We start from the raw sequence: 53,588 nt of genomic DNA on the forward strand, positions 1-53,588 counted from the left end.
TCACGGTCCCACAATCGCGCTCGAACGACCGATTACACCGGCCCGCCGCTTGCACGACACTGTCGATGGGCGCGATGTCCCTGTACACCCGGTCGAAGCTGATGTCGACGCCGGCTTCGACAAGTTGCGTCGACACTGTCACGAGCGGAACGTCGCGCTCGGTGAGACGCTTCGTCGCTTCTATCAGCGCGCTCCGGTCGCTGGGACGAAGCCGAGTAGAGAGATGAACCAGCGCTCGTTCTCCATGGTCGAGAGCGCTCACAACCCGGTCGACGAGCGCGTCCACATCGATTTCGGCGGCGGTCACTTCGTCGAGTCCCTCAGCGTCCGACTCGTCCTCGAGTGTTTCCGTGAGATGGCCGCCCACATCGACGACCGCCACTTGTTTTTCAATCGCATCGGTGAGTGCGGCCGCACTGTCTATCGTGTTGCAGATGGCGAGCGTCGAATCGGCCTCGCCAATCTCGTCCAGAATTGTTGTTCCAGCGTTCTCGTGGCTTAGAGTTGCGTCAGTGTCGTCGAACGCCAGTGCAGAATCGTGAACGTCGTACTCGACGCGCTCGAAGCAGTCGAAGTATCGGTCTACGTCGTCGACCAATTCGACTGTATCCTCGAACAACGCCGGCTGTGTCGCCGTCATCGCGATGATTGTCGCGTCGTACTCCTCCGTGAGGATTGTCGCGATTCGCCGGACGAGCTTCCACCATTTCATGGGTAGTGCTTGGGGCTCGTCCAGTACTATCACCGAATCGTACAGCGCCGGCAGTTTCATCGACTGTGTGTTTCCGGGGCCGACAAGACTCTCGAACAGTTGAACGAACGTGGTGAGTGTCATCCCGGACCGCCAGCTTTCGGCGACCATCTGGGCCAATCTGGCGTCTTCGTCAGTTTTCTCATCCGGCCCCCCCTCGAACTCCGTTACTGTCTCGGCCAGATGATGATGAATCGTCAGTAGGTCGTCCCGGCCGTCAGAGTCAAACACCGTCGTGAGTTCGTCCGAAACTTGATCGATGACGGAGGTAAAGGGAAGCGCATAGACGACTCGGCTCCCCTCCCCGCGGAGAGCGAGGGCAGCGTTCAATCCAGTCAGGGTCTTTCCCATTCCGGTCGGTAGGGTTAGCGTCGCAATCGAATTCTCGGAGTCCCGAAACGCTTCGACACCGCTGAGAACACTCTCGCGCGCCTCGTCACGGAATCGGTCGAGAGCTTCGGTCCGGCTGTCCTCGGCACTGGCACCACCGAGGCCGTCGATGTACGCCGAGAGGACCTTCGGCTCAGGTTCGGAGGCAGCAAGGTTCTCGCCGTCAATCCCAGCGGCGGTCGTCTTATCGGCGAGAACCAGTCCACTCCAGAGTTGGAGGAGGTCCTGATAGAACGCTTCGGAGGGACTGGAGCGGTCGCCACCGAAGCTGAATGGGTCGAAATGCTCGTAGATGGTCCCGAAGAGCGATTCGTCCGTGATTTTCGAGGCGAACTCGTCCCACGACCCAGCGCCGCCCGTCACGTCGGAAACGAACGCTTGCGCGAACGGCCGGCGGTGAGTGTCGACGTTTCGGACCTGTTGGATGACGACTCGCTGGCGCTCGTTGTTCGCCTCGCCCTCGTTCTCGAATCGAGAGACGCCGTCCACGTACTCCTCGACGTTCGGGAGGCGACCGTGATGCTTCGCGATTGCGACGAAGGCCGCCAGACAGTCCTCGCTCTCGTATCCCAGCCTGTCGAGAACGTAGTACCCGAGATAGGCACCGAACAGGGAATGGTTCGTCCGCTCGCTCGACTCCGCTTCGTCGAGCACGTACGCTTGGAACCACGTCGTCGCCTTCCCGATGTCGTGACACTGAGCCACGACTGCCGCAACCTCGGTGAGTGGCTCACCGTTGGTCGTCGTGGCGTCCGACGGGATGACCGCTCGCGCTCTCCGGGTGACCGCGTCGAGATGCTCACGAAGCGGTGTCGCCTTATCGCCACCTGCTGGAGGATGAGAGAGCGGGGCGTCGGTCATCAGGTGAACACCACGACCCTGTCGTCGACCGTCCAAGGCGACACGTCTGTCAGCCGCAGTGCGCCTCCGTCCGGGTTGTACGCATAGGAGACGAACGCACTGGTCGTCCGACCGCCTTCGTCACATTCCATGAATGCGGGCGTTTGTTCGATTTGATAGCGTGTGTCTGGTTCCGGAACGATCGAATCGACGGCTTCGGGAACTGTCGAGTCGACGGTAACCGTTTCGCCGTCCGGCCCCGGCTCTATTGGGAACTCCCCGTGATAGTCGACCGTCGCGAGGTACTCGGAGAGGCCGAGGCTCGGGACGTAGTACGATTTCTGAGATTCGAGCAGCGAGCGCAACTGGTCGTATCGCTCGTCGTCGGAGAGCCACACGTCAATCCGATAGGCCGGTTCTACGAGCACCTCGTAATTGTGTTGTTGCCGAGGTTTTGCTGGGTCGGGAAGCTTGACAGAGAGTTTTCCGCGGGGGTTCAGCGACGTCAGGTGCTCGTCGGCCGTCGAGAGCGTGTTCATCGGGAGTTTCATGGTGCGGAGTTCGCCGGCCGGTTCGATGGCGACGAGAGACTCTCCCGGCGCGAACAGGTCGTAGTAGCCGTCACGCTCGATTCCCATCATCGCCGCGATAAGGCCTGCGACGGTGGTCCGTGGGATGACGCGATAGGTCTGTTTCACGATGTTGCCCTCGATACGCCGGAAGTGTCCCCACGGGCCACTTATCGTGAACGACAGGCACGTGTCCGCACCGTCGGGAAGATTCGATGCGGCCGAGGCGTGCTCGGTCACGGCTCACTCCTCCGGCATCGTCGCTGTGGCGTCCTCGTACACGTCGACGACGCGGACAGACTCAGCACCGACGGCGTCTTCCAGTGCACCGTAGAGGAACTCGTGATTGCCAATTTCCCCCTCGACGGACACGTCGAGAACGTCACTGGCGACGACGTGGACCGTGTCGATACGATTGGATGCGTCGTCGAGACGGTCGACGAGACTCGTCGCGTCGATACACACGTCACGGACGGTCCGAAGTTCCGCCGTCGGCTTGGACGCCTCCGAGTCAAGTGCGATATCTTGGTCGAGACCTCCGAGGTGGAAACTCTCATCGGCGTACTCGACTCTGAGATACAGCCGTGGTTCCTGCCCGACCTTGCTCCGACTGATGGTCTGGTTCTTCAGTGCGCGCCAGCACAGTGTATCGAGCCGACGAACGTCGCGGTCGGTAAGCAGCGTGTCCTCGGCCCCGTGTTCGTCGACGAGGCCGTGGAACCCGATGAACGCGTACTGGATACGATGGTCGTCGAGGTCGAACCCACCTTGCTCTTTGCCCTCCCCGGTCGCGATGACGCTCGTGAGGCTGTTGTATTCCTCGTTCTCAGTCACGGGATGGAGCGACTTCCCCGGGGAGAACTGGACGGGCCCCGTGAAGTGGTCCGGGAGTTCGTCCGCGATGTCCCCGTACGTCTCTTCGTCCATGTCGACGCTCATGGTCGCCCCGAAGTAGCGCACGTCGGCGCTATTTTCGAGGAACTGCTGGAAGACCGCCCGCTCGATTTCGTCCTCGTCTACGTCGTCGAGGTCGATATCTTTGAGACGGTCTTCGAGGAGGTCTTCGCGCGTCGCCTGCTCGCCCTCTTCCTTGACATTTCGGATGTAGACACCGTGACCGTCGTCCTGTAACTGGTCGCGGAGATATCGCTTGAGACGAACGTCGGTGACGATGGCTTGGTCGGTCTGTGGGTCAATTCGGGGGCGGTTCGCGCCACTCAGCGGATTGCCGTTCGGGTTCGCGTCGACTGCGTCGTATGCGAAGACTATCTCTGAGCGGTTCGAAGCGGTGGAGTAGTGGTCACTCATTGGTTTCGGAAGCGTCGGCTGTGTCTGCGTTACTGTGCGCCGCGTCCTGCTCGTTCGTCGAACGGTCGTTCATTCCGTAAGTCACGCCCAGCGCGTAGTAGAAGCGGAGGTCGTCGGTGCTGATATCCCACGTTTCGGGGTCTCTCACGGCCATCGCCTCGACGATTTCGTCGGTGACTTCCTTGTACATCGTCGAGTTGATGTTAGAGCCTTTTTTAGCGCTCTCCCGGGAGTAAACAATGTCCTTGTCGAGCACCTCCTGAGTGATGCGCTTGACCTTGGTCTTGGTCATCGCCTTGATGGGATACTGGTCGATTACGGTCGTCGAGCGGTCGTGGCGGGCCTGTTGGTAGGTGCCGACTTGCCCGACGAGTACGCCGAGCAGAAAGACACCCCGTCGTTCGGGGTCGTCGAGGCCGTCCGTCTGGTCGATGAACGATTCGAGTTTCTCGGGACGACTGAGGGCAGCCGTCCCGCCATCGGTTCGTGCTGTGTTTGGATGCATAGTGTCGTAGTTGGGACCGTCTATCAACGTCGGGTCTGCGTCGTCGTCTGCCGTCACGAGGTCAGCGTTTTCGAGCGCGCACAGCTGTGCGAACTGGGAGGCAATCAGGAGTTCGGGGACTCCCTCACCGTCCCGGTCAAGCACTCGCTCGACGTAGGCACTGACGAGTTGGCGTCGGGGAACCGGGTCGCCAGCGAGGAGCGAGACGTGGACGTCGATACGCTCGTCGTCGACCGTCGCATCGGTGTCCTCGTCAGTGAATGGGAAGGTCCTGTAGAGGTAGCTCCCCGAGGCGACCATCTCACGAGGGTTCACCCTGCTCGTGAGTGGCCACTCCTCGTACGACGGCATCGGCGGCGTTCGGTCACCGTTGACCTCGTGTCCGTCGTCGAACACCCAGCTACCGGTGACCTGCTCGTGACGCTTACCAATCTCCGTCGGATAGTGGAGCCGTCCGTTGAGTGTCTCACCGTACACGTCGTAGCGGGACATCTGGTGTTTCATCACCGCCGCGACGTAGAACCGTAATCGTCCTTCGAACTCGTCTTCGTGTTCCCCAAATCGGTCATAAAACCGCTGGATAGGGGTCAAATCGTCATCGTGTGCGACACTCTGCAGTGCTGCATACAGCTTGTACGTCTCCTCGGGAGTGGGCTGTCCGAGGAAGTACGGAAGGTAGTACACGTCGGCGTTGAACGTCCGGTAGGAACAGGCATCGACGAACTCCTCGGCGTTCATCAGCGTGACAGCGCCGTCCTCGGAGATGGGGTGGCTCCGCCACGCCTCGTCGGGGTCCAGTCCCGGGAACTTCTCCATTTGCTTGCCGAGGAAGTAGTTGAGCGGGTCCTCTGCGGTGCCGACGGTACGGGTCCGTTCGCCGCTAATCAGGTCGGTAGCGTGGCCGGCGGAGTTCGTCGCCTGTCCCTTCGAAACCAGTTTCGAGAGCTTTCGAGCACGCATCGCCTCGTTGAACACTGGCACTTCGCCGGGCCATTCGTAGTCCGCGCCTGCCTCCCGACGAATCTGTACGGTCAGGAGTGCCGTCGTCGAAGCGCCGAGTTCGGCCTGAACTGCAGAGCGGATTCGGTCGAGATTCGACGTGTCGTCGCCGACCGTTTCGAGCGCTCGAACGATATCGCCGTCGGAGTGGTCCTCGGCGACAGACTGAACCACATCGTCAGTTGCCCACTTCGTAAGGCGTTCGCAGGCGTAGCGAGCCAGTTTCTCGGGGTCACTGTTGCGCCCAGAGCGGTGTGTGACGCTGTGGTCGATTCCACGCGCCGCGTTGTACTTGCAGTGGGCGACCTGTTGGACTCGGTCGTCGGTGTACTGAGTCACCCAGACTGGCTCCTCCGCGTCGAGTGAGGGCTGCTCACCCGACAGATCCACCCGGACGACTATCAGGCTCTCCTCGGTCCCAATCAGGTCGTTGGCTTGGTCGGGCGTCAGATACGCCGCGTACTCGCCGCCGCCGGCCGTCGCCAGTGTGTAGAGACGGCCGTAGAGGTGCTGAATGCTCCGGAGCGACGATATCGGCCGCTCCGGGAGTTCGTCTGCCAGTTTTTCGGGCGGGTACCTCTTGCGGAACTCTTCAGGGTCAAGCATCGACTGGTTCCCCCTGCCCTGGTTTCCGCTCCGCCTTCTCGGTGATGTTGACGAATCCAAATCCGAGCGAGTTGCGCTCGCCGATGCCGGTGTCGAGGGCGAGATTGAGGTGGCGACGATGGTGGTCGTCGCGGACGGTGTACTCGAACCGCCACTTGCTCAACACCCACGTCTCGCGTTGTCCCTGTGTCACTGTTACGGGGATGGAAAACGTCTTGATCAGGTCAGCCCCGTCAAACAGGTCACCGTCGACTTCGGACGGCCCGGGGAGGTAGTCGGGACAGAACAGACCGTGTTTCTTGTCGAGATTGTTCTCGAGTTGGTTGCGGAACGGCTCCATCGTATGCTGTGGCCGCCAAAACTCCGCTTCCTCGTGGTCGGTGTCGATACCGTACTCCTCGAAGCGCCACGGCGGAATGCGAACGAGGACACCCGTTCCCGTCTCGATTGTTCCCGACGTTCCGGGTTCACCGACGTCGACTGCCAGTCCGTTGACCGAATCGACGTGGAACGGCATCTCACCGATATTCAACTCCCGATTATGTTTGAGATTAGTAGCGACGTTGGCGAGGAGCTCCTCGTGAGGAGATGCCACGAGCAACGTTCGCTCATCGCCCTCCTGCATATCTCCCGGCGGAAACGGGTTGCTGTAGGTGAACCCCTTCGGGCGGTTCTCGTCGTGTATCTGGTCGAAGTCGGTCCCTTCGAGCGCGTTCCAGATACGGCCACGAAGCTTGTGGTGATACGTACTATCGTAGGCCGTATCCGCGCGTGCTCGCAAGTGTGCTATCACTCGCATTCGTGTTTCTCCCTATTATGTGTCATATTATATCGTTGTGATATTCACGACCGGACGTGTCATTATAAACGTACGTGTACCGAGGTGAAAGTGAAACCCCAGAGGGGTCCATCTGAAACGGCTTTAGCCCGCAGCGGGTCCGAACAAACTTCAACTGCCCCAGGTTCCAACTGAGAATCTATCTGCACTACGGGCATACGTTGAGAGAGTGGACTTTGATTTAGTTGCTTTGTCTATCGCCTTCTGGCTTCACGTTCGCATTCTCGTCACGGACATGTGATCGTTCGATCCAGTTCAACGTCGGCCGGATATCGGGGCGTGTGATTGGTGAAGGCATGTTGATGACTCTCCTCGGAGCAGCCAAACCCCTAAATCGGACCGACACATATGACGATGTGCTGCCAGCGCAGCCCGAGTGGGTTAGCTGCTCGGTATCAGCGTTATCAGGGTATCTCACCTTGGCCGGTCGATGCCCTGATGGCGGCGTTTGAAGCGCCATCGAGTGCTTGGAGAAGTAGCCATATAATTCTAGGGGAGTTGCGCAGGTGGTCCTAACAAGAAGTTAGTTCTATGGACAGACTCCGACATGATTTTCGAGGCGTACCGACGACCGAAGCCAAAGTGCAGGAACTACGTACGTCGGCCGTGTCCAGTTACACAATGAGCTACGAGTACACCGGCGACGCCCATCACGAACTCGTTGCGGCCTACGAAGCAGACGAATCGCCGTTCCCGACTGACGACTCGCGGGAGTATCCGCGCCGGGAGTTTCTGCGCGAGGAACCGCGCCTCCTCAGACAACTCCTGTTCCCCCGGTGCTGGAACGGGACGGATTTGGTCGACGACGCGGCCGAAACGAGACGCAACTTGACGGCGCTGGGCACCTGTATCCAGAAGGGAATCACGGCCTATTCGAGCCACGACGCGGCCGACCTGACCGGCGTCGTCGACGGGATGCTCAACCGACTGCCGGAAATCCGGCACAGACTCAAGAAAGACGTCGAGGCGGCGTACAAGGGCGACCCCGCGGCGAAAAGCTACTGTGAAATCATCCGGTCGTACCCCGGCTTTCACGCCATCCTCACCCACCGGGTCGCACACCGCCTCTACGAGGCGGACCACGTCGAGTACGCCCGCGAACTCGCCGAGTACTCGAAAGGCGAAACGGGTATCGACATCCATCCCGGCGCGACAATCGGCGACCACTTCTTCATCGACCACGGGACGGGCGTCGTCATCGGCGAGACGGCCACGGTCGGTGACTGGGTCCGCATCTATCAGAACGTGACGCTCGGGGCACTCCACTTCGAGGAGGAGGAAGGCGAGGAACACATGCTGGCGAAAGGGTACAAGCGCCATCCCGACATCGGCGACCACGTCGTCATCGGTGCCGGGAGCAACGTCCTCGGACCGGTCGATATCGGCGACCACGTGAGCATCGGCGCGAACTCGTGGGTCACCGACGACGTGCCGAACAACACGAGCGTGTTCATCTCCGACCACCCCGAGCAAGAGCGGAAGCCGAACGAGTAACGCTGCATCTACCCCTCCGCATCGACGTCCCCGAGGACGGCGAGGCCGTCGAGGGCACTCGTGGCGAAAAAGACGGCGCCCTCGACGAGGACGGGTAAAATCGTCATCGAGTGGAAGTTCTCCATGACGTAGTTCCAGCGCACGTCGCCCGTGTCGCGGTCGAACGCGGTTATCGTCTCGCCGTATCCGGAGTCGAGATACTGGGAGCCGTCGACTGCGACGACCACTGATTCTGTCCCGACGGCGAAGCTATCTCCGTAGACTCGGTCGTCGTGCAACTGCCGTGTCGTTCCGGCCTCGATATCGACCGCGAGGAGGCCGGCTTGGTCGAACGCGACGAACGCGGTGCCGTCGTCCGCGGCGACCGTCGTTTCGCCGTTCATCTCGTAATCCTCGAAGACGGTCGTTTCACTGCGTCTATTCCCTGTCTTCGGGTCGTGGACGACGAGCGTGTTTCCGTCGACGGCGAGGACGCCGCGGTCGGTCGCGACCGGGTCCGCGCCGGCCGGCGCGTCGAGTGCCGCCGTCCAGCGGGTCCGCCCGTCGTCGAGTGCGAACGCCGCGAGGCAGTCGGTGCCGTCGACGCGCCCGATGGCGTAGACGGTGCCGTCGCGAATCGCGGGCTTCGACGACTGTCGCGCCATCTCGGCCGTCTCCCAGCGCCGGTCGCCGTCCGCCGCCCGGAACGCCTTGAGTCCGTCGCGGTACGGGACCACGACCGTCCCCGTCCGGTCGTCGGCGGCGAGCCACTCCCCGAAGTGGCCGTTCGTCGCCACCCCATCGACCGAGCGCCGCCAGACGATGTCGCCGTTCCGTGGGTCGAGCGCGACGAGTTCCGTGCCGTGGGCCACGACGAAATGCCCGTCGACGAGGGCGCTCGCGTTGTCGCCGTCGCCGTCGAGTATCGTTCGCCACCGTTCGCTGCCGTCCCGAGCGTCGAGGGCGAACGCGCTGCCGTCCGTACTGGGATCGAAGTTCGTGGTGTAGACGGTGCCGTCGGCAATCACGGGTTCCCACCGCGTGAACGCCTTCGAGACCCACGCCAGATTCCCTCGCGGCGGGGCGGCGACGTCCGGCGCGAACGTGGTGGCGCCGTCGGCGCCGCGCTGTGTCCACGACCCCTCGGGGGTGTCCGGCAACGGCGTGTCCGGCCTGCCCGACGGGAGGAGCGACAGACATCCCGAAAGTGCCGCGGTGCCGGCACACCCCGCCGTCAAGAACGTCCGGCGGTCCATACCGAACGGTGTGTAGTCGGATGATAAAGTTCCCAGCGAGCGTGAAATCTCGGTTTCAGTCTCTACGAGGTCACGTCGCGTCGAGGTCGGGCAGGCGTATCACGACCGTCGTGCCGTCGTCGGTCAGGAACGAGAGGTCGCCGTCGAGTTTGTCGACGCCCCACTTCAGTTCCCAGAGGCCTAGGCCGCGGCTGTGCTGTAACGACGTCTCGCGCTCGCTCACCAACGGTTCGAGTTCTGACGTCGGAATCCCCGGCCCGTCGTCGCTGATTTCGATGCGACAGCCCGCATCGGTCGATTCGACGGAGATGGCGACGCTCGAGTCGGCGTATCTGACCGCGTTCTCCAGCGGGCTTCGAAGCACGGTCGTCAGTATCTCGGCGTCGGTACGGAGCGTCGCGTCGTCGGGGACGGTGGTGCTGATGAGGCTGTCGTCGGCCTCGATATCATTCAGTACGGACTCGACCCGTTCGGCGACATCGACGGCTGTCGGCTGGGGCTCCTTCGAGAGAATGTGGTCGATGTGGCGGGCGCGAGCGCCCAAGGCAGCCAGCGTCTCGGTCGACGCGAGGATGGCCTCGCGGCGGTCGGCGTCGTCGAGCATCTCGGCGTGGCTGTTGATGACGTCGAGTTGGTTGCGGAGGTTGTGCCGGAGGACGCGATTGAGGACTTCGAGGCGGGTGATGAACTGCTGGAGGTCGTGGTGCATCGTCGCCACCGATTCGCCGACGCGGCCGGGCACGTCGGCGTCCAAGACGTCTTCGTCGAACGCCTGCCGCGAGAGCGCCTCGGCTTGCTCGGTTATCGTTTCGATGTAGGCTTTGGTGTTGTCGAACGCCGACCGGACCTCCCCGACTTCGTCGATTCGGTCGCTGCGGTCGATGTCGACGCTGAGGTCGCCCTCGGCAATCGCGTTGGCCTGTCTCGCCAGTCGCTGTATCGACCGAATCGGACCCAGTTGGATGACTGTGCCCATGAGCAGGAAGCCGGCCATCATGAGCGCGACCAACAACCAGAGGTCGCGCTGCACCCGGTCCGTCACTGCGAGGGCCTTCGAGCGCGGCACCTCCTTGACGACGACCCAGTCGACTTTCTCACCGGGAACGCTGTAGTACCCCTTCACCTCCGTCTCGGTGAGGACGGCGCCGTGGATGTCGGTGGTCGGTTCGGACCGGAGTATCGCGCGCCCGATGGTCGTGTTTGCCCGGTCGCCTTCGTAGGGAGTCATGCCGTTCGATTCGTTCTCGTCGAAGAGGACGTAGGCGGTGAAGCCGCCGAGGACGAGCGTATCGGTCCCGTTGATGGCGCTGGTGAAGCGCTCGGCGCGGACGCTCGTCTGGTACTCGGCGACGAGAACGTGCTCTCCGTCCGGGAGCGGCGACGCCAGCGCGACGAAGGTTTCGTTACCCTCGGTGTACACCAGCGAGAGAATCACCTCGTCGGTGTCGTCGAAGTTGAAGCCGACGGTCGGCTTCCAGTTGATGTCGGTCACCGACAGCGGCCGGCCGACGAACTGCGTGTCGGTGCTCGCGACGATGGGTTCGGTCGTTCCGTCGGAGTGACCGCGTGGGCGTCGCTCGACGACCGAGAGCGACGCCGTCTCCGGAGAGAGCGAGTCGAGTTCGGTCTGTAAGGTGGCCTGCGTTCGGCCGTCCGAGACTGGCGTCAGCCCCTCGTGGTTCGAGAGCGTCCGCACCACCTGCTGTTTGCCGTCTATCCACTGACCGAGCGCACGGGCTTCGAGTTCGGCGTTGGTCTCGACCGACCGGAGTTGGTTGTCGCGAACGCGGTCCGAGACCTGAAAGACCGTCACCGTCGTGAGCGCCGTAATCAGGAGTACGATGACGAGCGAGACGCCGAGCAGTTTCAGGGCGTAGCGCGAGCGGACGGGGTCGGGGAGATACGATTCGAGACTCATCCCCGAATCCGGCTCGATTCGTCACCAGCCCTCGTCATAGTCCACGATGAGTGACGAGAGTATTAATTTCACCGGTGGTACGGCTGCGCGACTGACAACGTGTCTGGCCGCGACGCTCGTGACGAGTGCCGTCGTCGCCTCGGCGTGCGTATCGACGGAGAGGGACCCGCTGGCTCGAAGTAACGACCATTTCTGAATGAGAAACGCGGGGTTGATTTTTACACACTATATTCTCGAAGGAAGTCGTATGGCACTCCAACTAGGCCAAGCGCTCGGGCGTGGAACCCGACGCGCGTTCTCGGTTAGTGGGGTCGTCGCGCTCGTACTGACGATATGCTATCAGGTCGTCTTCGTCGGGGCGTTGAACACCGTCATCGCGGGCCAACTCCCGGCCAGCGTCCAGTCGAGTGACACCGCTTCGATTGGCGTTACGTTCCCGCTGTCGACCGAAGTGGCAGCCACGTTGGGACTCGTCTCACTGCTGTTCGGCGTCTTCGTGTTCCTCGTGATCATTCGGTTGTTGACGCGGGACGTCGGCCAACTCTCCTCGCTGCCCGGACACCTGTTCACCCGGCGCATGGGCGCTACGTTCCTGTCCGGACTCGTCGTCAGCGTCATTCTCACCATCGTCATCCCGATTGGATACGTACTGCTGTTCATCCCCGGGCTGTTTCTCACGGTCAGCCTCCAGTTCTCGCTGTTCGCCGTCGCCGTGGAAGACGACGGTCCCATCGACGCCCTCCGTCGAAGCTGGGACCTAGCGCAGGGGAACCGTTGGCGACTGCTCGCACTGGTCGTTCTGTTCGGCATCCTCGGCGGTATCGGTGGTGCCGTCGGGTCGCTGTTCTCCTTCGTCTCGCCGACGGTGGGACAGGTCGCCTCGCTCCTCATCAATTCGGTGCTCATCATCCTGATGTACGGTATCCTCGCCGACTCGTTCGTCCAACTGCGCGGCGGCCCCGCGGCTTCGACCGACTCGCTGGTCTGACCGCGTGAGGGGACGGGACCCGTCCCTGACGACTGATTCTTCGGTGCTCGTGGACCTGCCGCGACACAGATAGTGAGAACCGACGACCGCATCGCTATCGATAGGTCGGAATCCGAAAACGGAGGGCCGGCGCGCAGAGGAGAGCGCAGCCAGCGAGGGGGGATGGGTTCGGGAGTGGAATCCTCAACCCGCGGGGATGAAGCGGGCACGAGAACGGTCTCTCCGTAGCGTAATAGAGGGACCCCCTCTGTTTCGCCATCAGAAACCCGTCCACCGGGGCGAGAGCGGCAGAGTGCCGCCACTCTCGTTCGAGGAGACACCGTCAGAACGGGAGTGAGACGCGTGCCGAACGAGCCGTCTGTCTGTCGCCCGTGCTCAGTGGGCGACGGACTCGTCGACGGCGTCGACCGGCGTGTCGAAGCCGCCACCGAGAGGGATGGCGAGCGACGTGGCGACGGCCTCGAACCGCTCTTTGTGATGGCCGTCGTCACAAATCATCATCTCGGTGCGGACGAGTCCGGCGTCACGGAGTTCGTTGAGGCGGCGATACGCCGTCGCCCGCGAGACGTCCGCCGCCTCGGCGACGGCACGGCCGCTTCGCGGCTGGGTCGTGACCGTCTGGTACACGCGACGAGTGTACTCGTCTCCGAACAGTTCGAACAGTTCGGCGACCGAGAGGCTGATATCCGCCGGTTGCTCGGTCTGATGCGTCGACCGCTGTGCCGAATGCGTGGACATACGACTGAAAAGAACACTATCCCTACTGGATGGTGGGGCTAGCTATGCAGACCATCTGATTCTGCAGTATCTAGGTATGCAGACATTGGGGTCGGACATCCGTGTTCGAGTACCGTGTTTCTGAATCAGAAGCGGCAGGCAACACTAAACGAGTGGCCACTCTAACGACGTGCCATGAGCGGGTATCACGACAGTGCCGGCCGTGGGGACACTCAGCGACCACTGCGATGGCTGCGTACTCGCTGCGACTGCACGGGAGGCCGATAGGCGACGATGACGGACGCGTGCGGGGTCACGCTCGACGACGTTCCCGACCCGATGCTGGCCTACACCACCGAGGGTGACACCCCTCGCATTACGGCGACGAACGACGCCTTCGAGCGGACGTTCGAGCCTATCTCGGCCGGCCAGCCAGTCGAGACGGTCTTCGACCGCTGTAGCGTCGTCAACTCGACCGCCGAGGAGTCCCCTACGACCAATCTTCTCCGAGGCGACCGGGTCAGCCTCTATCTCGACGGGGGAGGGGGGGAAGGACCGTTCTTCGCTCGGACCCTGCCATCGGGCGACGAAACGGGGTATCTCGTGTTCTCGGACGCAGAGGAGTGTCTCGGCCTCGCGGAGGGACCCGCCATCGGGCAGGTCAGTAGCGTCATCAGTCACGACCTCCGCAATCCGCTGGACGTGGCCAAGGCCCATCTTCGCGCCGCCCGAGAGACGGGCGACGCGGAGCATTTCGAGACGGTGGCCGACGCCCACGACCGGATGGAGCGGATAATCCGTGACGTGCTGACGATGACGCGCGCACAGACGCCCTTGGAGCCCTCGGACGAGGTTCCTATCGAAGTCGCCGTGGCGGAGGCGTGGGAGTCGGTCGACACTCGGGGGGCCACGCTCGACGTACAGAGCGGCCTCCCCACGGTCACGGCCGACCCGGAGCAGGTTCGCAGGCTGTTCGAGAACCTGTTCCGGAACGCCGTGGAACACGGACCGGCGGGCGGTGAGGAGGCCGCGAATCGGGAGACGGTGACGCTCACCGTCGGCGCGTTGGAGGACGGCTTCTACGTCACGGACGACGGGACGGGTATTCCGCCGGACGAGACGGAGGTGGTTTTCGAGCGGGGATACTCGACTCGGGACGACGGAACGGGGCTCGGCCTCGCGATTATCGACCGAATCGTCACCGCACACGGGTGGGAGATAGCGCTCACGACGCCCGCCGACGGCGGGGCGCGGTTCGAGATTCGACTCTAGTCCACGCGACCACCAGAACCAATAGGCTCGTATCGAGCATATAGAGCCAATCAGCTATGGACGACCGGCTTCGACAGGCCCCCATCGGCGTCCTCGACGTGTCGTCGGAGGGGGCGGTACGCGACGCGAACGCGGTTGCCCGGTCGCTTCTCGATATCCCAGACGGCGTCGCTGGCGCTTCGCTCGCCGAAGTGTTTCCCCGCTCCGTCGAGAACTCGCTCGGGATAGCCTTCGAGGGCACCGCTACCGACGCGTCCTTCGAGGAGTACTACCCCGACCTCGAACGGTGGCTCGACGTCTCGGTCGTCCCGGCCGACGACGGCGCCGTCGTCTACGTCCGAGACGTGACGGCCGAACGCCGCCAGAAACAGTCTCTCGAACGGCTCCGACAGGACCAGAAGCGAACGGCCCTCATCGAGAACGTGCTGTCGAAGATTCTCGCGAACCTTGTCGACGCCACCTCGCGCGAGGAAATCGCCGAGACGATTTGTCGGGAACTCGGTGACACGGAGTTGTACGAGTTCGCGTGGGTCGGCGAGCGAGATATCGGGAGCGACGGCCTCGTCATCCACGCCGTCGCGGGTGAAACCGGCGAAACCTTCGACGCGATACGGGATGCGCTCGGGGACGAGACGGTGACGACGCCCGAAGAGCGGGCGGTCGAGACTGGGTCGCTCCGGGCGGCCCAACCGCTGGCGGACGACCCGCTCGTCCCCGAATCGGTCCGGGTCGCCGGCTTCGCGGACGGGACCCAATCCGCACTGGCGATTCCGCTCTCGTATGGCTCGACGGTCCACGGCGTGGTCGGCGTGTACGCGAGCGAAACGGCGGCCTTCTCGGAGCGCGAGCAAACCAGTTTCGAGACGTTGGGCGACGTCGCTGGATTCGCGGTCACGGCCGCCCGCAACCGCAATCTGTTGCTCTCTGATACCGTCGCGGAACTCACCTTCGAGGTGGGTGACGGGTCGGCGCTGGCTCGGCTGAGCCGCTCGCTCGAATCGACGCTGACGCTGGACGGGGTGGTGCCGCGCGGCGACGAGACGCTACTCTGTTTCGTCTCGGCCGAAATCGCCCGTAGCGAGGCCATCGAAGACGCCGCGAGCGATATCGACGGTATCGGCGACGTCCGAGCCATTCGAGAGTCGGGGTCGGGGTGCGGCGTCGAACTCACCGTACTGGGTTCGGTACCGCTCGTCACCGTGTCGTCGCTCGGCGGGACCGTTCGGCGGGCGACTTTCCAGAACGGCACCGGGCGAGTCGTCGTCGAGCTACCACCGGGCGGCGACGTACGTCGGATTGCGGATACGGTCAGCCGGACTCACGATATGGAGTTCGTCGCGAAAACGGAGCGCGAACGTTCGGTCACGACGGCTCGTGAGTTCCGAGACGAGTTGAACGAGCGGCTAACGGACCGACAGCAGACGGTCTTGCAGACTGCGTACCTCGCGGACTACTTCGAGTCGCCGCGCGGAAGCACGGCCGAGGAAGTCGCCGAATCGCTCGATATCACGGGGTCGACGCTCCTCCATCACCTCCGCGCAGGACAGCGAAAGCTCCTCGATGCGTATCTCGACGAGCGGACGCAGTCGGCGGAGCGGTGATTCGTCACACGCGACGGGTCGTGCTTCTGGCGGAGAAACACGAACCGGACCGATACGGGTCCGCGGATGGAGAGGCGTGTATGGTCTGGTCGCAACTCGGTGCCGTCGCGGGGTTCGCAGTCGTCGTTTTGCTGTGTTGCTCGCCGCTCTTGGCGCTCTCACGCCTCCGTGACCTGTTTCGCTGGCCGACAGAGTGGCTCGCCGTGAACTACCTGCTCGTCGGCGGCGTCCTCGTCGGGGTACAGTCCCTCTCGTATCTCGGCATCATGCTTCTCGTCGCGGGGACGGGAACGGTCACGGGGGGTGACGCAGCGGGTATCGTGGCCGGCGTTCTGGCCGCCAATCTCTGTCTGCCGGGTGGCGTCGCACTCGCGGCTCTCCGACTGCTTCCCGAACGCGGCTACTGGACGCCCGACGGCGACGGACTGAGCGGCCGCGTCGCCCTCGGTATCGGGGTCGTCTGGTACGCCGCCGTGACGTCCGTCGGGTTCGTTCTCGTCGGACTGACACTGCTGTTTGCGAATCTGCCGACGTGACTGCCCGTTAGATGTCTTCGCGGTCTATCTGGTCGAACTGCTCGAACATTTCGTCGTCATCGAGTAGTCGTCGCGCCCGTCGTTCGAGCCGTTGCGCTCGCTCGCTAATCTCCGAGTATCCCTCGTGCCCGCGGCGTGTCTCCGAACTCAGTTCCGCTTCGAGCACCGCGCGCTTGGCTTCGACGCTGAAATACTCGCCGAGCGTTTCGTACGCGAGAATCTGTCGCTGCTGGTCGATTACGGCGCGCACGTCCTCTCTATCGACGGGTTTGCACAGGTAGTCGTCGAAAGGCATATCCAGCACTTCGACGCCCGGGTCGACTGCCGTCACCATGACGACGCGCCCGTAGAAGCCGCGTTCGTCGAGTGCCGCCAACACGTCGTCGCCAGACATCCCCGGCATGTGGCGGTCCAAGAGGACGATATCGGTCGGCGACTCATCGAGTATCGACAGCGCCTCCTCGCCGCCGTAGGCGGTTTCGACCGCACAGTAGCCGCGTAGCCGGAGCGCGTACGCGTCCGCGACTTCCTTTTCGTCGTCGACGACGAGTACGCGTACGTTCTCCGTGCTGTCGGGTCCGGACATCTGTGTCGTCGGCCTAGCGACGCGTCGTGACCGAACCCACATAACTGATGCCTTCTTCGTCGGACGCGAGCCCAACGTGTCCGATTTCGGACTGGTCGCGGTCGAGCGGTGGCTTTACACCGACCCCACAGAGACGGGTCGGCTAATGGGGCTTGCCGCGACGCTCGGCACACTCGTTCTCGACGCCGTGGCCGTCGGCGTCCTCGCGTGGCTCACGTGGACGGCGGTCCAGTCGTGGGAGCAACCGAGCGCCGACCCGTTCATCGCGCTTCTCGCGACCCTCACGCTGTGGGCGATGCTCGCGCTCGGGGCGGACCTCCCGGTGGTCGCATCCGGAACCGTGGTGTCCGCAGTGCTGGAGTTGGGTCAGTTCGGCGCGGCACTCGCTATCCCCGGCATCTGGACGGTGTACGCACTCAGCTACACCGGGCGCGGGACCGGGCTGACGTGGCGTCGAATCGCGCTGCTGGCCGGCATCGCGTTCCCGGTGGTCGTCATCGGCGTCGTCATCGCGCTCGGCCCGCCCGAAGCGGTCGTGAAGTACGTCGCCGCGTCGATGTTCGGCACCGAACTGCTGTACGTGCTGGTGTTGTTCCTGTACGCGACGTATCTCCTCGCGGACCTCGGCGGCAGTCACGCCCGCGTCTCCAACACACAAATTGCGATGCTGACAATGGGGGTTGGCGCGCCCTACCTCGTCGGACTCCTCGGAAACAACACCGGTCTCGCGAACGGTGCGGCGGTCGGCCTCGTTCTGTCGGGCAGTCTCCTCGGAGTGTCCATGCGCCGGTATCCCGTGATGACCGGCTTTCCGAAGGCGGAGTACGTCGCTCGAACCCGCGTCGTCGAGACGCTTCAGGAAGCCGTCGTCGTCCTCGACTGGGACGACCACGTTCTCGACATCAACGAGGCGACCGCAACGCTGTTCGACCGCTCCGCCGCGGAGATGGTCGGAGAACCGGTCCGGTCGGTCATCGACGGACTCGACCAGACGGACCTCGCCGTCGGCGACACGGGCACGGTGACGCTCCGGACGGCCAAGGGGCGCCGACAGTTCCAGTTCAGCGTCTCCGCCGTCGACGACGACGCCGAACCGGTCGCCAGAACCGTGCTCTTTCGCGACGTGACCGCGCGACAGACCCGGGAACAGCGGCTCGCGGTCCTCAACCGGGTCCTCCGACACAACGTGCGAAACGACTTGGACGTGATTCTCGCCTACGCCGACGGGGTCGCCGACGACGAACTCCGGACGGGAATCAGGGGCAAGGCGACCGACCTCCTCGAACTCAGCACCAAAGCCAGAGACGCCGAGGACGTCATGACGGCGAGTACCGACGCACCCGCTCCGGTGAACGTCGGGGACGTCGCGGCGTCCGTCGTCGACCAGTTCCGGACCGGCGACGTAACGCTCGACTGCCCCGACGACGTCCGGATTTCCTCGCATCGAACCGTCATCGAGTACGTCCTCACCGAACTGGTGGAAAACGCCATCGTGCATTCGGACGCGGAGACGCCACACGTCGAGGTCCGCGTCCGAGCGGGGCCGGACGCGACGGTGGAACTCGCCGTGGTAGACGACGGGCCGGGTCTCCCGGAGCGAGAGCAAGAGATTCTCGGCGCCGGGACCGAAACACAGCTCAAACACGGGCAGGGAATCGGGCTGTGGTTCGTCAACTGGGCCGTCAGCCAACTCGGCGGCGACCTCGAATTCGAGCAGAACGACCCCAAAGGCAGTATCGTCACCGTTCGCCTGTACGGGGGCGACAACCACGACTGATGTGCCGCCACTCAGAAAGTCAGATATTTGCCTCCGTTGCCCGGCACGGTCAGTAGATGGTCTCCGTCGCTGACGCGCAACGGCACGGCCCGTCGGCCGAGACAGTCGCCGTCGTCGTCGCGAACGCGCTTCCGCTGGTCGGCGTCCTCGCCCTCGGGTGGGACCTCACCGCACTCGTCTTCCTCTACTGGTTCGAACTCGGAATCGTCGCGTTCTGGGCGCTCGTCCGAGCGGTGTTTGCGGGCCGACCGTCGGAGTTCGAATCCAGCCCGCTGATTGCCGGCGCAGTGGCGAGCAAGCAGACCGCGATTCCGGTTCCGGCCACCGGACTCGGGATTCGGCTCTCGACACTGCCGGTTCTCGCCGTCGTCACCCCGATTCTCGCGCTCGTGTGGTTTTTGGCGGGCGTCACGACCGTCGGCGTGGTCGGCCCCGACACTCTCGATGCGGGGACGTTGGAGACGGTGACGGTCGCCTCGGTCAGCATCTTTCTCAGCGAAGGCGTCTCGACGTGCGTCGAGTACTTCTATCGGGGAGAGTACCGCGAGCACAGCGCCCAGACCGCAATTCGAGGCGCCTTCGTCCGGACGGCGGTCATCGGCGTCGGCGGGCTGATTACGGCAACCGTCGTCGGGCTTGGCGCCAGTTCCGTGCCCGCCGACGCGTCGATTACGTCCATCGACCCGGCCGTCGTCGGACTGCCGCTGTTGGTCGGTATCGTGCTGGTGAAGTTCGCCTTCGACCTCGGAGGCGTGTACCGCGAGCGACTGACCGCCTTCGACGAGGCGTCCTATCTCGATTTCGGGTGGGCGTACGAGCCGCCATCCGACGAACCGGTAGCGCCGGTGGGGTCCGAAATCGACCGACTGCGCCCGACCGTCGGCGGGCGGCTGTTGGGCGGCGTGTCGGTCGCAAACGCCCGACTGCATCCGGGTGCCGTATTCGTCGGCGGCGTCCCCCTTGTCGTCGCGCTACTCTTCGCGATGGGACGGGCGTGGGATATCGTCCTCGTCGTCCTCGCGGCCAGCCTCGTCGTTCCGCTCGGGCTTCTCACGGCGGATTACTGGCTCCGATACGGGGCCGCCGAGTATCGGGTGTCCGAGGATGCGGTCGTCGCCTACGACCGGTTGTTTCGGACCCGAATTTGGCGCATCGAGGCGGGGGAGGGCCTCGAAATACGGGTCGAACGCGGTCGGCTCCATCGGTGGCTCGGAACCTCGACGGTCGTCGTGGAGCGTACTGACGAGGAACGTCGGGTTCCGCACGTGCGGAACCCGGTGCCGATACTCGACGTGGTCGGCCGGCAGGAAAGCGGCTAGCGGTCGGCACTCGGAACGACACTGGCGGCGAATTTGACAAAATATATTCAGTTGAATCGAGTTGGTCGACCCGATGCGTTGGTCCCCGCTCGCCCGCAAAGAAGCCCGAACAGTCGCGAAATCGAAGGGCGTCTGGTTGCTCGCCCTCCTCCTCGTGCCGTGGAGCTATCGCCCGACGTACGTCGGGTGGGACGGCCTCGGAGCGAACATCACGGCCGGATACGTCCAACTGGCCGGAACGGGTCTGCTTCCGCTCGGCGTGTTGCTGTTGAGTTATCAGTCGGTCGTCGGCGAACGGACCGCCGGCAGTATCAAGTTCGTCCTCGGACTCCCGCTGACGCGAACGGACATTCTGGTCGGAAAGGTCGTCGGCCGGACGGTCGGTATCGCCGGCCCGGTGTCGCTCTCCGTTCTCGTCCTCGCCGGTATCGGAGTGGTCCAACACGGACTGTTCGACCCGCTTCCGTTTCTCGGTGTCGTCCTCGTGACGCTCGGCTACGTCGGCGTCCTCGTCTCGATTGGCGTGTCGATTTCGGCGGTGACCGAGCGAACGGTCACAGCCGCCGGCGCCGTGTTCGGCGTCGTCTTTCTGCCGTTTATCGCGTTCTGGTCGCTCATCGCCACGGCGCTCTTCTCGCAGGCGACGGGCACGCCAGTCAACCCGCTCGACCCGCCGGCCTCGGGGCCGCTGTTCCTCCTGCATCGACTATCTCCGAGCGGCGCGTACAACGTCGTCACGAACTGGGTGCTCGGCGTCGGCAACTCCGCGAGCACCTACGGTGGCGTCCTCACGGAACTCCAGCCACAGGTGTCGACGAACGCCTTCGTCGTCGAGGCGACGTTTCAGCCCGGCGCGGTTCCCACCTATCTTCACGAATCCGTCGGCCTCCTCGTCCTCCTCGGGTGGCTGGTCGTCCCGCTCGGACTCGCTCGATTCGCGTTCGTCCGGGGTGACCTGCTGTGACCGACGCCGTCATCGACACCGACGGACTCACGAAGCGATACGGCGCCACTGTCGCGGTGGACAGCCTCGACCTCACCGTCGCCAGCGACGAGATATACGGCTTTCTCGGCCCCAACGGCGCCGGGAAGTCGACGACCATCGGACTGCTCATGGACTACGTCCGGCCCACGGCGGGAACGGTTCGCGTCCTCGGCGGCGACCCCACAACCGACGCCGTCGCTATACACCGTCGAATTGGGATTCTCCCCGACAGATACAGCCTCTACGACGGCCACACCGCGCGACACCACCTGTCGCTCGTCATCGACACGAAGGGAGCGAGCGACGCCCCCGCGGACCTGTTGGCCCGGGTCGGGCTGAGCGACGCCATCGAGCAAGACGTCGCGACGTTCTCGCAGGGCATGGAACAACGGCTAGCGCTTGCGATGGCGCTCGTTGGCGACCCGGACCTGCTCATCCTCGACGAACCGTTCACCGGACTCGACCCCCACGGTGTCAGGGCCGTCCGCGACATCATCCACGAGGAGAACGACCGCGGGGCGGCCGTCTTCTTCTCCAGTCACGTCCTCGGACAGGTCGAACTCGTCTGTGACCGGGTGGGAATCCTCCACGACGGCCGCCTCGCCGCAGAGGGAACCGTCGACGAACTCCGTACCCGGGCCGGCGTCGACGGGGAGGCGTCCGTCGAGGAGATATTCGTCTCGATTACCGACGCGGCGGTGACCACCGAGGGGGAAACGCGATGAGACGCCGTGCCGTCCTCGCCGCGGCTGGGGCCTCGATGGCGGGACTCGCAGGCTGTCTGGGCGATACGGAGTACGCGATTACCGACGTCGAGGTACAGTCGACGGCGCCGTTCGCGTTCGACGTGAGGATAGCAGAGCCCGACGCCGTCATCGAGCATCCGGCTCGACTCGAATTCGAGCTCCGAAACGACGGCGAGCGGGCGTTTCAGTTCCGGAACACGGGTATCTGGCCGTTCGGACTGCTGGAACTCGTCGGCTCGCCCGACCCCGAGGATGAGGGAGTCGGAGCACTGCTCTGGACGGAGGAGTACGAATCCAGCGAGTACGTCGATATCGAGAATCGGCAGAGCTACGGCGTCGAATCGACGCCGCTCGTCCAGTCCGTCGCATCTGGCGAGACGGTCAGCGAGACGTACGAGTTGCACGGCGAGGACATTCTCGACTCGGGCACCATGTACGTCCGCGGCAAATTCGAGCCACCGGTGTTCGAGTACAGGCGGGACGGAGGCGAGTGGCAGTCCTTTTCGCCCGAGATAGCGGTGACGATTGCGGCGAAAGGGCTGTTGTGACCCCCGAAAGACAAGCATCTACTTACGCGTGGCGCAAAACGTACCCCCCGATGCCCTCCATCATCAGCGAAGTCGTGTTCAGCGAACCCTCCGGCCGCCCCACGTCGATGGTCCAGTTCGCGGGGTCGCTCGCGTTCGTGGCGTTGTACGTCTACACCGGCGTGTTGGGCGACGTAGCGAGCGAGTGGCTCCTCGTCATGGCGACGGGGACGGGACTGTCCGGCGTCGCCGAGGCGCTTCCGAAGGACCGCCGACGGTTGGCCGGGGTCGTCCGCACAGCGGCGATGCTCGTTTTCGTCGGTCTGATTGTCACTATCGCTCTCTCCCCCGAATTCATCGTCGGAGGTCGATAGCGATGACACGGAGCAAACTGCGGGAGTGGGCCACCGTTACCGCCGTGTTCGTCATCCTCTGTGCCGCTATCTTCGTCCTGTTCGTCGGGTCCAACGGCGAGTTTCCCGCGATTTTCGGCTTCGAGGAGGGATACGTTCTCGTCGTCGGTTTACAACTGCTCGCGGCGCTCGCGATGTGGCTGACCGAGCCGAAACCGAATCTGCCGGGTATCACTCTGAGTAACGACGATACATGATGGCCCCCTCCGTGACGACATTGTTCGGCGGTGCGATGCTGTTTGTGGGCGGCATCATCCTGCTCGTGAGCGGGCGGTACGTCTGGCGGGCGACGGCTGTCCTCCGAGCGACGGAGGTAGACGCACTTGCCGACCGGGCCTCGAACGCGCTCGTTCGTGTCTCCGGCACGGTCAGTCGCGAGACGGAAGACATTCTCGTCGCGCCGTTCAGCGGCGTCGAGTGTGTCGCCGTCCGATACCAAATCGAGGAACGGCGGTTGAGCACCCTCTATCTCCTCCCGTGGTACGTGACGGTTCGCGAGGGGACGGGCGCGGTCGAATTCGCCGTCCAGTCGGCAGTCGGTACGGTCCCCGTCGTCGAGCCAGTTCGGACGGTCGTCCTGCAAAACGAAGTCGTCGAGACGGTTCGCGCCGACGAAGACCCGTCGGAACGGGTCAGAGAGTTCGAACGGAGCAAAGGGGCCTCCGAATCGACGGTCTGGCAGACCCCGCCGTCGGTCCTCGCACCGCTCTTCCGGTTCCTGTCGCTCGGCGCCCGACGGTACAGCGAACAGCGGGCGGCGCGCGGTGCCGAGATAACGGTGGTCGGACGGGTCACCGACGACGGAGCCGGACTCGACCCGATTGTCGTCTCGGACCGGGCACCGATGGCGACCGTCCTTCGAATGGCCAAAACGTCGATTGCAGGGCTGTGTATCGGCGGCGTCGGAGTGTTGCTCGGCTACGTCGTCCTGTTTCTGGGGTGACGGCTCGCGACCCGAGACGATGGGTCGACAGCGTGCCGCCTGTTGGCTCACGCGGAAACGCGCCTGCGTATCCGACGGTCGACGCCCCAGCCGACGCCGAGACTGCCCGCAATCGCGAGGAGGCCGAGCCAAGAGAGTATCGAGTGGTCGAGAAGGGATAGTGGAATCCCGACGGCGAACAGCCCCCACCGGAGGGATTCACGCGTCTCTCCCTTCCGGTAATGGGTGAGAGCCGGGACGAGGAGACACAGTCCGCTGAGTGTCCCGATGGCGAGGCCCACCGGGACGCGATACTCACCGACCGACAGCGTCGGGGCGCTCGAAACGGCGAGGGCACCCACGCCGACGAGGACGAGGAGGATGCCGGGTCGGAGGACGGAAGACTCACTGGAGGGCATTGCACCTCGAAGTGACGTGAGCCGTAACAAAAAGTTACATCACCGAATCCAGTGGCGCTCGCGCGCTGGGGGAGTGAGCGACCTAGTGAGCGGACATGCCGGAGACGACGTTGAGACAGTACACGCCGGCGACGATGAGGCCGATACCGACGAGGCCGGCGACGTCGATTGGCTCGTCGAAGGCGACGACGCCGATGGCCGCGATGGCGACGATGCCAATCGCCGCCCACGTCCCGTAGACGATGCCGACCGGGAGGTCCTCCAGTGCGAGCGAGAGACAGTAAAACGCGGCGCCGTAGCCGACGAGGACGCCCAGACTCGGCACCGGGCGTGAGAACCCCTGCGAGAGTTTGAGCGCCGTCGTCCCGAGAACCTCAGCGAAAATCGCCGCCCCCAGCACCACGTAGGAGTTCATGTTCTGGGTTCGTCCGTGTCGTCTGGTAGGTGTTTCGGCTGGGCTCGTAGTGACGCGAAATCGAGCGCCACCGAGGGTCTGACGGGAAGACGGATGCGACGACCTGCGGTCGCTGTGGCGGTCACAGGCCCGCGACGAGATTCGCGACCGGTCGCTCGCTACGCAGGAGGCAGTCGAGTCCGGTACAAGTCGCATCGAATCCGCCGGAGATAGTCCAGTACGACCAGAAGAAACCACAGATGAGGAGTCCGGAGACGATACCGACGACAGAGAGCGTTCGCCCGAAATCCGCGTCCTGATTGCACATCTCGCATCGAAGTACTCGTTCGGTTCGTGTTAATCCGGGGAAGGCACAAACCGCGGTTTTTGCTTTCCTGTTGTCCACAGTCCACCGGTTCGCCGATACGCTGCACAATTTGCTAGCGTTGCACAGAATTACTTAGAAACGGCGCGGAGTATCGCGATGTGAGAACGGACAGCACCGCTACGTGAATCTCCGTGGAATGGGGGGCTGGGATACGGCCCTGCGAGACGAGACGTCCTCAACGGGGCGACTGTCGCGAGCGTCGCCGGACTCGCCGGTTGTGCCTCCGTCACCGGCGACGTTCGAACACACGTTTCAGAAGCCCGGCGAATATCTGTACTCCAGCCTCCCGCACGAAGGACTGGGGATGCGAGGTGCAGTCATCGTCGAATAGCGGCCGATACCGACGCTCTCGCCGTATCGTCGCCACGCCAATTCCGGTCTCAGTTACGAGTCGGCACCGACAGTGTGGGTCGAGACGTTCGTGTCAGCCGAGACAGTGCGCACGGAACTGTCCTGCTGGAGCGCCTCCCAATCGGTGATGTCCGTAATCGTCCCATTGCGTAGGTCGACGTCGATTGTGTATGTGAGCTCTCGATGGTCGGGGGCGGCCGGCCGTCGGATCTGGACGACCGCTCTGTGGTCGGGGGACTTCGGCTCACGGTGGACGGCGGTGACGCGGCCACGGGTTTCGTTCGACTCGTCGGGCACCAGCGTGACGTTGTACGTCGTGACGGGTCGGTCCGTGTCCTTCCGGTTTATCCCAGACTCGTTCAGATGGACCGTATCGGTGTACAACTTGTCCGAGCTAACGTTGTAGATTCTGACCGGTTCGACGGCGGCCGTGTATTCCGCCGAATCGAGATACTGCCGGACGGTGTCGTTGGTCCGAGCGATTTCCAGTGCCCGCTCGCGTTCCGCCGCCGTTATCGGCGGTTCCTCTCGGGTGCGGACGTGGAACTGCCCCCGGCCAGTCGTTTCGACCTGAATCTCTCTTACGTTCGACATATTATCCACGAGAACGACGTCGTCGCTGCTGTTTGAGAGGGTGACTCGCTCGTCCGAGACGACGAACTGTGCGGCGGGGGCGCCGGTCACGAGCGACGATGGCAGTCCGAGCGCCGTGCCGACCACGGCGAGGACGACGCCGAGAACGGCGAGGCCGGCGAGGACACCGAGTCGAGAGCGTAGTTCACTCGTCACGTTTCCAGCTTGGCTGAAAGACCCTATGAAGACCACGGTGAAAGCGGTTGGAAAGCGGTTGGAAACGGGTTTTACGGGCGTTTCAGGCCTTGAGAACGATAACTATTAACTCGTCGTCGAAGGTAGCAGGCGACATGGACGTCCCCGCCCTCCGGAACGGACATCACCTCACGGCGGTGGTCTTTGTCACCGCCATCCTCGTTCTCGCCGTCCAACTACTCACCCCCGCGCCGATTGTGGTCTCGGTCGGCGAAAACGGCACGCAGACGGCCCGTGTCGGCCAGTATTTCACGCACAACGACGTCGCGGTCCTCGTCGTCGCGTCGCTCCTCTGTGGGGCAAGCGGCACCTATCTCCTCCTCCACGACCACGTCCAGCGCCTCGTAACCGACGCATCGAGCGCATCGACAGAGACACCGCCGCAGGTGGAACCGAACGGCACTGTCGAGACGCGCGATGGGGGAGGCGAAGCGAACGCCGACCACGAGGCGCACGTCCGCGAGCAGTGGCAGGAGACGGCCACTCGATTGACGAACAACGAGGAAACGCTGTACACACGTCTCATCGAGGCCGACGGCGAACTCCCGCAGCGAACGCTCGTAGAGGAGACCGACCTGTCGAAGGCGACGGTCAGCCGAACGCTCGATAAACTCGAACACAGGGGTCTCTTGGAACGGAAACGTAACGGAATGGGGAACGTGATTCGGCTCCCCGAAGCACGCGAGATGCGCTGAAACGGGCGCGAAACGCGTTTCCAATCAACGCCTATCAGGTCTTTCGTGCAACGTCCGACCGCGGTGACCCGGACCGACCCGCTTCGAATTGCGGGGCCGACGCTCCGGGTTGCCGGAGACGAACCATGCAACACAGAGCACTCACCCTCATCGTGGCGACGTTGCTCGCTTTCGGAGCGGGCGGCGTCGTCGCGTCGCATCCCCCGAATCCGTCCGCGACGACTGCCCAGTCGCCCGCGGACACAGCATCGCCCGCCACTCACACCGTCGACGTCGTCGACCCGCGAGACAGGCTGAGCGAACAGGACGTCGAGACTGCGTGGCGTCTCGCGTGGGCGAACGAGACGGTCCGAAGTTACATCGATGGAGATGGGCCGGCGCACTTCCAAGTGGAAGCGGTCGGCGACGAACTACAGGTCTACGTCGCTCCGAACGGCACGACGGAGCCACGAGTACAGGCCGTCGTCAACCTCGACTCGAAATCCGTTGTCGACGTGACGAGCCTCACTAACGTCATCACCGCGGACGAACTGCACGAACGGCAGCTATTGTCTGCGAATCTGACAGTCGTGGACGACGGAGCGTCGGTCTCCGGAGTCGCGCCGCGAAACGTCAGCCCCCCGTTTCCACGCCGAGTTCGCGAGCGAACTGCTCGAAAAAGCGCTGCATGAAGTCCCACCGAGCCTCGCCGAGACGCCGGCCGGGGGTCGTGTAGAGGGCATCGAGTCGTTCGCGTGCCCAGTCGCGTACGAGGCCGATATCCGGGTGTTCGAGGTGGTCCGCGCTGAGCGTGGACGCGTCGTCGAGAACGGCGTACTGCTCGCCAGTCCGCCCCGACCGCTCGCCGACGATACAGGCGAGTCGAACGAGGCCCACCGCGCCAGTCGCATCGAGTTTATCGGCGTCGAAGAGTAGTTTGGCCTCGGTCGTCTCCGGGTCGGGCGAGGTCGCCCGGATGCTGTGAGACCGGAGACAGTGTTCGACGGCCGCGATGCGGTCGCTCGCCACCCCCTCGCGTTCGAGCAGGGCCGTCGTCTCGGTCGCCGCCCACTCGCCGTGGTCATCTATCTCACCCACGCGTTCGAGCGGTCGCCCGATGTCGTGCAACCACGCCGCCGAAGCCAGTACCCCTCGGTCGACGCTGTCGGGATGGTGCTCCGCGAGGCGGAGCGAAACGTCACGCACCCGTTTCGCGTGAAACGCGTCGTGAGCGGGGAGGGAATCCGCGTAGTACGGCATCGATAGCTCTCGGGACCGAAGACCTACGTCGGAGGGCATCACCGCCAGCTAGCGACCACGGAGCGCTTAGTGATTGTGGGTCGTCACGGGCGACGGGGTGGCTGTCCTCACCCACGACGTCGTCTGGGGCACGAATCCGTGACGTATCGATTGGCGACGGGCCACGGCGGCAGAAACATGACTACAACTCCTATTGAAGCCTTAGTAACCATTATTTCATATGCCGATTATCGAGTAACTGCCCTGCCACTCCCCCCGAGACTGGTGGGGCATGCAGCCCCTTCCGTCAGTGTGTTGTGACGTTGCGGCCCCTCCCCAGGGCGGCAACACTTCTCAGGTGTGTCCGTCAACGTTCCCGATTGGCCATGCCCCGGCACGACCGACGATTGCGTTTCCGGTCGTCGAGCGCATCTACCGCCCGGTGAGCGCCGAGAACGTCCTGTTCGAGGAGCGATTGGTCGCCGACACCTGACGGGGCGCCCTGCGGTGCGGACGCTCACTCTATCACGTCGACTCGTCCGGAGCGGAGGTGAGGCTGAAGAGACCGAGGCCACCGAACGCACCGACGACCCCCCAGAGTCCGGCACCGAGCACACCCAGTACGGCCGCTGCCCACATGACGGCACCGAACTCTCTGGCGGCTAGGTCAGCGGAACTCGCCAGAACGAGCGGGGACGGTAGTCCCCGTCCGAGAACGAGGTGTCCGACACCGACGCCCACATATCGGCCCAGTACGGCTGCAGTCAGCGATACGAGCGCGACGGCCCACGGCGACGAGGGGACCCGAGCTCCCCGTTTGCGAGCGGCGTAAACGAACCCCAGCGGAAGGAGCGCGTGGACGAACGGGGCGACGGCGCCGGCGAGAAAGCGCCCCGCGAGCACGTCGACACCGAGCAGTTCCGGCAACACCGGGAGCGCAACGCCCACCAACCCTGCGATACCCGTCGCCGCACAGACCGTCACCGCTAACGCGAACCCGTAGCGTGGACCGGATGGGGTTGTTCTGTCCATGGCCACCTTTCGAGATGGCTATCCGCACTCACTTCAAATCGGCGTCAGCTATCGGCAGCCGGGCGCGACGAGTTACGCGGTGTCGGCGTCACCCACTCGCGTTTCAGAGACGACCGACACCGTCCATCTGTGCTGTCGGGGTTCGTCGCTGTGCCAGTCTGTGTTCGATTCGTCTTAAATGATTTTAGTAGGTGGAACGAAATGTGGCGATATGGACAGACGACAATCGAGTAGCCGTGGCTTCCAGCCCCGCCGATGGTAAACGTCGCACTCTCGCTGGCGCAGGTCGTCGTTGCGCTGGCTCTCGTGATACTCAACGGCTTTTTCGTCGCCGCAGAGTTCGCCTTCGTCCGGATACGCGGGACGTCAGTCGAGCAACTCGCCGCGGAGGGTCGGCCCGGCGCGGGGTCGCTCCAAGACGTGATGGCGAATCTCGACGACTATCTCGCGACGACCCAACTCGGCATCACCATCGCCTCGCTCGGACTGGGGTGGGTCGGCGAACCCGCCGTAGCGTCGCTTCTCGAACCCGTGCTGTCGCCGATTCTCCCGATGAATCTCGTCCATCTGGTCGCGTTCGCCGTCGGCTTCAGCGTCATCACGTTCCTCCACGTCGTCTTCGGCGAACTCGCGCCGAAGACGCTCGCAATCGCCCAGACCGAGCGGCTCTCCCTGTATCTCGCCCCGCCGATGAAGTTCTTCTACTACATCCTCTATCCGGGCATCGTCGTCTTCAACGGGGCCGCAAACGCCTTTACGCGAGCACTCGGCGTGCCGCCCGCGTCCGAAACTGACGAGACGCTGGGCGAGCGAGAACTCCTTCGGGTGCTGACCCGCTCCGGCGAGGAGGGCGACATCGACGTCGCCGAAGTGACGATGATAGAGCGGGTGTTCGACCTCGACGACACCGTCGTCCGGGAGGTCATGGTCCCCCGACCGGACGTGGTGAGCGTCCCGGCCGACGCCTCGCTCGCCGAACTGCAGTCGCTCGTCCTCGAATCTGGACACACGCGCTATCCCGTCCTCGACGCCGACGACGGCGACCAAGTGGTCGGGTTCGTCGACGTCAAGGACGTGCTCCGGGCCGAGATGGAGGACCGGGGCGACGAGGTGGTCGGCGACATCGCCCGTGACATCGTCATCGCGCCCGAGACGATGGCGCTGAGCGACCTCTTGCGACAGTTCAGAGACGACCAGCAGCAGATGGCCGCCGTCATCGACGAGTGGGGGGCGTTCGAGGGGATTGCGACGGTCGAAGACGTCGTCGAGGCCCTCGTCGGTGACCTCCGAGACGAGTTCGACGTGGACGAGCGCGAACCATCGATTCGCCAGCGCGACGACGGCGGGTACGACATCGACGGCAGCGTCCCGCTGTCGAAAATCAACGAGACGCTCGATGGCGACTTCACGAGTGACGAAGTCGAAACCATCGGCGGACTCGTCCTCGAACGACTCAATCGAGCGCCCGAACGCGGCGATACCGTCGAGGTGGCGGGACGCGTCGTCGAAGTGACGGGCGTCGAGGGAACCCGGATTTCGACGGTGTTAGTTCACGCACGCGAGGACGATTCGACGACCGAGTGAGGACGTGCGGAGAGTTCTGAAGGACCCCCCCTCTATCGAAGCGTTTTGCGCCCCGGGAAGCCCCCGGCCTCGCTACTCGTCGGCGCTCACGGGGGCTTTGCACTCCGATTTTATCTGGTCGCCCTCGCGCCCCTGCCAGTCGTAGTCGCGATTGTCGTTGATTTCCTCCGTCGCCTTCGACGGCTACGTTCCGAGCGCGGGCGAATGCGTGGCGGGAGGTGAGTATTTTTACTCTGCTACGACGGTCGTCCCAACGTGAGATGGAGCGCGTACAGAGCCGCGCTGGTCGCCGCCGTGTTGGCCGCGGGCGTGGTCCGCTTCGAGTGGGGACCCCACCTCCTGCTGTTCGTGTATTGGGTCGAAGCAGGTGTCGCGGCCACTCGTGGCGCCGTCCAATCCCTGTTCGCCGCACGGCCGCCGTCAGCGGCGTACAGGCCGACGGCAACGAGAGTGCCCTTCCCACTGGAAGCGCTCGCGGACGTCCGCGGGGGCATCCGGCTCAGCAACTGCCTCCCGCCGGTGTATCCACGGAACGTGCCGTACGTGCTGTTGTCGGTGCTTCCGCTCGCTGCGTTCTGGCCGCTGGGCGGGCTGCTACTGACGGGGGCCGTCGCGCCCTTTGCCGAGGCGTTCGCTCCACCGGCGACGCTCGCGCTGGCCGTCCTCGTCGTCGTGGTCGACCAAGCGTCCCGGTTCGTGGATTGGCTGCGCTCCGGGGCGTACGAGTCGACGGCCGCCACCGGCGGCAACTCGCGGAAGTATCTGATGCTCGTGTTCGTGCTCGCAGTCGTCGCTCCGCTCGCGGTCAACGGGGCCGAGGCCGCGGGCGTCGGCCGCATCGGTCTCGGGCTCGCGGCCGTCGGCGCGCGCGCCGGATACGCTCTCGTCGAACACCGGTACCCCGGGTGGGTCGAGTCGACGGTGTTCAGCGACGAGACCGTCGGCGAGGAGCAGTCGGTCGAGACACCCGACGGTGAACCGGTCGAATCGTTCAGGAGCGACCGCCGCGGCACGCTCGCGGCCGCGGCAATCAGCGGGGTCCTCGCCTCCGTGTTGGGGTTGATGCTGTTCCCGGTTCTCTTTGGTGGACTGGCCGGGTCGCTGGTCGGCGGGGAGGTGCTCGGAGCCCCGTACGGGCGCGTCGTCGGCGCCGCGGCCGGCGCCGCGGCAGTCGTGGGCTGCCGGGTACTCGTTGAGTTCGTGGTGGGATGGGTCGTCAGCGCGCACGTCGTCTATCGCATCTACCCGGATGCGGTCGTCGCCCACAACGAGTTGACCGGTGTGGCGCAGTGGTCGGTTCGACGGGACGAGATAGCGACGGTGACCGCCTCCTCGGACCTCTTCACTGCGGTGCTGCCCGAGTGGTACGACACGCTGAAGCTCAGCACCGTCGCGGGCGAAACCCATAGGCTGGGGTACTTCGAGGATGTCGACTCGGCAATGAGACTGCTCGACGGCGAGGCCCGCTGACTCCGCTCCCATTCGAGATGAGATAGCTATGCCCCAGCATTTAACCCGTCTTGCAGCGGGAAATCGAAGTACATGACCGTCGACGCGCCCGAAAAGTGCCCGGAGTGTGGCTCCACGGAGTTAGTCGAGACGGACGACGAGGTGGTCTGTGAGTCGTGTGGGTTGACCCTCGACGCTGACGACCCCGTGAGCGACGACTCCGACATCCACGACGAGGTCGAATGGACGGCATTCGAGCAGGACGAGTCGTCCGACGCGGACGACGAACCCGAGTGGCGACAGTCGTTCCGCGAGCAGCGCGAAAAGCGGGAACAGCGGCGAGAAGCCCGCGAACGCGAGCGCGAACGGCAGCAGGCGGCGCTCGACGACGCACCGACGCTCCCAATCGCGTGGACGGCACCCGACCGGCGTCTCATCGGCTCGCTCGGTGACCTCGCTATCCTGTACGACGAGGAGTCGCTCTACGGACTCGACCTGCAGTCGGGCGACGACGTGTGGGAGACGTCGATGCCGACGCTCGTCGACGAGTGGTTCCAAGACGACATCGAACGCCTGTCGGCCTCGTTCATGGACTGGCGCGTGAGGTTGGGTCGGGAGTCGATTTACGTGCGTCCGAGCAAGGACGAAATACTCGCGCTCTCCGCAGACGACGGACGGCTACAGTGGGACCGAACCACCGCGTTCGAACACAGCGGGCGCTCTGTCCTGACGGACGAGTCGTTGTACGTGACGAACGAGTACGGCGCGCTGACGGCCCTCTCGCTCGACGACGGAAACGTCGAGTGGACCGCCGACGCCCTGATTGACGACGCCAGTTGGCAGTCGTGGTTCCCCGCTTCGCCCGTGGTGTGCGGGGGCCTTGTCGTGACGGCGACGAACTCCGACGACGGGCTTGTCGCGGCGCGCGACCGGGACTCGGGTGACCTCGTCTGGCAGTTCCCGATGCGAGAGACGCCGTCGGTGCTGACGGCGTCCGGCGGCGACCTCTTCGCGGGGACGGTGCGCGGAGACGCGTACGCCATCGATACGGACGACGGGTCCCAGCGGTGGCGACACCGACTCACCGAATTCGGGGACCGGGAAGACCCGAACGAGAAGACGCGACCGACCGAGTCCGTCCTCGGCATCGAACGCGCCGGCTCGCTCGTCGTCGTCACGGGGAGCGGATACTACTCCAGCGTCGTCGACGCCGACGACGGGTCCCAATCGTTCGAACTCCTCGCTGCCGGCTCCGACGACCGATTCGGCACTCTCGACGCCACGTTCCACCACCCCTCGACGGTTGCGACGGACGGAACGACGTTCACCCACTCGGGGTCGGTCATCCAGCGGTACCAGTTCGACACCGCAGCGAGCGTCGAGGAGGCCCGAGACTGGACCTTCGAGGCGACAGACACGCTGCGGGCGAGGCCGACCCTCTCGACGAACGAGGACTACCTACTCGCCACCGACGACTCGGAGCGAGTCTGTCTGTTGGAATCTGAATCGGGCGACCCAGTCTATACCTGCGAACTCGACGACACGGCCAAGCGCTTCGTGCCGACGCCGGACCGGCTCTTGGTCGATACACGAACGACTGTGTACGCCGTCGAGAGTCGGTAGCGAGGGCGGGCGTCACGAGTTCGCCTGCATCCACGCCCGGGCTTTTTCGACGTCTCGGAATCGCGATTCCGGGGGGCATTCGTCCAGCAAGTTGACCACCGTTTCGAGCCGTATCGGCCGGAACCTCAGGAGTTCACTACTCACGTTGACTCGGCGTTCGTCACACGCCACGAACGGGTAGGTGTCGGTGTCGTTGTTGTGGTGGTGGCCGTGGAGCGCCCATTCGTCCCAGTCTTCGGGAATGTCCTCGGGGCGGTGCGCACAGTAGAATCGGTAGTCCCCGTGTTCGAGAATACAGGAATCGAGCACCGGAAACGGAGCGCTGTCGGGTTCGAGGCCGACGTCGTGGTTTCCGCGAAGGAGGATGTCGCCGTCCAGTCGCTCGAAGTATTCGACTGTCTCGCTCCCGTCCTGCATATCCATCGCCACGTCACCGAGGTGAACGAGGACGTCTTCGGCCTCCACCGTCTCGTAATGCCGGTCGAGCAGTGTGGTGTTCATCTCGCCGACGCTACTGAACGGCCGGTCGCAGTACTCGATGATGTTCGCGTGCCCGAAGTGATGGTCAGAAATAACGTATCGAGCCATACGGGTACCGGGCTGCTATTCGGGTTAATAGTTTGGGCGAGGACAGACCCCCAGACAACACACTCCCACGAGCGACCCTAGTGCCCTCACTCCCAGACGTGTTCGTACTCGCAGACGGCTTGGAAATAGCTCGGCTCGTCGACGACCGGCCGGGAGATGAGACCGCCGTCGAGGAGCGCCGGTTCGGCCAGACACAAACGGAGTACAAGAAGTGGGCCGTCGACCGGCTTCAAGATTATCACACGACGACGGTGACCTACACCGGCGACAACAACGTCACGTACGACAAGACGTGTGAGCCGAATATTTCGGACATCTCGGTGCAATCCATCGAGCCGGTGTATCTGCCCGAGATTCGGCAGACGACAGAGGTGGGAGAGTATTCGTATCCGTACGAATACTACGCCGCTGGCCCCTCACGGGTTACTCTGGAGGACGGTAGTCACCGGTGCGTTCACTCTGAGACGAGCGGCGTCGATAAGGCGTACACCTCCTGCCCCAACTGCGGGGCGATAGCTTGCGGCAGTCACATCAAAACGGAGCGACTGGAAGGCGAGCCGGTGTGTACGGGCTGTGCGGTCACCGAGCGGTTCGCACTGAAGACGAAGTAGTTCTACGACGCGGAGAACCTCGAGGCGTTCCGCGAGGAGAACCCCGAGATGCCACTCCACGAGAAGGCGATGGAGAACGAACTCTTGGCCGGCGGGGGCGTGGTCGCGACGCTTCTGGTCGTCATCGGTCTTCTCGCGATTGGCGGCATCATCTGACCTGAGTATCTGTTCACGGAGACGTATCGAGAGACGAGGTGAGCTGTTCCTGTGTATTCAGCCCCGCCTGAAAGCGGTTGATGAGTTCGACTTGGTGTTCCGAACAGGCCAGGATGCCGACGGCGCCGGCTTGCACAGGAATCACGGGATGTTCCATACTGTACGCCGCGAGCCGGCAGCTAGGACATCGAATGCCGCCAGCGGGCAGGAAGTCGACGAGTTCCGGGCTATCCGTGGTCGTCACTTCACAGATAGAAACGAACGTCTCGACGTGGTCGTGACAGCCGATGATGGGAACCGTGAGGTGGTCCAGAAGCAGAAACGACTCTGAGTGGTCGCCCTGATTCTGGAGCGCGGACGCACACTCCTCACACTGAACGGGCGGGCGACCATGATTCGTCTCGGGCGGCAGTTCCGGGGCACCTACTGGTGGCATTCTACGCTATGTATCCGTGGATTCCGGAGGCAGGTAAGTGATGGGACCAAGATGGCGTCGACGGCACGCTGGGCGCGGCGTCTCCTGCCCCTACTCCGAACCGCCGACTGACCGGTCGCGATACCACCGCATCACCGCGAGGGCGAGGCCGGCGACGACGAGTGCGGCCCCGCCGACGCGCGTCGCCAGCGTCACCAGCCACGCCCCGGCGTTGAAGCCCGCGCTCCGTCGCTCGGTGCGGAGTTCGTACACCGTGTTCTCGTACTCGATGGCGTAGAGCCCCCCACCGAGTGCGACGTGGTCGCTCGTGTATTCGAAGTCGGGCGCCGTCGCGGACGCGTTCTCGACGACGTAGGGCGAGTCGGCGCGGGCACGGTCGAACACGGTCTGCCCGCGCTCCGAGAGGTTCTCGTAGTCGCGTACGTCGGACTCCTCGTACTCGATGCCGAACGACAGCGTGCCGTTCTCGGCGGGGGCGACCCGGTGGACGTAGTCCGCGTCGGGAGTGCCGGTACTGGGAACGAACGACACGAGGAGGAAGGCGACTCCGAGGGCTATCAGCGCCGTCTGGAGGGAGGGACGGTCGACCATAGCGAGACGTGACCGCTGACCGTCATGTATCTTCCGTCCTCGCGGTCGGTGCGTGCCGGTCGTCGACCTCGGGGTTTTTGCCTCCCCGCTGCCGGTGTGTGGGTATGCGACACGTCGGGTCGGTTGCGCTCGCCCTCGCCGTCGCCCTCTATGCCGGCGTGCGTCTCGTCCGCCGGTTCGGCGCCGGCGAGGCGCTGTTCGGCACCGCCTTCGGCCCCGCAATCCTCTTGGTTTCGTCCGTGGCCGCCGTCGTGTTGGCGACCTACGGCAGCTACCGACTCGTCGGAGGTTTCCTCGTCTCGCACACCGAGAGCAAGCGCCGCCGCCACGACACGCGCAACGTCCTCAGACTCGTGTTCGGGGCGCTCGGCCTCATCGCGTGTTTCGGCGTCGTCACTCGCGCGTGGGTGAGCGTCCTGCTCTCGCTCGGCGTCGTCGGCTTCGCCGTCACGTTCGCGCTGCAGGGTGCGCTCGCGTCGCTCATCGGCTGGCTCTACATCGTCATCAAACGCCCCTACGCCGTCGGCGACCGCATCGCCATCGAGGACACCCGCGGCGACGTGGCCTCTATCGACCTCTTCGTGACGGAGGTGTGGGAAATCGACGGCGAACTCGTCTCGACCAACCAGCCCTCGGGCCGCATCGTCACCGTCCCGAACAGCGTCGTCCTCTCCTCGCACGTCGTCAACTTCCACGCCGAGGGCGTCCCCTACGTCTGGAACGAACTCTCGATACAGGTGGCCTACGAGACGGACATCGACTTCGCCACCGGCGTGATGAGGGAGGTGGCCGACGACTACCTCGGCGACGAGATGGAGGCGGGCATCGCCACCTATCGCGACCGACTCGCGGAGACGCCGGTCGAACTCGACGTGAACGACCGCCCGACGGTCAACGTCGTCCAGCAGGAGTCGTGGGTCGAACTCCGCCTGCGCTATCTCGTCCACCCCCGGCGGGGGACGCGGGCGCGGAACGCGCTCTATCGCGACATCCTCGACCGCTTCAACGACAACCCCGACCGGGTGGCCTTCCCCGTCAGCCGGAGTCGCTAGGTGGGCGTCTCCGTCGCCGTCGCGTCCGCGTCGCTCGCGTAGCCGACGTACACCTGCCCGAGGAAGACGAGCGTGAAGACGGCGTTGAGGTAGGTCGTGTAGCCGCCCGGCGCGGTGCCGCCGACGTCGCCGCTCGGCGGGATAAGGCCCAACCCGGACCAGAGGTAGTGGATGGCGACCCCCGAGACGACGGCGCCGACGAAGATGCTCACGAAGAGGACGGCGGCCATCCGAAGCCCGTAGTACCGGCGGTAGGCGTCGTCGATGGTCGGCACGATGAGGTCGGCGAAGATGAAACTCATGACGCCGCCGAAGGCGATGCCGTTCGACCAGAGGATGACGGCGAAGGGGACGTTCCCCACCGAGCAGACGAAGGTCACGACGCCGACGACGACGCCGATGACCGCGCTCGCGACCACCCACGCGAACGTCCCCTCGGCACCGACGCCGAACAGCGTCGTCCACCACGCTCGGGGGACGAACGCGCCGATGAGGCCGGCGATGAGAAAGCCCGCGACGATATCCGTCCAGAGCATCCCCCACTCCCCGAGAGCGTTTTTCGAAGCCAATCGCCACCCGTCGCGGGTCAGGAGTCGCTCTCGCCACGTCGCGTCCGCCTGTCGCTGTGATTCGAGATACGCCGACTTACACGACGACGAGCAGAAGTACTCGGTCCGTCCGTCGACATCGAGGCTGTGTACGTCGTCGGCGTCGGGGTCGACCGTCATGCCACACGAGGGGTCGCGCACCCCCTCCGTGGTCCGGAGGTGGTCGCGCGCCGCCTCGAACCACGCGTCGGGGACGACGTACTCGAAGACGGCCGCGAGGAAGCCGATGAGAAACAGGCCGGCGACGTAGTCGGCGGCGACGAACTGCCAGCCGAGCAGAATCCACATCACCAACCCGAGTTCGATGACGAGGTTGGTCGAGGCGAACTGGAACGCCGCGAGCGCGGCGACGGGCGACGCTCCCTTCTTGAACAGCGACTTGGTCGTCGCGACGGCGCCGAACGAACACGACGAGGAGGCGGCGCCGAACAGCGTCCCGAGTCCGAGTTCGCGCCAGCCGCTTCCCCCGAGCACCGCCGACATGCGCTCCTCGCTCACGAACGTCTCGACGGCGCCCGCGATGGTGAACCCGAGGACGAGCGCCCACCACGTCTCCCAGCCCATCTCGCCGGCGAGGCGCACCCCCTCGACCAGCGTCTCGACGACGGTCACGCGACCCACCTCCGGACGGCGACGCGTCTCCGATGCATGGTCGTGACTACGGTGTGACGATTCAACTCGATTGTGGTTAGCGCTGTCGCAGGATAGCTCCCCCCTCGGTTTGGATTCGAACGTTTGGGCCGTCGCGAGAGAGACGTTCCAAATCCCGAGCACCGATTCCCAGTCGCGTAGAATCGCCGTCGGGGTACATGGGGGTCGCGAACCGACGTACTCGTGTGAGGTGTTTACGATGGCTTACGACGTTTCGAACCCGCTGGCAGGCGAGCTAGACCTCGGACGGGCGGGGCCGGCCGCGCCCGTCTGGATTGCGCTCCTCCGCGTCGTCGTCGGCTGGTGGTTCTTCCACGCCGGCGTGACGAAACTGCTGACGTCGGGCCTGCAGTTCACCGACGGCCCCGCGTACCTCCGGGGGATGGGCGACACCGTCCTCGGTCCGCTGGCCGTGTGGATGGGGACGGCGATTCCGGGCGTCATCGAGGTTGCCGTCCCCCTCGCCGAGACGCTCATCGGCCTCGCGCTCATCGCCGGGGCCGTGGTCCGACTCGCGGCCGTCGGCGGCGCCGTCTTCATGGCGTTCTTCTGGGTCGGCAACGCCGCGTTCGGCCACGGCGTCGTCAACAGTGACCTGATGGGATTGCTGCTGTTTGCCACCCTCGTCGTCTTCGGCGCGGGCCGGTACTACGGCGTCGACGAACTGCTCGAACGACTGGCACTGGTCCAGAACCACCCGCGACTGCGGTACCTACTCGGCTAACGAGGTGAAACCTATGACAGACACACTCGACACGGTGGCGATGGCGCTGAGTAGCACGCTCGTCCTGACCGGTGTCGTCGTCCTCGGCGCGCTCGAACTCCTCGACGGCGCGCCCTACGGCGCGGCACCCGTCACCAACGAGGCGGGCGAGGTAATCGCCCAGCCCGGCGTCGACCCGGCCATCCGGACCGGCCTCGTCCTCGCCGGCTTGGCAGTCCTCGCGCTGTGGGCGGGGTATCGCGCCCTCGTGCCAGCCGCCGAGAGCGACGCCCCGGCTGACGCCGACCCGGCGACGCAGTAACCCTCGTCCGAAGGACTATACACCGAGCGGTCCCGGTGGGGTCGTATGCACTACGACCCCCAGCGGTTGGCGCCGCTCGTCCGGGCGCTCCGACGCGGCGACCGGCGCCCCGTCACGCTCGCCGCCGACTGCTGTGACCGCCTCGACGCGACGGAAGACGACATCGACGCGTTCCGTCCCGAAGCGGGACAGCGTGACCGTCTGCGACGCGAGGCGACGGCGCTCGCCGCCCGCCACGACGACCCCGCGACCCGACCGGCGCTGTTCGGTATCCCCGTCGGGGTCAAGGACATCTTCCACGTCGACGGCTACACCACCGAAGCCGGGTCGTCGTTGCCACCGGCGGCGATAACCGGCGCCGAGTCGGCGGCCGTTGCCCGGCTTCGCGACGCCGGCGCGCTCGTCTTCGGGAAAACCCGGACGACGGAGTTCGCGCATTTCGACCCTCCGGCGACGCGCAACCCCTGTGGCCTCGGGCACACCCCCGGCGGCTCGTCCAGCGGGTCTGCGGCCGCTGTCGCTGCCGGGACCTGCCCGCTCGCGCTCGGCACCCAGACCATCGGCTCGGTCGGCCGCCCGGCGGCGTTCTGCGGCATCGTCGGCTTCAAGCCCAGTTACGGCCGTATCCCCCGCGACGGCGTGGTTCCCTTCGCGCCCTCCGTCGACCACGTCGGCACGTTCACCGCCGACGTCGCGGGCGCGGCCCACGCCGCCGAAGCCCTCTGTGACGGATGGACGCCGGTCGACCCCGACGAGCGCCCGGTTCTCGGTGTCGTCGAGGGTCCGTATCTCGAACAGGCGACCGACGCGGGTCGGGCGGGCGTCGACGCCGCCGCCGACGCGCTCTCGGCGGCGGGCTACGACATCCGGCGCGTCTCGATGCTCGATGACATCGACGCCATCAACGAGCGCCACCGGACGCTGACGGCCGCGGAGTTCGCGCTCACGCACGCCGAGTGGTACGACGAGTACGGCGACCGCTACGCGGCGGAATCGGTTGCGTTACTCGAACGGGGCGAGGCGGTCGGCGTCGACGAACTCGCCGCGGCGCGGGCCGGGCGCCTCGACCTGCGCCGTCGCATCGGCGAGCGAATCGCGTCGAGCGACGTCGACCTCCTGCTCTCGCCCAGTGCGCCCGGGCCGGCGCCGGCGGGTATCGACGACACCGGCGACCCGGTCATGAATCTGCCGTGGACGCACGCGGGCGTCCCGGCGCTGTCCGTCCCCGCCGGGCGAGTCGAGGGCCTCCCGCTCGGCCTGCAGGTGGTCGCGCCCTTCGGCGCCGACGAGTCGCTCGTGGCGTGGGGCGAGGGAATCGAGCGAGCGGTCGAGGATATCGGGTCGGTCGCTACGTAGCCCTCACCCGGTCGGCGTCTGGGTGCTCGGGGACTGCGCGCCGGCGCCAGCCTGTGACTGGGCCTGTTCGAACACCGATTCGGGGAACATCCCGCTCACTTCCTCGAAGGAGAGCGTCTCGATGAGCGCGGCTGGCTCGCCGGTGACGCGGAGCGCGCCCACGTCCGCGACGGCGTCGTCGATGGTCACCGAGACGTTGCCGGTCTGGTTGCGGACGCTGTCGACGGCGGCGCGTGTAAGCGCCATCCGCCGCTCGCGGAATCGCTGCTGTGCCTGCATGCGGTCGAGTTCGCCCGACTGCACCTGCGACTGGATGTCGGACTGGAGTTGCTGAAGCGACTCTTCGTCGGGCTGGACCCCGAGCGTGACCGTCGCTGGCTCCACGTTCCCGCCCTCGTGGTTGGCGAGCGAGCTACATCCGGCCATCGAGGCGGCGGTGCCCACGCCGGCGAACTGGAGGAACGAGCGTCGGCTCGTGTCGTCGAACATGATGGCTCCCCTTTGGACACGACGAGTATAAGCCCTCGGCTCCGTGGCAACGGTTCCGAACGAAAACCGGTGCGTTAAACCCCGGCGACGTTCTGGCACCGAGTGCGTGCGAGGGTAGCCAAGCTAGGAAACGGCGGCGGACTCAAGATCCGCTCCTGTAGAGGTCCAAGGGTTCAAATCCCTTCCCTCGCATCGCCCGGGTCACCCCGGAAGATGCGGAAGACCGCTCTCGGAGCGCTCTTCCCTCGCAACACTTCACTTCTCAAGGCGCTGCCGTAATCGGGTAACGTACGGACTGTCGTCCCAGCTTCGATGCGACCCGATTACAGAGAGTAACGCGCTCGCCGCCTCGTGGGTCAGGTGACCGTTCCGAGCGTAGTCACAGACGAGCCGTGGCGTCGGGACGATTCGTGGACCCCGAAGCACGGCGTGAATCAGCGGGAAGTTCGTCCCGCCGAACTCGTCGGTTAGGAAGCCGTCGGCCCCGAGCGCGTTCGCGAGGACGATGCCATCGGTTTCGCCGTCGTCGAGGCCGAACGTCGGCCGCGAGTTCGGTGTCCCGTCTCGGTCGTAGGGGTCCGCGACGGTGTAGTGGTCGCGAGCCGCGAGAACGTTCGTCGCCGCGGCACCGTGGACGTCTTGGTACTGGGTGAGGTTCCGGAGTTCCGTGATGACCTCAGGCGGCAGGAACGCGTCACACGACGTGAGCAGGTACTGGAGCGGGTCCGGGGCGGCGTCGGTGTCGTACTCCGTGTCGGCCCGCGGCACGGCCAGACTGACGAGCGCGCTCGTGTCGGCGACGACCGTCCGCAGCCGCGAGCCACTCATCGCTCGGTCGCGTCGTCGCCGTAGATGTCGACGTCGTCCGGCGCCGCGATATCCAGCGGCTCGTCTTCGAGGTCCATCTTGAGCAGGCGGAGTCGTTGTGCGGTTTCGGCGCCCACCAGTCGCTTGACGGCCTCGAATTCGAGTTGGTCGTCGTAGTATTTCGTCGCGACCAGTTCCTGAAACGTCTCGCTGTCGGCGGTTTCCTCGATGTACTCCCGCATGGCCTCGACGAGGAGGTCCGTCCGGTCCGTGTCGAAGAGGTCGGCGATTGCGTCGAGTCGGTCGACGAGATACTCCGGCGACTGGAAGTGGACTCGTCGCGGGTCGTCGCTCGCGCCCATTCTATGTGCAGGTTTTGCACATAGACGGATAACCGTTTCGCCGGTTGCACACAGCTTGCACATCGGAGCATCTCTCGGTCATCTCGCGGCACCGTGAGGGTGGATATCGGCCGCGTTCGTCGGGATATCCGGGAAGCCTCGGACAGTTCGGCCCCGACGTTTACCTCGCTTCCGACCACTCGTTCGCCCGATGCCGAGTCAGTACGACGCGCTGAGCATCCTCGTGGCCCTCGAATTCGTCGTGCTGGCGGCGTTCGTCGTCGTCGTGGCCCCGTTCGAGGTTGCGGCGCCGCTCGTGCCTCTACTCCTCGTTTTCCTCGTCGCAATTCTTCTGTACCGTTCGTAGCGGGGTCGGTCGCGTTGGCCCCGAAGCGCGGACGTTAAACGGCCACGCCGGCAATACGGGGTAATGAGTCAGGACGTGTCCTCCGACGGCGACCTCCGGAACACGGGGATGTCGCTCAAACACGACCGGGAGTGGGACTACGAACTCGACCGCATCGTGGAAGCGGTCGAAGAGCGGAACGCGACGAAAGTCGGCCTCCAGTTCCCGGAGGGGCTGAAACGTCGCGGCCCCGCCGTCGCCGACGACCTGCGGGCGCTGACCGACGACGACGTGACGTATATGCTCTCCGGCCAGCCCTGTTACGGTGCCTGTGACCTCGACACCTATCTGATGCGTCGGACGGACGTGTTCGTCCACTTCGGTCACTCGCCGATGAAGGAGTCGGACAAGATTATCTACGTCCCCCTGTTCTCGAACGTCGACCCCTTCCCGATGATGGAGGATGCGCTCGCGGAACTGCCCGACGACGATGTCGGCCTCGTCACGACGGCCCAGCACATGAACCTCTTCGGCGACATGAAAGAGTGGCTGGAAGACGAGGGCTACAACGTCCACACGCGGAAGGGTGACGACCGACTCACCCACGAGGGCCAAGTTCTGGGCTGTAACTACGCCTCGGCGGACATCGACGCCGACCAAGTGCTCTACGTCGGCGGCGGGAAGTTCCACCCGCTCGGACTGGCGATGGAGCATCCGGACAAGAAAGTCGTCATCGCGGACCCGGTGAACAACGTCGTCACCGTCGCCGACACGGAGAAGTTCATGAAACAGCGCTACGGCGCTGTCCACCGCGCGATGGACGCCGAGAAGTGGGGCGTCATCTTCTGCACCAAAATCGGGCAGGGGCGATGGGACATGGCGGAGCAAATCGTCGAGGACAACGACGACGCCTACCTCATCACGATGGACGAAGTGACGCCGGACCGCCTGCGAAACTTCGACATGGACGCCTTCGTCAACACCGGCTGTCCACGCATCACGACCGACGACGGCCCGCAGTTCCACAAGCCGATGCTCACGCCGGGCGAGTATCGCATCGCCGTCGGCGACGAACCCCTCGATTCGCTCTCGTTCGACACGTTCCACGGCACGTGGTGAGGGTGGCCGTGCCCGCCCGGTAGCGTCCTGTCGGCAACAAGCTATATCACGGTCTTTCACAGTAATAGGGGCAGATGAACGCCGAGACACTCTACGTCGCGGTCGTGTTGCTGGCGAGTGGCTTCGTCAGCGTCGTCGCGGCGTGGCTGTGGTCCGACGACTTGGACCGCCCCGGTCGGCTGTTCACCCTCACCGTGGGCTTGCATCTGCCTGTCGGCGTGTTCGTCGCCGCGGAACTCCTCGCGCCAACTCGGCAACTTGCCGTGCTGTTTTACACGCTCCACACCGGATTGAGTTCGGCCATCCCGCTCGTGTTCGTCCTCTTCGCGCTCGCGTTCACGGCCGACCGCCGAACGCCCTCGAATCGCCTGATAGCCGGTGTCGCCGTCTACGCGGCTGTCCTGTTCGGACTGGAAGTAACGAACCCGATTCACGGGTACGCCCGGACCGGCTACGAGGTGGTCGGCGCGACGATACCGCACCTGTCCGGGACACCGACGCCGCTGTTTACCGTCCTCACGCTCCCGGTGTTCGTCGGCTACTACGCCGCCATCGGCATCCTCGGCTACCGATTTCTCGTGCGCCGCGAGGCCCGGTGGCGGCAGACGCTCGTCCTCTTCGTGGGGTTCGTCCCGCCCTTCGCCGTCACGGGCCTCTGGATAAGCGGCCTCCTGATTGGCCCCCTGAACGGCGCGTTCGTCATCGGGTCGAGTTGGATGGTGTCGTTCGCCGGCTGGGCCGTCTTTCGCTACCAGCTGTTCGACCTCGTGCCGCTCGCGCGCGAGACGGTGTTCGAAGCGCTCGACGAGCGAGTCATCGTCGTCGACGACGAACTCCGACTGCTCGATTACAACGAGACGGCAGCGACGACGTTCCCCGTCCTGAGCGACGCTCACGGCGAGTCGCTCGACCGACTGCTGCCCGGACTGCTCGCCGAGTCGTCGGACCCCGACGAGGGCGAACATCCCTTCGCCTCGACGTTCGGCCGCACCGACGAGTCGACGCCGCGGGAGTACACGGTCGACGTCTCGCAACTGCACACCGGCGGTTCGGTCCGGGGCTACGTCCTCGTGATTCGGGATATCACCGACCGCCAGCGACACATCCGTGACCTCGAACAGCAGACGGCACAGCTCGAACGGTTCGCGAGCACGCTCTCACACGACCTGCGGAACCCGCTCAACGTCGCTCGGGGGCGAACCGAACTGGCGCTCGAAGGCGACGGCAAATCGAATCTGCGGACCGCGCTCGACGCCCTCGACCGGGTCGACCGCATCATCGACGACCTCCTGACCCTCGCGCGGGAAGGTCGCACCATCGACGACCGACAGCGCGTCTCGCTGGTCGACGTGGTCGAAGGGGCGTGGCGAACCACCAACACGGACGGAGCGACCCTGCAAATCGAGGTCGACCCCACCGTCTCGGTGTACGCGGACCGCACGCGACTCCAGAACGTGTTCGAGAACCTGTTTCGGAATAGTGTGGAGCACGGCTCCACAAACAATCGGCGCGCCGAACGCGCCGATGATAGCGTCGAACATGGTTCGACGAATAGCCGGATGGAATCCGGCGATAGTGTGGAGCACGGTTCGACGGACGCTCGCGCCGAGGACCACCCGATTACCGTGACCGTCGGGCGCCACGACTCGGGGTTCTACGTCGAGGACGACGGGCCGGGAATCCCGCCGGAGAACCGCGAGTCCGTCCTCGAATACGAGTTCACGACCGGCGACGGCACGGGACTGGGACTCGCCATCGTCGACGCCATCGCGCAGGCACACGGCTGGTCCGTGAGCGTCGAATCGGGGCGAGACGGCGGCGCTCGCATCACGTTCGACGACGTGAGCTTCGCCGACGACGAGGCGTCAGTCGAGCGGGCGGCCGAACCCCTATCCGCGGACGTCGACACCTGACGGCGGTGACCTTTTGGTCGCCGGGACGAACGCCGGGACATGGAGTGTGACCCCATCGGAACCGTCCACACGCCCTTCGAGACGACGAGCGACGCCCCCAGACAGGGGGCGCTCGAAGACGCCGCGGGCGTCGTCGAACTCGGCCCCGACTACCGGGCGGGACTCGGCGGCTTCGACGGCGACCGGGTGGTCGTCGTCTGGTGGGCCGACCGAGCCGACCGGTCCGTGTTGCGGCTCGACCGCGACACCTCGCGCGGCGTGTTCACGTCGCGCTCGCCGGCCCGGCCGAACCCGGTCTGTGTTACGGAGTGCGCCGTCGAGAGCGTCGACGTCGACGCGGGACGGCTCGACGTCCGCGGCGTCGACATGGCCGACGGCAGCCCGGTGCTGGACCTGAAGGTGCCGGTCGACGTTCAGTGCTGGACCGACGACTCCACGTAGTCGACGGCTTCGGCGGGCGTCTCGACGGCTTCGACGCCGGGGGCGTCGTGCGTGCCCAGTCCGGCGACGGGGCGGTCGAAGACGCCGGCAAAGCCCAGTTCCGAGAGCGTCCCTGCCCCGCCGTCGATGGCGATGGCGGCGTCGCCGTTCATGACGACCAGTGGGTTTCGGGCGTGGCCGAGGCCCGTCGCGATGACGGTATCGACGTGGTCGTTGGCGTCGCTCCGGTCCGTCGTCGGCAGGATGCCGATGCTCTCGCCGCCGGCGGCGTTCGCCCCCTCGCACGCCGCCGCCATGACGCCGCCGAGGCCGCCACACACCACGACGTGCCCGTTAGCGGCGAGCAGTCGGCCGATTTCACGGGCCTGTGCCGCCGTCGAGTCGTCGACCGAACCACCGCCGATGACGCTGACGCGCATGGCGGGGTCTGGTCGAGCGCAGGCATATACGTTCGGTCTACCGACACGCCACCTTTATGTGCTGGCTACGCTCGCTCATGCACATGTCTGCGGTCAAGCCCCTCCGAATGGCCATCGACGCACTCTCGCGAAACCCCGTCCTCTTCCTCGGCGGCCTCGTTTACGCGGCCTTACTCGTGCCCCAGCGAGCCCTCCAGTTGGCCGGGGTTCCGCTCGCACCGACCGCGCTCCAGATGGTGACGTTCCTCGTCACGCCCTTCGTCGTCGCGGGCGTCGTCGGGATGGCGCGCGACGCCCTCGACGGCGACACGACCCTTGAGGCACTCACGACGACTGGTCGGGCGAGATATCTCGACCTGCTGCTCGCGTCGTTTCTGGAGTTCGGGATTCAACTCTCGTTCGGCGTCGTCTTCGTCGTTCTCGGCCTGCTTCTCGCCGTCGCCGCGGGCGCGGGTGGCCCGGTCGCACTGGTCGGCGGCGCAGTCATCCTCGTCGTCGCCTGTCTGTATCTCGCCGTCCTCTTTGCCATCCAGTTCTACCCCGTCATCGTCGTGGTGGAGGATGCCGGCGCCGTCGAAAGCGTGACCGAGAGCGTCTCGTTCGTGCGCGGGAACATTCTCGACACGCTCGGCTACACGCTCGTCACGCTCGGTCTCGGCCTCATCGCCTCGCTCCCGGTGGCGGGCTTTACGGCCTATCGGTTCCTGACGAGCGGCGGCGCGCCGACCGGCGACACGCCGGCCCCCATCGGCGGCGGCATGAGCGACGGCGGCCCGGGCGCCGGGTCGCCGGGTCTCGACGCGCTCATGGGGGGCGGCATGGACATCGGCCTCTCGACGCCCGAAGTCGTCGCACTCTCGCTCGTGTCGATGGCGACGACGGCGCTGTTTTTCGCCTTTCGACACACCTACGCGACGGCGTTCTATCGGCGCAACGGGCGGTCAGTCGAGGAGCGCGTCCTCGGCGACGAGCCGTAGGCACAAACGCGGGTGTGACTCTCCACGGAACCTATGCCGGAGGCTCGTTCATCGAGTGGTATGAAGCGTCGCACAGTTATCGCAACGCTCGGGGCGCTCCCCCTGACCGCGGGCTGTCTCGTTCCGCCTCGGAGCGACAGCCAGCAGACGGCTACCGGCGGTGACGCCACCGCGCCGGCCGACCCGGGCGAGCGATGCTCGTCGTTCGAATCCGACGTCGACCGGACGGTCTGTTGGCCCACCGAGGACCGCATCCGGAGTCGGGTCTATCTCAACGCGTCGATACCCACGTTCGAGCCGACGACGGACGATTCGACGGTGGAGACGCTCGAATTCGTCCTGCACAACCAGAATCCAGACCACTTGGTCGAAGTGACGCCCGAGGACTGGCAAATCGCTCGCCGAACGCCCGAGGACTGGCGGGTCGTCGCGTCGGCGTCTGACTCGGAGCCGACTCGTCTCCTCCCCTCTGGCGAGCGGTACACGTGGTCGCTGTCGCTCCGGCGGCATCCGACCCCGTCGAGAGAGGACACGACGTATCTGGCACAGGACCTCGCGGACGGCGTTTATGCGTTCCAGACGGTGGCGCGTCTTCTGGAGGACCCGGCGGTCCGAGTCGAGTGTATCGCCGTCGTCGAGATACAGCGGCAGTGACGCCTACAGCAGGAACGTCTCTTCGCGCTCCGAAAGGTCGAGAAATGAGTCCGCGGCGTCGACGAGTTCGTCGGCCGTCGAGGAGCCGAAGGCCATCACCTCGACTCGGACACCCTCATGGCGGAGATGCGAACAGAGGCGTGAGAAGTCGCCGTCGCCGGTACAGAGCACGACCACGTCGACGTGGTTGGCGAGTGTCACGGCGTCGAGGCTGATGCCGACGTCCCAGTCGGCCTTCTTGCTCCCGTCGCCGAACGTCTTGATGTCCTTAATCTTGGTCTCGAATCCGATGTCTTGGAGCGCCTCGAAAAACCGCTCCTCCTCGGGCGAGTCGGCACGGATGACGTAGGCGATGGCGCGGACGAGTTCGCGGTCGGAAACGCCCTTCGAGAGCAGCGCCGAGTAGTCGATATTCTGCGAGTAGAGACTCTGCGCGGAGTGATAGAGGTTTTGCGCGTCCGCGAGCACCGCGACGCGCTGGTTGGTGTGGATGTCAGTCACGTTGCCCATACTCAGCGGCGCGCGACTAAATTCCTTGCCTATGGGGACAGTCGTCGACGCGAGCGATTTAACCCGTCGGCGCGGGCAGAGGCGAGTATGCGCACCGAGCAGGCTGCACCCGCCGTCGGTATCGTCGGCTGTCTCGCCGTCGTCGCCCTCCTCGCGCTTCCCTTCGCGCTCTTTCCGAGTTGGGGGACGGAACTGGCCCAGTACTACACCAGTGGGCCGCTCGGCGTCGGCGCCGTTCTCGCGTTCGCCCTCGTCGGCGTCGTGGTGTTTCTCGCGGGCGCTCGCGGGCAGGCCGACCCGACGACGGCCGCGGGCATCGCGCTCCCGCTCGGCATCGTCGCCCTGCTGATTGCGCTCTCGTGGGCCGTCGCCGCGCCTCTCGACCCGCTCTTTGGCATCCCGGCGACGTGGATAACCGACTATCGGTGGGTCGTCGTCGTCGCGACGGCGGTGATTCCGGCCGCTGCCGCCGTCTACGCGCGGGCGGTTCTCTGAGACGGCGGGATGGTGGAGTCGAAAGGCCCTTAAGAGGGAGCGGCATACGGTGAAGTGGACTAGGTCGGGCAGTTAGGCCCTGCTCGTACTTCCCGCACTACGGTCTTGAGCGGGGACCGAACCCGGGGGCGTCCGGTCAGACCGGTTCGGGCCTCGGGAGCCAACGTGGAAGCCTCGTCCTTCGGGGACAGCGGTCCGCGGCGTGCGTCCGCAGGGGCGCTCCGTCGCGGTTGGTCGGTGGCACTGGGTCAGGCGCGGAAGCGAGCAGCCCACCGCCGGACGCCAGTCGCTCGAAGGATCGCGGGGTGGAGGAGGCGACCGGGACTCCCCGGAGCGGAACGCCGGGCAATCCCGTTGTCCACATTCATACTGACACTCTCCTGCCGAGCGACGTGACCGTCGTGAGCCACGCACCTCGTTCACACACCGTCAGATATAAATACCATGTGGGTCGTTATCATGGTACGAGGAAGCATGAAAGAAGAAGACATGGTACTCCTTCGAGAGGAGTGCGGAGACGGAAACGACCGAGCGTGCAACACCCTCGAACGACTCTGCGAAAACGGGCGGGACGACGCCTGTCAGTACGTCCTGAAGTAACGCATTTTCACCGCGTGTCTCACACCGGTCGCGGAGCCGTGGCTCCGCACGACGAGATTCATCGTCGCCCAGCCGTCGCTGATGCGGGACAACACAGAAGCCGCGGGCGAACGCAGTGGGCGGTATGCCCTCCACCCGCGTTCGACTGCTCGCGAGCCTCGCCGCCGGCCTCGCTCACGCCGCACTCGTCCTGTTCGTCGCTCTCCACCTCGGGTACAGCATCGGTCCGTCCGAGTATTCGATACTCGGCATGGGCTGGCGCTACGGCGGCCTCGTCGTCGTCGCCGCGGTGCCGACGTGGCTCGCGCTCCGCTCGCGTCTCGTCACGCCGCTCGCGGCGCTCGTCGTAACGACCGGGTACGTCCTCTGGCTGGAACTCACACCGCCCGGTCCGAGTTTCCACGACCTCGCCGAGTTCGAGCGCCTCGCCGAGCCGACGGGCATCATCGTCGTCGAAAACGGGCTGTACGCCGTCCACTACATGGTCGATGCGACGGTGTGGACGGTCGGATTCCTCCTCCTCGGCCTGCTGGAATACGCCGTGCGGACCGAGTGGGACCGGCTCCCCGCGGTGTCGGCGTGGCCCGCGTTCCCCCTCTCGGACCGGCGGGCACGAGCCTTCGCCGCTATCGGCGGCCTGCTCCACGCCGCCGTCATGCTGTGGTTCGCCCACCGGCTGGGCGTGACACTTACCGGCGGCTTCGACTGGGTGTTCTACCCCTACGCCGCCGTCGGCCTGTGGTTGCTCGCCGCGCTCCCGCTCTATCTCCTCACTCGCTACCGGCTGTTCGCGCCGACGACCCTGCTGACGGCGTTCGTCCTGCTCGATGCGCGGGCCGAGATTCGGACGAGCGTCGACAGCCCCCACGCGCTCTACGTCGGCGGCTGGTTCGTCTTCCTCGGGATTGCACTCGTCGCTGGCGGAGTCGAGTACGGCTGTCGACGGCTTCGCCGCCGGTGGGAACTCTGACTCAGTCTTCCGTCGAAACGTAGAGCGCGTACCGGTAGAGCGCGTCCGCGTCCCACAGCAGTTTGCCGTTGACGGAGTCGTCGACGTGGCCGATGCCGAGTGCGTCGAGGGTAGCCTCGAACCCGTCCGAGAGCGGCGTCGTCTCGGTGTACGTCCCGCGCGCGATGGCCTCGTCGAGTACCGCTCTGGCGGGTGTCGAGAGGTCGCCGTCTTCGAGGATGGCGTCGATTCGCGAGCCAAAGACCACCTCGCGGAAGCGCTCGCGGTCGCTCGCAACCTCGATGGCGAGGGCGGTGTGGGCCGTCTCGACCACTTGTTCGCGGGCGACGCGAACGCGATACGCCCACGCGCCGTCTTCGGTCATCGTCACGACCCGCCCGTCCAACTCGCCGGTCGCGAGTCGGCTCTCGCGCTCGGCGGGTCGGCGGAGGACGTACCCGTCACCGCGGAGCAGTTCGGCGGTGCTCGTCTCGCCCTCGGACAGGGTGTACGTGTGGAGAATCTTGATGACGCGTGCGCTCGGGCGTTCGAGGTCATCGACGAGAGCGGCGTCGTCGGGGACGTCCTCGTCGGGAACGGGGTCGACGCGGACGACGCGGCGCTGCATCGGCTCCCGCCCGGTGACGACGTGTTCGGTCTGGTAGTACGTCCCCTCGTGTTCCACGTAGGCCTCGTCGGACAGCGGACGGTAGCCGTAGGTCGTGTGCCGGCCGTCGGGGAGGATGGCGTCGAGGGCGGTGCGGGCCGGCGCGCCGAACAACGGGTCGTCGTCCGGCCGGTAGAGGGCGTGGTCGACCGGCGAGGCGTCGATGGATTCGATATCGAGCGCGTACTCCGTTTTCGACTCACTGTCGCCGAGGCCGAAACAGCCGGCGAGTGCGGCGACGGTCGTCGCTCCCGCGGCTTGGAGGGTGCGGCGGCGCGTGGGAACCATATCGGACCCCGCGTCGCCGGCGAGTTGAGTCTGTCGGCACGCCACTCACAGCCGAATCGTCCACTCCGTCTCGCCCGACGGGTCCCTGAGCGAGCGCGTCGCCTGCTGTCGGAGGCCGTCGACTTCGACCGTCACGTCGTACGTCCCGAGGTCGGCGCGGGTTCGGTACGCGCCGTCGTCGTCGGTCGTCCCCGTCTCGTCGGTGTGCCACTGGTCGAAAACGAGGTCGATGTAGGCGTAGTAGCCGGGTTTGGGCGTCCAGTCGCGGCGAAAGAGCGGGGCGTCGTCCTCCCAGTGCTGGCCGTCCCAGAACCCCCAGAGGCGGAAGCCAGCGGCGGCGGGGTGGCTGTAGAGGATTTTGAGAAACTGATAGAGGTAGGCGCCGGCGGTCGCCTCGGAGTCGAACCCCGGCGTGTCGAACTCCGAGACGACGAGGTCCACGTCACCGAGGGCGGCAAAGCGCTCCAGCCGACGCCACTGCTCGGCGGGCGTGAGTCGCTCGCTCTCGGCCATCGTGTGCCCTTGAAAGGCGATTTCGTCGAGCGGGGCGTCGTCGGCGAGGAGATATCGGATGAGGGTGGCGTAGCGGTCGCGGTGGCGCGCCCGGTCGAGCGCGAGGATGTCGTACTCGTTGATGGCGAGGGTCGCGCTGGGCGCCACGTCGCCCGCGAGCGCGAACCACTCGCGGAGCGGGGGTGAGCGCCACGGGTCGGCGTCCGAGAGGGCGTCCGTGATGACGTGCTGTTCGAGCGGTTCGTTGAGAAACACCCACTGTGTGACGTCGTGGTCGTCGACGTAGTGCCCGAGAATCGTCCGCACGTGTTCGCGGACGAGTTCGCGTAGGCGCTCGTCGTCGTCGGCTTCGAGGGCCGCCCAGACTTCGTCGGGGAGGACATCCACCTCGGGGTGTTGCCAGATGACGGGCGCGCCCGCGACGGTCACGTCACGGTCGCGGAGGAACTCCACGATTTCGTCGGCTCGTTCGTGAACGCCGGGCTGGACCCAACGTCGCCACTTGTGTGCGTTCTCGAACACCGCCTCGTTGAACAGGTCACTCACGTACGTCCGGTAGGGATGGCCTTCCGAGACCTCGAAATGCCGGCGTACGTTGTACGCCGTCGAGAAATCGAACGCGTGGCGCCGGAGCGTCAGGTCGACGGTGGCGCCTTCGACGGGAGCGCCGGCGTGCCGGACCGAAACCGAGAGGTCGGAGCGCCGGTGGGCGTCGATGCGGCGGTCGGCGGCGCGTTCCCACGCCGGTCGCTCGCCGTCGGTGAACGACCGGTTCTCGGCCGCCGTCGGCGTCGATGTCGAGTCGTCGCCGGTCGAACAGCCGGCGAGGGCGCCCGCAAGCGCCGCGAGGACGCTCCGCCGCGCGGCCCGCGTGCGGTCGGTCATCCGTCCGCTCCGTGAGCGAAGCCGTAGTGTGCCGTCGTCACCGTTCGTCGTCCCCGTCGGCCGCCCGTCACTTGATGCCCGCGGCTAATCGCGCAGCCACTCTTTAGGCTTGCCTAAATTTCGAAATCCATTTAACCATTTAGGCTGGCCTAAACAGTATGACTAGCGAGACGACCGGGCACACACGACGCGAGTATCTGACTTACGGCGGTGCGGTCGCTGCGGGCGGGCTACTCGCCGGCTGTTCTGGTGAGACGACGACTGCGGCGGCGGACGGC

60 protein-coding genes, 1 tRNA gene, 1 other RNA gene and 1 pseudogene (2 of these 63 running past the window's edge) are annotated in these 53,588 nt (G+C 65.2%); 37 read left to right on the forward strand and 26 right to left on the reverse strand.

Annotated elements, in window-relative coordinates:
• The 5 genes in view from ACQUSQ_RS01390 to cas6 are tightly spaced (at most 3 nt apart) and all read right to left on the reverse strand, a layout consistent with a single transcriptional unit that may run on beyond the window.
• Window positions 1–2,002 carry the 5' portion of a CRISPR-associated endonuclease Cas3'' gene (locus ACQUSQ_RS01390; RefSeq protein ID WP_435066705.1) on the reverse strand. Its footprint begins 581 nt before the window's first position, so only the first 2,002 of its 2,583 coding nucleotides appear in the window; the start codon lies at window positions 2,000–2,002; its stop codon lies off the left edge, out of view.
• Entirely contained in the window at window positions 2,002–2,790 is a 789-nt protein-coding gene (gene cas5b / locus ACQUSQ_RS01395) for a type I-B CRISPR-associated protein Cas5b (RefSeq protein ID WP_435066706.1), read from the reverse strand. The genes ACQUSQ_RS01390 and cas5b overlap by 1 nt, the downstream gene beginning before the upstream one ends.
• A 3-nt stretch (window positions 2,791–2,793) precedes the next feature.
• Window positions 2,794–3,858 carry a type I-B CRISPR-associated protein Cas7/Csh2 gene (cas7b, locus tag ACQUSQ_RS01400; protein WP_435066707.1) on the reverse strand — a complete coding sequence of 355 codons (1,065 nt, stop codon included), beginning with the start codon at window positions 3,856–3,858 and terminating at the stop codon, window positions 2,794–2,796.
• Window positions 3,851–5,968 (reverse strand): type I-B CRISPR-associated protein Cas8b/Csh1, encoded by a 2,118-nt coding sequence (gene cas8b / locus ACQUSQ_RS01405; RefSeq protein WP_435066708.1) that lies wholly within the window; start codon window positions 5,966–5,968, stop codon window positions 3,851–3,853. The genes cas7b and cas8b overlap by 8 nt, the downstream gene beginning before the upstream one ends.
• Entirely contained in the window at window positions 5,961–6,767 is an 807-nt protein-coding gene (gene cas6, locus ACQUSQ_RS01410) for a CRISPR-associated endoribonuclease Cas6 (protein ID WP_435066709.1), read from the reverse strand. Before cas6 ends, cas8b begins: the two co-directional genes overlap by 8 nt.
• A gap of 660 nt (window positions 6,768–7,427) precedes the next feature.
• Here cas6 and epsC point away from each other — a divergent pair.
• Window positions 7,428–8,300, forward strand: a complete 873-nt coding sequence (gene epsC, locus ACQUSQ_RS01415) for a serine O-acetyltransferase EpsC (protein WP_435066710.1) — start codon at window positions 7,428–7,430, stop codon at window positions 8,298–8,300.
• A gap of 8 nt (window positions 8,301–8,308) precedes the next feature.
• On the opposite strand, the gene ACQUSQ_RS01420 is transcribed toward epsC, so the two are convergent.
• Complete coding sequence (locus ACQUSQ_RS01420; RefSeq protein WP_435066711.1) at window positions 8,309–9,535, reverse strand: PQQ-binding-like beta-propeller repeat protein; 1,227 nt, start codon at window positions 9,533–9,535, stop codon at window positions 8,309–8,311.
• 70 nt (window positions 9,536–9,605) lie between these two features.
• Window positions 9,606–11,453, reverse strand: coding sequence for an ATP-binding protein (locus tag ACQUSQ_RS01425; RefSeq protein ID WP_435066712.1), 1,848 nt, complete (start codon window positions 11,451–11,453; stop codon window positions 9,606–9,608).
• Window positions 11,454–11,700: 247 nt separating this feature from the next.
• Here ACQUSQ_RS01425 and ACQUSQ_RS01430 point away from each other — a divergent pair, with 247 nt between their 5' ends.
• Window positions 11,701–12,441, forward strand: coding sequence for a hypothetical protein (locus ACQUSQ_RS01430; protein WP_435066713.1), 741 nt, complete (start codon window positions 11,701–11,703; stop codon window positions 12,439–12,441).
• Between the two features lie 375 nt (window positions 12,442–12,816).
• Here ACQUSQ_RS01430 and ACQUSQ_RS01435 read toward each other — a convergent pair whose 3' ends face one another.
• Window positions 12,817–13,179, reverse strand: a complete 363-nt coding sequence (locus ACQUSQ_RS01435; protein WP_435066714.1) for a helix-turn-helix domain-containing protein — start codon at window positions 13,177–13,179, stop codon at window positions 12,817–12,819.
• A 273-nt stretch (window positions 13,180–13,452) separates the two neighbouring features.
• Here ACQUSQ_RS01435 and ACQUSQ_RS01440 point away from each other — a divergent pair, with 273 nt between their 5' ends.
• The 3 genes from ACQUSQ_RS01440 (at window position 13,453) to ACQUSQ_RS01450 (ending at window position 16,567) form a co-directional block, all read left to right on the forward strand.
• Entirely contained in the window at window positions 13,453–14,430 is a 978-nt protein-coding gene (locus tag ACQUSQ_RS01440; protein ID WP_435066715.1) for a sensor histidine kinase, read from the forward strand.
• 56 nt (window positions 14,431–14,486) lie between these two features.
• Complete coding sequence (locus ACQUSQ_RS01445; protein WP_435066716.1) at window positions 14,487–16,031, forward strand: bacterio-opsin activator domain-containing protein; 1,545 nt, start codon at window positions 14,487–14,489, stop codon at window positions 16,029–16,031.
• An 80-nt stretch (window positions 16,032–16,111) separates the two neighbouring features.
• Complete coding sequence (locus ACQUSQ_RS01450; RefSeq protein WP_435066717.1) at window positions 16,112–16,567, forward strand: hypothetical protein; 456 nt, start codon at window positions 16,112–16,114, stop codon at window positions 16,565–16,567.
• A gap of 7 nt (window positions 16,568–16,574) precedes the next feature.
• Here the strand turns inward: ACQUSQ_RS01450 and ACQUSQ_RS01455 are convergent, their stop codons facing one another.
• A complete protein-coding gene (locus ACQUSQ_RS01455; protein WP_435066718.1) occupies window positions 16,575–17,153 on the reverse strand; it encodes a response regulator transcription factor in 579 nt (192 codons plus the stop codon).
• A 76-nt stretch (window positions 17,154–17,229) separates the two neighbouring features.
• On the opposite strand from ACQUSQ_RS01455, the gene ACQUSQ_RS01460 reads away from it, so the two are divergent.
• From ACQUSQ_RS01460 to ACQUSQ_RS01495, 8 genes are all read left to right on the forward strand, one after another.
• The gene (locus ACQUSQ_RS01460) at window positions 17,230–18,930 is read left to right on the forward strand and encodes an ATP-binding protein (protein ID WP_435066719.1); all 1,701 of its coding nucleotides are present in this window, start codon (window positions 17,230–17,232) and stop codon (window positions 18,928–18,930) included.
• Between the two features lie 56 nt (window positions 18,931–18,986).
• Entirely contained in the window at window positions 18,987–20,249 is a 1,263-nt protein-coding gene (locus ACQUSQ_RS01465) for a DUF6498-containing protein (protein ID WP_435066720.1), read from the forward strand.
• A 73-nt stretch (window positions 20,250–20,322) separates the two neighbouring features.
• A complete protein-coding gene (locus ACQUSQ_RS01470; protein ID WP_435066721.1) occupies window positions 20,323–21,213 on the forward strand; it encodes an ABC transporter permease in 891 nt (296 codons plus the stop codon).
• Window positions 21,210–21,959 carry an ABC transporter ATP-binding protein gene (locus ACQUSQ_RS01475; protein ID WP_435066722.1) on the forward strand — a complete coding sequence of 250 codons (750 nt, stop codon included), beginning with the start codon at window positions 21,210–21,212 and terminating at the stop codon, window positions 21,957–21,959. The genes ACQUSQ_RS01470 and ACQUSQ_RS01475 overlap by 4 nt, the downstream gene beginning before the upstream one ends.
• Entirely contained in the window at window positions 21,956–22,528 is a 573-nt protein-coding gene (locus ACQUSQ_RS01480) for a hypothetical protein (protein WP_435066723.1), read from the forward strand. Before ACQUSQ_RS01475 ends, ACQUSQ_RS01480 begins: the two co-directional genes overlap by 4 nt.
• Window positions 22,529–22,578: 50 nt before the next feature.
• Complete coding sequence (locus ACQUSQ_RS01485; RefSeq protein WP_435066725.1) at window positions 22,579–22,881, forward strand: hypothetical protein; 303 nt, start codon at window positions 22,579–22,581, stop codon at window positions 22,879–22,881.
• A 2-nt stretch (window positions 22,882–22,883) separates the two neighbouring features.
• On the forward strand, window positions 22,884–23,117 hold the full coding sequence (locus tag ACQUSQ_RS01490) for a hypothetical protein (RefSeq protein ID WP_435066726.1): 234 nt from the start codon (window positions 22,884–22,886) through the stop codon (window positions 23,115–23,117).
• A complete protein-coding gene (locus ACQUSQ_RS01495; RefSeq protein ID WP_435066727.1) occupies window positions 23,117–23,863 on the forward strand; it encodes a hypothetical protein in 747 nt (248 codons plus the stop codon). The genes ACQUSQ_RS01490 and ACQUSQ_RS01495 overlap by 1 nt, the downstream gene beginning before the upstream one ends.
• Window positions 23,864–23,910: 47 nt before the next feature.
• Here the strand turns inward: ACQUSQ_RS01495 and ACQUSQ_RS01500 are convergent, their stop codons facing one another.
• From ACQUSQ_RS01500 to ACQUSQ_RS01510, 3 genes are all read right to left on the reverse strand, one after another.
• Complete coding sequence (locus ACQUSQ_RS01500) at window positions 23,911–24,261, reverse strand: hypothetical protein (RefSeq protein ID WP_435066728.1); 351 nt, start codon at window positions 24,259–24,261, stop codon at window positions 23,911–23,913.
• Between the two features lie 82 nt (window positions 24,262–24,343).
• Window positions 24,344–24,676 (reverse strand): DMT family transporter, encoded by a 333-nt coding sequence (locus tag ACQUSQ_RS01505; RefSeq protein ID WP_435066730.1) that lies wholly within the window; start codon window positions 24,674–24,676, stop codon window positions 24,344–24,346.
• Window positions 24,677–24,797: 121 nt separating this feature from the next.
• A complete protein-coding gene (locus ACQUSQ_RS01510; protein WP_435066731.1) occupies window positions 24,798–24,983 on the reverse strand; it encodes a hypothetical protein in 186 nt (61 codons plus the stop codon).
• Window positions 24,984–25,179: 196 nt separating this feature from the next.
• Between ACQUSQ_RS01510 and ACQUSQ_RS01515 the strand changes: the two genes are divergently transcribed.
• Window positions 25,180–25,374 carry a plastocyanin/azurin family copper-binding protein gene (locus tag ACQUSQ_RS01515; protein WP_435067257.1) on the forward strand — a complete coding sequence of 65 codons (195 nt, stop codon included), beginning with the start codon at window positions 25,180–25,182 and terminating at the stop codon, window positions 25,372–25,374.
• A gap of 53 nt (window positions 25,375–25,427) precedes the next feature.
• On the opposite strand, the gene ACQUSQ_RS01520 is transcribed toward ACQUSQ_RS01515, so the two are convergent.
• Entirely contained in the window at window positions 25,428–26,183 is a 756-nt protein-coding gene (locus ACQUSQ_RS01520; protein WP_435066732.1) for a hypothetical protein, read from the reverse strand.
• A 134-nt stretch (window positions 26,184–26,317) separates the two neighbouring features.
• On the opposite strand from ACQUSQ_RS01520, the gene ACQUSQ_RS01525 reads away from it, so the two are divergent.
• A complete protein-coding gene (locus ACQUSQ_RS01525; RefSeq protein ID WP_435066733.1) occupies window positions 26,318–26,917 on the forward strand; it encodes a helix-turn-helix transcriptional regulator in 600 nt (199 codons plus the stop codon).
• Between the two features lie 125 nt (window positions 26,918–27,042).
• Complete coding sequence (locus tag ACQUSQ_RS01530; RefSeq protein WP_435066734.1) at window positions 27,043–27,588, forward strand: hypothetical protein; 546 nt, start codon at window positions 27,043–27,045, stop codon at window positions 27,586–27,588.
• Here the strand turns inward: ACQUSQ_RS01530 and ACQUSQ_RS01535 are convergent.
• Window positions 27,530–28,195 carry an HD domain-containing protein gene (locus ACQUSQ_RS01535; RefSeq protein WP_435066735.1) on the reverse strand — a complete coding sequence of 222 codons (666 nt, stop codon included), beginning with the start codon at window positions 28,193–28,195 and terminating at the stop codon, window positions 27,530–27,532. The two genes, ACQUSQ_RS01530 and ACQUSQ_RS01535, sit on opposite strands and share 59 nt — an antisense overlap.
• Window positions 28,196–28,493: 298 nt before the next feature.
• On the opposite strand from ACQUSQ_RS01535, the gene ACQUSQ_RS01540 reads away from it, so the two are divergent.
• Window positions 28,494–28,628, forward strand: a complete 135-nt coding sequence (locus ACQUSQ_RS01540; protein ID WP_435066736.1) for a hypothetical protein — start codon at window positions 28,494–28,496, stop codon at window positions 28,626–28,628.
• 32 nt (window positions 28,629–28,660) lie between these two features.
• Here ACQUSQ_RS01540 and ACQUSQ_RS01545 read toward each other — a convergent pair whose 3' ends face one another.
• Window positions 28,661–29,167, reverse strand: coding sequence for a hypothetical protein (locus tag ACQUSQ_RS01545; protein ID WP_435066737.1), 507 nt, complete (start codon window positions 29,165–29,167; stop codon window positions 28,661–28,663).
• Between the two features lie 255 nt (window positions 29,168–29,422).
• Here ACQUSQ_RS01545 and ACQUSQ_RS01550 point away from each other — a divergent pair, with 255 nt between their 5' ends.
• The 3 genes from ACQUSQ_RS01550 to ACQUSQ_RS01560 all read left to right on the forward strand — a co-directional run bounded on the left by ACQUSQ_RS01550 (window position 29,423) and on the right by ACQUSQ_RS01560 (window position 33,823).
• A complete protein-coding gene (locus ACQUSQ_RS01550; RefSeq protein ID WP_435066738.1) occupies window positions 29,423–30,751 on the forward strand; it encodes a hemolysin family protein in 1,329 nt (442 codons plus the stop codon).
• Between the two features lie 255 nt (window positions 30,752–31,006).
• Entirely contained in the window at window positions 31,007–32,221 is a 1,215-nt protein-coding gene (locus ACQUSQ_RS01555; RefSeq protein WP_435066739.1) for a DUF6498-containing protein, read from the forward strand.
• Window positions 32,222–32,293: 72 nt separating this feature from the next.
• A complete protein-coding gene (locus tag ACQUSQ_RS01560) occupies window positions 32,294–33,823 on the forward strand; it encodes a PQQ-binding-like beta-propeller repeat protein (RefSeq protein ID WP_435066740.1) in 1,530 nt (509 codons plus the stop codon).
• A 12-nt stretch (window positions 33,824–33,835) separates the two neighbouring features.
• Here the strand turns inward: ACQUSQ_RS01560 and ACQUSQ_RS01565 are convergent, their stop codons facing one another.
• Window positions 33,836–34,411, reverse strand: a complete 576-nt coding sequence (locus ACQUSQ_RS01565; RefSeq protein WP_435066741.1) for a metallophosphoesterase — start codon at window positions 34,409–34,411, stop codon at window positions 33,836–33,838.
• Window positions 34,412–34,482: 71 nt separating this feature from the next.
• On the opposite strand from ACQUSQ_RS01565, the pseudogene ACQUSQ_RS01570 reads away from it, so the two are divergent.
• Window positions 34,483–35,178 (forward strand): annotated as a pseudogene (locus ACQUSQ_RS01570) (restriction endonuclease); the annotation flags it as partial.
• A gap of 13 nt (window positions 35,179–35,191) precedes the next feature.
• Here ACQUSQ_RS01570 and ACQUSQ_RS01575 read toward each other — a convergent pair.
• Together ACQUSQ_RS01575 and ACQUSQ_RS01580 are read right to left on the reverse strand one after the other, a co-directional pair.
• Window positions 35,192–35,614, reverse strand: a complete 423-nt coding sequence (locus ACQUSQ_RS01575) for a hypothetical protein (protein WP_435066742.1) — start codon at window positions 35,612–35,614, stop codon at window positions 35,192–35,194.
• A gap of 90 nt (window positions 35,615–35,704) precedes the next feature.
• A complete protein-coding gene (locus tag ACQUSQ_RS01580; protein ID WP_435066743.1) occupies window positions 35,705–36,205 on the reverse strand; it encodes a hypothetical protein in 501 nt (166 codons plus the stop codon).
• Between the two features lie 104 nt (window positions 36,206–36,309).
• On the opposite strand from ACQUSQ_RS01580, the gene ACQUSQ_RS01585 reads away from it, so the two are divergent.
• Window positions 36,310–37,257, forward strand: coding sequence for a mechanosensitive ion channel family protein (locus ACQUSQ_RS01585; RefSeq protein WP_435066744.1), 948 nt, complete (start codon window positions 36,310–36,312; stop codon window positions 37,255–37,257).
• On the opposite strand, the gene ACQUSQ_RS01590 is transcribed toward ACQUSQ_RS01585, so the two are convergent.
• Complete coding sequence (locus ACQUSQ_RS01590) at window positions 37,254–38,477, reverse strand: permease (protein ID WP_435066745.1); 1,224 nt, start codon at window positions 38,475–38,477, stop codon at window positions 37,254–37,256. The two genes, ACQUSQ_RS01585 and ACQUSQ_RS01590, sit on opposite strands and share 4 nt — an antisense overlap.
• 238 nt (window positions 38,478–38,715) lie before the next feature.
• Here ACQUSQ_RS01590 and ACQUSQ_RS01595 point away from each other — a divergent pair, with 238 nt between their 5' ends.
• The 3 genes from ACQUSQ_RS01595 to ACQUSQ_RS01605 are packed head-to-tail and all read left to right on the forward strand — an operon-like array spanning window position 38,716 to window position 40,897.
• Window positions 38,716–39,240, forward strand: a complete 525-nt coding sequence (locus tag ACQUSQ_RS01595; RefSeq protein WP_435066746.1) for a DoxX family protein — start codon at window positions 38,716–38,718, stop codon at window positions 39,238–39,240.
• A gap of 13 nt (window positions 39,241–39,253) precedes the next feature.
• Entirely contained in the window at window positions 39,254–39,541 is a 288-nt protein-coding gene (locus tag ACQUSQ_RS01600; protein WP_435066747.1) for a hypothetical protein, read from the forward strand.
• Window positions 39,542–39,586: 45 nt separating this feature from the next.
• Complete coding sequence (locus tag ACQUSQ_RS01605) at window positions 39,587–40,897, forward strand: amidase (protein WP_435066748.1); 1,311 nt, start codon at window positions 39,587–39,589, stop codon at window positions 40,895–40,897.
• A gap of 3 nt (window positions 40,898–40,900) precedes the next feature.
• Here ACQUSQ_RS01605 and ACQUSQ_RS01610 read toward each other — a convergent pair whose 3' ends face one another.
• Entirely contained in the window at window positions 40,901–41,386 is a 486-nt protein-coding gene (locus tag ACQUSQ_RS01610; RefSeq protein ID WP_435066749.1) for a twin-arginine translocation signal domain-containing protein, read from the reverse strand.
• A 108-nt stretch (window positions 41,387–41,494) separates the two neighbouring features.
• On the opposite strand from ACQUSQ_RS01610, the gene ACQUSQ_RS01615 reads away from it, so the two are divergent.
• Window positions 41,495–41,578, forward strand: a tRNA-Leu gene (locus ACQUSQ_RS01615).
• Window positions 41,579–41,641: 63 nt separating this feature from the next.
• Here ACQUSQ_RS01615 and ACQUSQ_RS01620 read toward each other — a convergent pair.
• Complete coding sequence (locus tag ACQUSQ_RS01620) at window positions 41,642–42,214, reverse strand: hypothetical protein (RefSeq protein WP_435066750.1); 573 nt, start codon at window positions 42,212–42,214, stop codon at window positions 41,642–41,644.
• Window positions 42,211–42,555, reverse strand: a complete 345-nt coding sequence (locus tag ACQUSQ_RS01625) for a hypothetical protein (protein WP_435066751.1) — start codon at window positions 42,553–42,555, stop codon at window positions 42,211–42,213. The genes ACQUSQ_RS01620 and ACQUSQ_RS01625 overlap by 4 nt, the downstream gene beginning before the upstream one ends.
• A 190-nt stretch (window positions 42,556–42,745) precedes the next feature.
• Here ACQUSQ_RS01625 and ACQUSQ_RS01630 point away from each other — a divergent pair, with 190 nt between their 5' ends.
• From ACQUSQ_RS01630 to ACQUSQ_RS01645, 4 genes are all read left to right on the forward strand, one after another.
• A complete protein-coding gene (locus tag ACQUSQ_RS01630) occupies window positions 42,746–42,901 on the forward strand; it encodes a hypothetical protein (RefSeq protein WP_435066752.1) in 156 nt (51 codons plus the stop codon).
• A gap of 63 nt (window positions 42,902–42,964) precedes the next feature.
• On the forward strand, window positions 42,965–43,999 hold the full coding sequence (gene dph2 / locus ACQUSQ_RS01635; RefSeq protein ID WP_435066753.1) for a diphthamide biosynthesis enzyme Dph2: 1,035 nt from the start codon (window positions 42,965–42,967) through the stop codon (window positions 43,997–43,999).
• A 74-nt stretch (window positions 44,000–44,073) separates the two neighbouring features.
• On the forward strand, window positions 44,074–45,912 hold the full coding sequence (locus ACQUSQ_RS01640) for a sensor histidine kinase (protein WP_435066754.1): 1,839 nt from the start codon (window positions 44,074–44,076) through the stop codon (window positions 45,910–45,912).
• A gap of 39 nt (window positions 45,913–45,951) precedes the next feature.
• The gene (locus ACQUSQ_RS01645; RefSeq protein ID WP_435066755.1) at window positions 45,952–46,353 is read left to right on the forward strand and encodes a TrmO family methyltransferase domain-containing protein; all 402 of its coding nucleotides are present in this window, start codon (window positions 45,952–45,954) and stop codon (window positions 46,351–46,353) included.
• Here the strand turns inward: ACQUSQ_RS01645 and ACQUSQ_RS01650 are convergent.
• A complete protein-coding gene (locus tag ACQUSQ_RS01650; RefSeq protein WP_435066756.1) occupies window positions 46,326–46,772 on the reverse strand; it encodes an LOG family protein in 447 nt (148 codons plus the stop codon). The two genes, ACQUSQ_RS01645 and ACQUSQ_RS01650, sit on opposite strands and share 28 nt — an antisense overlap.
• A gap of 83 nt (window positions 46,773–46,855) precedes the next feature.
• On the opposite strand from ACQUSQ_RS01650, the gene ACQUSQ_RS01655 reads away from it, so the two are divergent.
• Window positions 46,856–47,749 carry a hypothetical protein gene (locus tag ACQUSQ_RS01655; protein WP_435066757.1) on the forward strand — a complete coding sequence of 298 codons (894 nt, stop codon included), beginning with the start codon at window positions 46,856–46,858 and terminating at the stop codon, window positions 47,747–47,749.
• 60 nt (window positions 47,750–47,809) lie between these two features.
• The gene (locus tag ACQUSQ_RS01660; protein WP_435066758.1) at window positions 47,810–48,403 is read left to right on the forward strand and encodes a hypothetical protein; all 594 of its coding nucleotides are present in this window, start codon (window positions 47,810–47,812) and stop codon (window positions 48,401–48,403) included.
• A gap of 3 nt (window positions 48,404–48,406) precedes the next feature.
• Here ACQUSQ_RS01660 and ACQUSQ_RS01665 read toward each other — a convergent pair whose 3' ends face one another.
• On the reverse strand, window positions 48,407–48,904 hold the full coding sequence (locus tag ACQUSQ_RS01665) for an NYN domain-containing protein (protein WP_435066759.1): 498 nt from the start codon (window positions 48,902–48,904) through the stop codon (window positions 48,407–48,409).
• 96 nt (window positions 48,905–49,000) lie between these two features.
• Between ACQUSQ_RS01665 and ACQUSQ_RS01670 the strand changes: the two genes are divergently transcribed.
• The 4 genes from ACQUSQ_RS01670 to ACQUSQ_RS01685 all read left to right on the forward strand — a co-directional run bounded on the left by ACQUSQ_RS01670 (window position 49,001) and on the right by ACQUSQ_RS01685 (window position 50,978).
• A complete protein-coding gene (locus ACQUSQ_RS01670) occupies window positions 49,001–49,408 on the forward strand; it encodes a DUF7548 family protein (protein WP_435066760.1) in 408 nt (135 codons plus the stop codon).
• 52 nt (window positions 49,409–49,460) lie between these two features.
• Window positions 49,461–49,772, forward strand: an RNA gene (gene ffs, locus ACQUSQ_RS01675) — signal recognition particle sRNA.
• 110 nt (window positions 49,773–49,882) lie between these two features.
• Window positions 49,883–50,008 carry a hypothetical protein gene (locus tag ACQUSQ_RS01680; RefSeq protein WP_435066761.1) on the forward strand — a complete coding sequence of 42 codons (126 nt, stop codon included), beginning with the start codon at window positions 49,883–49,885 and terminating at the stop codon, window positions 50,006–50,008.
• Window positions 50,009–50,132: 124 nt separating this feature from the next.
• On the forward strand, window positions 50,133–50,978 hold the full coding sequence (locus ACQUSQ_RS01685) for a hypothetical protein (RefSeq protein WP_435066763.1): 846 nt from the start codon (window positions 50,133–50,135) through the stop codon (window positions 50,976–50,978).
• A gap of 1 nt (window position 50,979) precedes the next feature.
• On the opposite strand, the gene ACQUSQ_RS01690 is transcribed toward ACQUSQ_RS01685, so the two are convergent.
• Entirely contained in the window at window positions 50,980–51,912 is a 933-nt protein-coding gene (locus ACQUSQ_RS01690; RefSeq protein WP_435066764.1) for a hypothetical protein, read from the reverse strand.
• Window positions 51,913–51,957: 45 nt separating this feature from the next.
• A complete protein-coding gene (locus ACQUSQ_RS01695; protein ID WP_435066765.1) occupies window positions 51,958–53,310 on the reverse strand; it encodes an endo-1,4-beta-xylanase in 1,353 nt (450 codons plus the stop codon).
• A 158-nt stretch (window positions 53,311–53,468) separates the two neighbouring features.
• Between ACQUSQ_RS01695 and ACQUSQ_RS01700 the strand changes: the two genes are divergently transcribed.
• On the forward strand, window positions 53,469–53,588 hold the beginning of the coding sequence (locus ACQUSQ_RS01700; RefSeq protein ID WP_435066767.1) for an ABC transporter substrate-binding protein. 993 nt of this gene lie beyond the right edge of the window; only the first 120 of its 1,113 coding nucleotides appear in the window; it begins with the start codon at window positions 53,469–53,471; the stop codon falls past the right edge of the window.

The sequence above is a fragment of the Haloplanus sp. C73 genome (assembly GCF_051195115.1).
GTDB lineage: Archaea > Halobacteriota > Halobacteria > Halobacteriales > Haloferacaceae > Haloplanus.

Excerpts from the sequence above, each read along its gene's own strand:
- cas6 (WP_435066709.1), bottom strand. The coding sequence starts at position 6,767 with ATGCGAGTGATAGCACACTTGCGAGCACGCGCGGATACGGCCTACGAT.
- cas8b (WP_435066708.1), bottom strand. The coding sequence starts at position 5,968 with ATGCTTGACCCTGAAGAGTTCCGCAAGAGGTACCCGCCCGAAAAACTG.
- cas7b (WP_435066707.1), bottom strand. The coding sequence starts at position 3,858 with ATGAGTGACCACTACTCCACCGCTTCGAACCGCTCAGAGATAGTCTTC.
- ACQUSQ_RS01440 (WP_435066715.1), top strand. The coding sequence starts at position 13,453 with ATGACGGACGCGTGCGGGGTCACGCTCGACGACGTTCCCGACCCGATG.
- ACQUSQ_RS01425 (WP_435066712.1), bottom strand. The coding sequence starts at position 11,453 with ATGAGTCTCGAATCGTATCTCCCCGACCCCGTCCGCTCGCGCTACGCC.
- ACQUSQ_RS01530 (WP_435066734.1), top strand. The coding sequence starts at position 27,043 with ATGCAACACAGAGCACTCACCCTCATCGTGGCGACGTTGCTCGCTTTC.
- ACQUSQ_RS01515 (WP_435067257.1), top strand. The coding sequence starts at position 25,180 with ATGGGGGGCTGGGATACGGCCCTGCGAGACGAGACGTCCTCAACGGGG.
- ACQUSQ_RS01465 (WP_435066720.1), top strand. The coding sequence starts at position 18,987 with ATGGTCTCCGTCGCTGACGCGCAACGGCACGGCCCGTCGGCCGAGACA.
- ACQUSQ_RS01420 (WP_435066711.1), bottom strand. The coding sequence starts at position 9,535 with ATGGACCGCCGGACGTTCTTGACGGCGGGGTGTGCCGGCACCGCGGCA.
- ACQUSQ_RS01645 (WP_435066755.1), top strand. The coding sequence starts at position 45,952 with ATGGAGTGTGACCCCATCGGAACCGTCCACACGCCCTTCGAGACGACG.
- ACQUSQ_RS01500 (WP_435066728.1), bottom strand. The coding sequence starts at position 24,261 with ATGCCCTCCAGTGAGTCTTCCGTCCTCCGACCCGGCATCCTCCTCGTC.
- ACQUSQ_RS01495 (WP_435066727.1), top strand. The coding sequence starts at position 23,117 with ATGGCCCCCTCCGTGACGACATTGTTCGGCGGTGCGATGCTGTTTGTG.
- ACQUSQ_RS01505 (WP_435066730.1), bottom strand. The coding sequence starts at position 24,676 with ATGAACTCCTACGTGGTGCTGGGGGCGGCGATTTTCGCTGAGGTTCTC.
- ACQUSQ_RS01600 (WP_435066747.1), top strand. The coding sequence starts at position 39,254 with ATGACAGACACACTCGACACGGTGGCGATGGCGCTGAGTAGCACGCTC.
- ACQUSQ_RS01430 (WP_435066713.1), top strand. The coding sequence starts at position 11,701 with ATGGCACTCCAACTAGGCCAAGCGCTCGGGCGTGGAACCCGACGCGCG.
- ACQUSQ_RS01680 (WP_435066761.1), top strand. The coding sequence starts at position 49,883 with ATGAAAGAAGAAGACATGGTACTCCTTCGAGAGGAGTGCGGAGACGGA.
- ACQUSQ_RS01545 (WP_435066737.1), bottom strand. The coding sequence starts at position 29,167 with ATGGACAGAACAACCCCATCCGGTCCACGCTACGGGTTCGCGTTAGCG.
- ACQUSQ_RS01445 (WP_435066716.1), top strand. The coding sequence starts at position 14,487 with ATGGACGACCGGCTTCGACAGGCCCCCATCGGCGTCCTCGACGTGTCG.
- ACQUSQ_RS01535 (WP_435066735.1), bottom strand. The coding sequence starts at position 28,195 with ATGCCCTCCGACGTAGGTCTTCGGTCCCGAGAGCTATCGATGCCGTAC.
- ACQUSQ_RS01640 (WP_435066754.1), top strand. The coding sequence starts at position 44,074 with ATGAACGCCGAGACACTCTACGTCGCGGTCGTGTTGCTGGCGAGTGGC.
- ACQUSQ_RS01490 (WP_435066726.1), top strand. The coding sequence starts at position 22,884 with ATGACACGGAGCAAACTGCGGGAGTGGGCCACCGTTACCGCCGTGTTC.
- ACQUSQ_RS01695 (WP_435066765.1), bottom strand. The coding sequence starts at position 53,310 with ATGACCGACCGCACGCGGGCCGCGCGGCGGAGCGTCCTCGCGGCGCTT.
- ACQUSQ_RS01660 (WP_435066758.1), top strand. The coding sequence starts at position 47,810 with ATGAAGCGTCGCACAGTTATCGCAACGCTCGGGGCGCTCCCCCTGACC.
- ACQUSQ_RS01655 (WP_435066757.1), top strand. The coding sequence starts at position 46,856 with ATGTCTGCGGTCAAGCCCCTCCGAATGGCCATCGACGCACTCTCGCGA.
- epsC (WP_435066710.1), top strand. The coding sequence starts at position 7,428 with ATGAGCTACGAGTACACCGGCGACGCCCATCACGAACTCGTTGCGGCC.
- ACQUSQ_RS01455 (WP_435066718.1), bottom strand. The coding sequence starts at position 17,153 with ATGTCCGGACCCGACAGCACGGAGAACGTACGCGTACTCGTCGTCGAC.
- ACQUSQ_RS01605 (WP_435066748.1), top strand. The coding sequence starts at position 39,587 with ATGCACTACGACCCCCAGCGGTTGGCGCCGCTCGTCCGGGCGCTCCGA.
- ACQUSQ_RS01670 (WP_435066760.1), top strand. The coding sequence starts at position 49,001 with ATGCGCACCGAGCAGGCTGCACCCGCCGTCGGTATCGTCGGCTGTCTC.
- ACQUSQ_RS01560 (WP_435066740.1), top strand. The coding sequence starts at position 32,294 with ATGACCGTCGACGCGCCCGAAAAGTGCCCGGAGTGTGGCTCCACGGAG.
- ACQUSQ_RS01610 (WP_435066749.1), bottom strand. The coding sequence starts at position 41,386 with ATGTTCGACGACACGAGCCGACGCTCGTTCCTCCAGTTCGCCGGCGTG.
- dph2 (WP_435066753.1), top strand. The coding sequence starts at position 42,965 with ATGAGTCAGGACGTGTCCTCCGACGGCGACCTCCGGAACACGGGGATG.
- ACQUSQ_RS01510 (WP_435066731.1), bottom strand. The coding sequence starts at position 24,983 with ATGTGCAATCAGGACGCGGATTTCGGGCGAACGCTCTCTGTCGTCGGT.
- ACQUSQ_RS01595 (WP_435066746.1), top strand. The coding sequence starts at position 38,716 with ATGGCTTACGACGTTTCGAACCCGCTGGCAGGCGAGCTAGACCTCGGA.
- ACQUSQ_RS01435 (WP_435066714.1), bottom strand. The coding sequence starts at position 13,179 with ATGTCCACGCATTCGGCACAGCGGTCGACGCATCAGACCGAGCAACCG.
- ACQUSQ_RS01585 (WP_435066744.1), top strand. The coding sequence starts at position 36,310 with ATGCGACACGTCGGGTCGGTTGCGCTCGCCCTCGCCGTCGCCCTCTAT.
- ACQUSQ_RS01575 (WP_435066742.1), bottom strand. The coding sequence starts at position 35,614 with ATGCCACCAGTAGGTGCCCCGGAACTGCCGCCCGAGACGAATCATGGT.
- ACQUSQ_RS01580 (WP_435066743.1), bottom strand. The coding sequence starts at position 36,205 with ATGGTCGACCGTCCCTCCCTCCAGACGGCGCTGATAGCCCTCGGAGTC.
- ACQUSQ_RS01525 (WP_435066733.1), top strand. The coding sequence starts at position 26,318 with ATGGACGTCCCCGCCCTCCGGAACGGACATCACCTCACGGCGGTGGTC.
- ACQUSQ_RS01565 (WP_435066741.1), bottom strand. The coding sequence starts at position 34,411 with ATGGCTCGATACGTTATTTCTGACCATCACTTCGGGCACGCGAACATC.
- ACQUSQ_RS01630 (WP_435066752.1), top strand. The coding sequence starts at position 42,746 with ATGCCGAGTCAGTACGACGCGCTGAGCATCCTCGTGGCCCTCGAATTC.
- ACQUSQ_RS01620 (WP_435066750.1), bottom strand. The coding sequence starts at position 42,214 with ATGAGTGGCTCGCGGCTGCGGACGGTCGTCGCCGACACGAGCGCGCTC.
- ACQUSQ_RS01470 (WP_435066721.1), top strand. The coding sequence starts at position 20,323 with ATGCGTTGGTCCCCGCTCGCCCGCAAAGAAGCCCGAACAGTCGCGAAA.
- ACQUSQ_RS01450 (WP_435066717.1), top strand. The coding sequence starts at position 16,112 with ATGGTCTGGTCGCAACTCGGTGCCGTCGCGGGGTTCGCAGTCGTCGTT.
- ACQUSQ_RS01650 (WP_435066756.1), bottom strand. The coding sequence starts at position 46,772 with ATGCGCGTCAGCGTCATCGGCGGTGGTTCGGTCGACGACTCGACGGCG.
- ACQUSQ_RS01485 (WP_435066725.1), top strand. The coding sequence starts at position 22,579 with ATGCCCTCCATCATCAGCGAAGTCGTGTTCAGCGAACCCTCCGGCCGC.
- ACQUSQ_RS01690 (WP_435066764.1), bottom strand. The coding sequence starts at position 51,912 with ATGGTTCCCACGCGCCGCCGCACCCTCCAAGCCGCGGGAGCGACGACC.
- ACQUSQ_RS01480 (WP_435066723.1), top strand. The coding sequence starts at position 21,956 with ATGAGACGCCGTGCCGTCCTCGCCGCGGCTGGGGCCTCGATGGCGGGA.
- ACQUSQ_RS01625 (WP_435066751.1), bottom strand. The coding sequence starts at position 42,555 with ATGGGCGCGAGCGACGACCCGCGACGAGTCCACTTCCAGTCGCCGGAG.
- ACQUSQ_RS01550 (WP_435066738.1), top strand. The coding sequence starts at position 29,423 with ATGGTAAACGTCGCACTCTCGCTGGCGCAGGTCGTCGTTGCGCTGGCT.
- ACQUSQ_RS01685 (WP_435066763.1), top strand. The coding sequence starts at position 50,133 with ATGCCCTCCACCCGCGTTCGACTGCTCGCGAGCCTCGCCGCCGGCCTC.